Here is a 57,671-nt window from a genome sequence, read left to right as displayed (position 1 = left end):
TCCTCGCCGAGGTGGGTCCCTCTCGCGCTTCGAACGTGAGTTGAGGCCGCCTCCGCGTTAGGATTGGGTGTTGGTGTACCCGAAACGGCGCCCGCCGTCGGAGCAGGGCACGCCCGTACAGAAGCGCAGGACAGACCATGTGCCCGGGTTCGACCGCGAACCCGACCACGACAACGACGGACTTGGACTTGAGGAGGTGCCATGGGGATTCTCGATCGCTTCGAGAGGGGACTGGAGAACGTCGTCAACGGCGCCTTCGCGAAGGCCTTCCGCTCGCAGGTCGAACCCGTCGAACTCGGCGGAGCACTGCGCCGCGAGGCCGACAACAAGGCCGCCGTCGTCTCCCGCGGCCGCACACTCACGGCCAACCACTACACGATCGAACTCTCGCCCGCCGACTTCGAGCGCCTCTCCGGCATCGAGACCGAGCTGCGCGCCGACCTGCGCCAGGTCATCGGCGATCACGCGATCGAGCAGGCCTACAGCTTCGTCGGACCCGTCTCCGTCGACTTCGTCGAGGCCGACGACCTCGACACCGGAATGTACCGCGTCGTCTCCTCGACGCAGCGCCCCGACGGCTCCCCGGCCGCGCAGCCGGCCAACCGCGGCGGCTACGACCCGGCCTCCCGGTCCCACAGCATCGTCGAACCCGCGCCGAGCTCCGGCCCGCGCCCCGTCGCCCAGCGGCACCGCACTCCCGAGCCGGCACGCTCCTCGACGCCGATCCGCCCGGCCGCTCCGGCCCGGTCGCGGACCATCGAGGCGAGTGTGACGATCGACGGGCGGACGTACCCGCTGCGCCAGGGGGCGAACGTCTTCGGCCGCTCGTCGAACAGCTCGGACTTCGTCATCGACGATCCCGGCGTCTCCCGGCGCCACTTCGAGATCGTCGTCGAGGGCGACCACGCCGTGGCCAACGACCTCGGCTCGACCAACGGCACGCTGCTCCACGGACGCAAACTCACCTCGGCCAACCTCACCAACGGTGACGTGCTCACGGCGGGAGACGCCGAGGTGCGCTACACCGAACAGGACTCTCTGTGAGCGAATTCACCGTCACCGTCTTCCGGTTCGCCTTCTTCGTCATCCTCTGGCTCTTCGTCTTCGGGGTGGCGGGCGTGCTGCGACGGGACATCTTCGGAGCCAAGCGCGGCACACACAAGCCCCGAAAGGCCAAGAACTCGCAGGACTCCGCGCGGCAGTCGGCCCCTGCCCCGAGCCGGCCCGCCCCGCAGCCGCGACCGACCCCCGCTCCGCCGCGGGCCAACCCCGGCTCGATCCGGGTCACCGCGGGACCGCTCGCCGGCACCTCGCTCATCCTCTCCGGCGCACCGGTGACCTTCGGCCGCGCCCCTGACAACACGATCGTCATAGGCGACGACTTCGCTTCGAGCCATCACGCCCGCATCATCGCCCGGGGCGGCGCATGGGTGCTCGAGGACCTCAGCTCGACGAACGGCACCTTCGTCGACGGCTCGAAGATCACCGCGCCCTTCGATCTCGGCATCGGCAACCAGATCACCATCGGCCATACGACGTTGGAGACCCAATCGTGACGACCGACGGAACGATCACCCTCCGCTCCGCCGCTCGGTCGCACACCGGGCTCGTGCGCAAGAACAACCAGGACTCCGGCTACGCGGGTCCGAACTTCCTCCTCATTGCGGACGGAATGGGCGGTCACGCCGGCGGCGACGTCGCCTCGGCGATCACCGTGGCCCGGCTCGCCGAACTCGACGACGGCGTCGCCGGCGACGACGCCCTCGAACTCCTGCGCGCCTCGATCCTCGACGCCAACGACCGCATCTGCCGCGGCGTCGCCGAACAGCCGGAGCTCGCGGGGATGGGCACGACCGTCACCGCGCTCCTGCGGGCGCCCGGCAACCGGTTCGCGCTGGCCCACATCGGCGATTCGCGCGGCTACGTCTACCGCGACGGCGAACTCCACCCCGTCACCCACGACCACACGTTCGTCCAGATGCTCGTCGACGAAGGCCGCATCACCGCCGACGAAGCCGACACCCACCCGCAGCGCTCCGTGGTCATGAAGGTCCTCGGCGACGTCGGCACCTCCCCCGACCTCGACCTCTCCCTGCGCGAGGCCTACGTCGGCGACCGCTGGCTGCTCTGCTCCGACGGGCTCACCGGGTTCGCCGACCTCGGCGACATCACCCGTGTCCTCGCCGAGGTGGCCGACCCCGACGAGGCGTGCCGTCAGCTCATCGACCTCGCCCTCGCCGGCGGGGGCGCCGACAACGTCACCGTCGTCATCGGCGATGTCATCGAGGGCAGCGTCGACGTCCCGCAGGGCATCGCGGTCGGCTCCGTCCACGTCAACCCCCAGTATGCGACGATCGGCACCCGCCCCGAGGGCGAGGCCACCACCGCCCAGCACGACTTCGGCGGCGGCGACGTCCCCACCGACACCGTTCCCCTGCAGACCGTCACCGACGCCTCCGGCCCCGGTGAGACCGGTCAGGAGCCCACCGCCGAGGTGCCCGCCGGGTCCGTGCGCACCGCCGTCGACACCGAGACCGAGACGAGCGAAGGAGATGACCTCGACGGCGACGACGAGGGTGAGAAACGCTCGTACCTCGGATGGATCATCGCCGGCATCGTCATCATCGCCCTCGCCGTCGGCGGCTTCTTCGCGTACAACTACATCAGCAACCACTACTACCTGACGAACGACGGCGGCCGCGTCACCCTCTACCGGGGCCTCGACACGACGCTCGGTCCCATCGCACTCAGCCGCCTCGAGGACACGACCGACATCCAGGTCGAAGCGCTCAACACGTTCTCCCAGGACCGCCTGCGCGGATCGATCCAGGCCGATTCGCGGGAGGAGGCCGACCGGATCATCGACAACCTCCGCCAGGAGGCCGCGAACTCCGGCACCGTCTCCGGCAACGCCGAGGATGCGACGAACCCGAGCGACCCTGCGCCCTCTCCGCCGGACGGACAGAGCGCGGAGCCCAGCGACGCGATCACCCAGGAGTCGCAGTGACCTCGGACTCCGTCTCCCAGGCAGCCCGGCCCAGGCCCTACCGCCTGGCCGAGCTCGGTCTGCTCATCCTCGCGATCGCCGCCTCGTCGAGCGCCTACGCGCTCGTCGGCCTCGGCGTCGACGACGAGGTCCCCACCGACATCTACCAGTACATGGCGTGGCTGGCGGCCCTGGCCGTCATCCTCCACGTCGTCGTGTGGTGGAAGGCGAAGTACGCCGACCCCGTCCTCGTCCCCATCGCCGTCCTCCTCAACGGACTCGGACTCGCGATGATCCATCGGGTCGACCTCGGCCGCAGCGAGTTCCTCGACAGCGCCACCCAGCAGCTCATCTGGATGACCCTCGGAGTGGGCCTGGCCGTGGCCGTCCTCGTCCTCCTCCGCGACCACCGCTGGCTGCGCCGATACACGTACGTCTCCGGCTTCCTCGCACTCTTCTTCCTCCTCCTCCCCCTGGTCCCGGGACTCGGACGGACGATCAACGGCGCACGGATCTGGATCGGCATCGGGCCGCTGTCGTTCCAGCCCGGAGAGATCGCGAAGATCCTCCTGGCGATCTTCTTCGCCGGCTACCTCGTGAGCTTCCGCGACCAGCTCGTCCTCGCGGGACCGAAGATCCTCGGCATCCGCTTCCCGCGCCTGCGCGACTTCGGCCCGATCATCATCGCCTGGGTCGCCAGCGTCGGCATCCTCGTCTTCGAGCGCGACCTCGGCACCTCGCTGCTCTTCTTCGGCCTCTTCGTCGCCATGCTCTACGTCGCGACGTCGAAGGTCTCGTGGATCATCCTCGGCCTCGGCTTCTTCGCCGCCGGCGCCGTCATCGCCACCCTCCTCTTCTCCCACGTCCAGCAGCGCATCGACGGCTGGCTGGGCGCACTCACCCCGGAGGAGTTCAACAAGACCCCCGGCGGCTCCTACCAGCTCGTCCAAGGGCTCTTCGGGATGGCCAACGGCGGCCTCGTCGGCACCGGGCTCGGCGAAGGACGACCGAACATGGTCCCCTACGCGGAATCCGACTTCATCTACGCGAGCTTCGGCGAGGAGCTCGGCATGGCCGGTCTCTTCGTCATCCTGCTCTGCTACCTCCTCATCTTCGAACGCGGCATCCGGACCGCGCAGAAGCTGCGGGACGGCTTCGGCACCCTGCTCGCCACGGGACTGGCCTTCACGATCGCCCTCCAGGTCTTCGTCGTCGTCGGCGGTGTCACCCGCCTCATCCCGCTCACGGGCCTGACCACGCCGTTCCTCGCCCAGGGCGGATCCTCACTGGTGGCGAACTGGGTGATCATCGCCCTCCTGCTCCGGATGTCCGACAACGCCCGCCGCCCGGTCGAGGAGTTTCACACCGGCGTCCTCCGGATCACCGAGGACCCCGACGCCCCGCCTCGGCGGAGGAAGAAGGCGGACGAGGGACCGGAGGACCCCGCCGACAACAGCCCTGTCGGCAACGGCCCTGCCGACAACAGCCCCACTGACAACGGCCCCGCCGACGAAGCCGTGACGACGAACCTCAGCACCCGCGAGCGCACCCAGGGAGGTGAACGATGAAGAAGTCACTCACACACCTCGGCGTCGTCGGATTCGTCATGTTCGCCCTGCTCTTCGCGTCGACGAGCTGGGTGCAGTTCATCACGGCGGAGTCGCTCAACACCAACCCGCTCAACACGCGGCAGATCCTCGACCAGCTCTCCCGCGACCGGGGACCGATCCTCGTCGACGGCACCCCCATCGCGTACTCGGAACCCGTCGACGACAAGTACAAGTTCCAGCGCAAGTACGGCTCCGACGGGCTCGACCCGCGCGCCTACGCGGCGGTCACCGGCTACTACTCGATCGTCTCCGGGGCCTCCGGCATGGAGCGCGCGGCCGGAGAGTACCTCTCCGGCGAGTCCGATGCCCTCTTCTACGACAAGGTCGGCAGCATCTTCACCGGCGAGCAGCCCCGCGGTGCGGCCGTCGAGCTCACCATCGACCCCAAGGTCCAGGAAGCCGCGTGGAACGGCCTCGGGAACCAGACCGGCGCCGCCGTGGCCCTCGACCCGAAGACCGGCAAGATCCTCGCGATGGCCTCGACCCCGGGGTGGAATCCCAACCCGATAGCCAGCCACGACCCCAAGAAGGCCAGGGCCGCGTTCGAGAAGCTCGACAACGCCCCCGACAACCCCGCCTTCAACCGCGCGATCGGCGGCAACCTCTACCCGCCCGGATCGACCTTCAAGGTCCTCGTCGCCGCTGCCGCCCTCGAGTCCGGGGACTACACCCCCGATTCGAAACTCAACGGCCCCGCGACCCTCGATCTGCCGCAGACGACGGCGACGATCAGCAACTCGCACGCCGGTGCATGCCGCGGCGGTGGGCGACCCACGCTCGCGCAGTCGCTCGCCGAATCGTGCAACACCTCGTTCGCCTCGCTCGGCATGGACCTCGGTGAGGACACGATCGCCGAGCAGGCGAGCAAGTTCGGCTTCGGCAAGGACCTCGAGATCCCGCTCAGCGTGACCCCCTCGACGTTCCCCTCCGACCTCAACCCGCCCCAGCTCGCGCAGTCCTCGCTCGGACAGTACGAGGTCCGGTCGACGCCGCTGCAGATGGCGATGATGACCGCAGGGATCGCGAACGGCGGATCGATGATGAAGCCCCAGCTCGTCAACCGCGTGCTCAACGCCGACACCCTCGAACCGATCACGGAGACCCGCCCCACCGAGCTCTCACGGCCGGTCTCCGGACAGACGGCGGACGAGCTGACGACGATGATGGAGGGCGTCGTCACCGACGGCACCGCCTCGGTGGCGAAGATCCCCGGCACCAAGGTCGCAGCGAAGACGGGCACCGCCCAGCATCAGCAGGGCGCGGCGCCCCACGCCTGGTTCATCTCCTTCGCCCCCGCCGACGATCCGAAGATCGCCGTCGCGGTCGTCGTCGAGAACGGCGGAAACGCGGGCAGTGAAGCATACGGAGCGACGGTCGCGGGACCGATCGCCAAGGACATGATGGAAGCGGTGGTCGACAAATGAGGCCGAGCGAAGGCACCCAGCTGGGCAACCGGTACACCCTGACCTCACGCATCGCCGTGGGCGGCATGGGCGAGGTCTGGAAGGGCGTCGACTCGGTGCTCGGCCGCGAGGTCGCGGCGAAGATCCTCAAGGAGGAGTACCTCTCGGACTCGACGTTCCTCGCCCGCTTCCGCGCCGAAGCGCAGAACATGGGCCGGGTCTCCGATCCCGGCATCGCCGGTGTCTACGACTACGGCGACGAGGACGGTTCGCCCTACCTCGTCATGGAGTACGTGCCCGGGGAGCCCCTGTCGACGATCATCGAACGCAGCGCCCCTCTCTCCGAAGAGGATACGCTGAGCATCGTCGCGCAGGCAGCACAGGCGCTCGGCGCCGCCCACAAGGCCGGCGTCGTCCACCGCGACATCAAACCGGGCAACATCCTCATGACCCCGGACTTCCGGGTGAAGATCACCGACTTCGGCATCGCCCGCGTCACCGACCAGGCGCCGCTGACGAAGACCGGCCAGGTCATGGGCACCGCCCAGTACCTCGCTCCCGAACAGGCCACCGGCAAGGGCTCGGGTCCCGGCTCCGACCTCTACGCGCTCGGCATCATCGCCTACGAGGCACTCGCGGGCCAGCGTCCCTTCACCGGCGACTCGCAGGTCTCGATCGCGATCGCCCAGGTCAACCAGCAGCATCCGCCGCTGCCGACGACCGTGTCCGAACCGGTCCGCCGCTTCGTCGACTCTCTGCTCGAGAAGAAGCCGGAGCGTCGTCCCGATGACGCGATGGCCGTGTCCAAGGCGGCCGGACTCATCGCCGCAGGCGACATCGCCGGGGCCGAAGCCGTCCTGCCGCAGATGCGTCACGGCAATGCCGCCTCCGAAGCGCTCACCCAGGTCTTCAACGACCCCGAGCCCGTGCCCTCGACGCAGGTGCTGCCTGCGACCTCGAGCAACGACGCCACCCGCGTCTACAGTGCCGACGGTCCGTCCGGGCCAAGCGGACCCGGCACGGGCTACGGTGCCGCGGTCGACCCCAACGATCCAGGCGGTCGGGACGACGAGGTCGACGATCGGAAGTCGAAGCGCGGGAAGATCCTCATCTGGGTCCTCGCGATCGCAGCCCTCATCGCCGTCGGCGCCCTCCTCTGGTTCTTCCTCGGGGGCCGCGGGGAGCCGACGCCGACTCCGAGCACGAGCGCTCCGACGACCTCGCAGGCCCCGCAGGAGATCGAGATCGACCGCAGCGACTACATCGGCCAGTCCGAGTCGTCGGCGACAGCGAACCTCGAACGCCTCGGCCTCCAGGTCGACACGGAGACGATCGATTCGAATCGCGCTGCGGGCACCGTCGCCGATGTCGGCGAGGCCGACGGCGGCGGGTACACCTTCACCGAGGGCGACACCGTCACCCTCTACATCTCGAGCGGTCCCGCCGAGGAGCCGGCACCCCGCCCGACGCGGACGTCCGGGTCCGACTCGGGGTCGGACTCCGGCTCGTCCTCCGGTTCCGATACGGGCTCGAACTCGGGCTCCGGGAGCGGGTCGAACTCGGGCTCGAACTCCGGGTCGAGCAGCGACTCGAACTCCGGTTCCGATTCGAACTCGGGCTCCGAGTCGGGGTCGGATTCGGGCTCAGAGTCGGGCGCGAACACGGACAGCGGCTCGTCCTCGGACTCGGAGTCGTCGACGGGCTCGAACGCGAACGCCACCACCGGCAGCGGTGCGAACGCCAACGGCAACTCGGGCCGGGGCGGCGGACAGGGCGGTACCACCGAGGCGAACGGGAACGAGGGTTGAGAACCGTTCGGACGGACCAACAGTAGACTTGAGGAATTGCTGAGCAACCACCTCGAACGGGGTGAATCACGCGGAGGAAGTAAATGACTGAGCCCAAAGTGCTGTCGGAGAGGTACGAAGTCCGTACCCTCCTCGGCCGTGGGGGCATGGCAGAGGTGCACGAGGGCGTCGACACCCGTCTGGGGCGGCGCATCGCGATCAAGCTTCTGCGGTCCGATCTTGCGCGCGATCCGTCGTTCCACACCCGCCTCAAGCGCGAGGCGCAGTCCGCTGCCGGTCTCAACCATCCCGGCATCGTCGCCGTCTACGACTCCGGGGAGGAGGAGTTCGTCGAATCCGGCGGCTCGAGCGTCTCCGTTCCCTTCATCGTCATGGAGTACGTCGAGGGCCAGACCCTGCGAGAGGTCCTCAACGAGCACGGCACCCTCACCGTCGACGAGGCGCTCAACGTCGTCGCCGGAGTCCTCGCCCCGCTCGAGTACTCGCACCGCAACGGCATCGTCCACCGCGACATCAAACCGGCGAACGTCATGCTCACCCCCGAAGGCGACATCAAGGTCATGGACTTCGGGATCGCCAGGGCGCTCAAGGACAACAGCGGGCTGACGCAGACGCAGTCCGTCGTCGGCACCGCACAGTACCTCTCCCCCGAGCAGGCGCGCGGCGAGGTCGTCGACGCCCGCTCCGACCTCTACTCGACCGCGTGCCTCCTCTACGAGCTCCTCGCCGGTCGACCCCCGTTCGTCGGCGACTCCCAGCTCGCCGTGGCCTACCAGCACGTCGGGGAGACCCCGCAGCCCCCGAGCTTCTACAACCCCACCATCCCGCCCGAGGTCGACCGCCTCGTCCTCCATGCCCTGCAGAAGGACCGCGACGAGCGCTACCAGGACGCCTACACCTTCCGTGAGGACGTGCTGGCCGCCCGCGACGGCCGACCGCTGAGCATCGACGGCGGTGACGAGGACCGCACCCAGGCCTTCGCCGCCGCCGGAGCAGGTGCCGGAGCCGGGATGATGGGGCCTCCCACGGGCACTCAGGTCTACCCCGCGGACTACGAGTCGGCCCCCGAGACGGGTCCGGTCTCGACGATCATGAACCGGCAGGAGGAGCGCCCCCCGCAGAAGCGGTCGAAGGCATGGATCTGGATCGGCAGCATCTTCGTCCTCCTCGCTCTCGCCGCACTCGCCCTGTGGGTGTACGAGATCAACAAGCCACCGGAGATCGTCCAGGTCCAGGTGGCCGATGTCGCCGGGCTCGACGCCGACGCCGCCGAGGCGCAGCTGCGCAATCAGGGATTCCAAGTCACCCCGGAGGAGCAGTACAGCACCGAGGTCGACGAGGGCAAGGCGATCTCGACCGATCCCGCCGCCGGACAGTCCATCCCGGAGAACAGCCAGGTCAAACTCCTCGTCTCCCTCGGTCCGGAGAGCGTCTCGATCCCCGAGGTCGCCGGCAAGACCGAGGAGGAGGCCCGCCAGATCCTCAAGGACGCCAAACTCCAGGCCGGCACGCACATCACCCAGAACTCCCCGGACGTCAAGAAGGGCGTCGTCATCGAGACGAAGCCCGGCGAGGGCGAGAAGGTCGATGTCGACTCGAACGTCGACCTCGTCGTCTCCTCCGGCATGGTCAAGGTCCCCGACGTCACCGGTCAGACCGCCGACGAAGCGTGCAACACGCTCAAGGGCGACGACTACAAACTCGGTTGCAAGGTCGAGGAGGTCGAGACAGCTGACCAGGAGGAGGGCAAGGTCTACGAGCAGTCGACGCCCGGCGGCACCGACGTGGCGCAGGGGTCGGAGATCACCGTGACCGTGGCGAAGAAGCCCCCGGAGCCCACCCCGACGATCCCGTCGGTCCCCGGCGGCATCCCGACCTCACCGTCCGATGACGCCGGCGGCGACGGCAACGACAACGGCAGCGGCGGCACCGAGACCGACGGCGCCGTCGGCGGCGGGGAGTCGTGGTTCGACGGCTGGTCCGACGGCCGTCGCGGCAACAACGGCAACGGCAACGGCCGCGACTGAGTCTCAGCCGAGAGTGACGAAGAGGTCGGTGCGCAGATCCGCCGGGTCCATCTCCGGATTCGGCTCGGTCACGTAGACCTCGAAGAACGGCATGTCCGGATGGTGTCCGGCGGCCACCAGGGCCTGCATGTGCGCGTTCCACGCCTCGGCGAGACCGTCGAACCCGCCGAGGTGGGAGATCGCCCCGATCGACCCGCCGGGCAGTTCGGCGGGAATCGCGGTGAGGTCGTCCCCGAGATCGAGCGCCTGGCTCAGCCCCGTGGCCACGGGAACCCCGACCTGGATGTCGACGGTGTCCGTGGGCGGGCGCGTGTAGAGCGAGAACGCCGGCCCGGCAGGCTCCACGCCCGCCTCGGCGAGGGCGGGGAAGAGGCGCGAGAAGACGGCGTCGAAGAGGGCGGGGAGCTCGTCCATCGGATGGCCCTGCGCCTCGACGACGACCGTGGGCACCGGCTGAGCCTCGAACACGGTGAGTTCGCGATACGGCTCGGTCGGGATGTAGCTGGGTTCGGGCATGGGGATTCCTCTCGCTGGCGACCGCCGGTGGACGGTCTGGATGAGTGTGGAACCGATCCTAAGCGCTCGGCCGGTGACGGGAAAGCTCTCCCGGTGACGGAGACGTCATCGCGCTGGCCAGCGGCGACATCGACGCAGCACGCTCGGCGGCGCCGGCGAGCCCACAGACTTCGAGCCAGTTGCCGAGCATGAGGTACCCGGATTCGGTGAGCACCGATTCGGGGTGGAACTGGACGCCGTGGAGCGGGACGGTGCGGTGCTCGATGGCCATGACGACGCCGTCGGCGGTGCGCGCGGTCACGGCGAAGGTCTCGAGGTCGATCGTCTCATCGACGATCGCCAGCGAATGGTAGCGGGTGACCGTGAGCGGAGACGGGCATCCGGCGAAGACGCCCTGACCCTCATGGGTGATGACCGAGGTCTTGCCGTGCATGAGGACCGGCGAATGCGTCACGGTCGCCCCGAACACCTCGCCGAGGGCCTGATGGCCGAGGCACACGCCGAACAGGGGCTTGCCCGCCTCGGCGGCCCAGCGGATGAGGTCGGGGCACACGCCGGATTCGGCGGGCACACCGGGACCCGGAGACAGCAGGATCCCGTCGTATCCGCGCGCCAGCTCCACGGCCGCCTCGGCGCCCAGATCGTCGTTGCGGATGACGTCCGCGCTCGCACCGAGCTCACGGACGTAGGAGACGAGGGTGTAGACGAAGCTGTCGTAGTTGTCGACGACGAGGATCGAGGTCATCACGCGCCTTCGTCGGTGACGGTCGCGTTGTTGAACGGCATGTAGGGCGCGACGGCCGGGAAGACGTACTGCATGAGGAGGAGGACGACCGCGGCGATGAGGATGAGCGCGAAGACGAGCTTGACGAACCACGGTCCGGGCAGGAGCCGCCAGATGAATGCGTACATGTCAGGCACCACCGTTCTTGCTGACCTTTTCGTAGGCCTTCGAGTCCTTGATCGAGTCGGGCGCACCCTCGGAGGCCGGGGTCCACTCCGTGAGTTCGGCGTAGGCGATGTAGCGCTCGCGGGCGGAGAACATCGGGTTGCACGCGGTGAGCGTGAGGATCCTGTCCTTGCCCTTGTACTCGGGCTGGTCGGGCACGGGGGCGAGGACCTCGACGGCGTCGGGGAGGATGATGTCGAAGTTGCGGAACGTGTACGTGTAGAACCCGTCCTTCGTCTGGACGACGATCTCATCGCCGGGCCGCAGCTTCGCGATCTGGTTGAACGGCTTGCCGTACGTGACGCGGTGGCCGGCGACGGAGAAGTTGCCGACCTCCCCGGGCATCGCCGAGTTCGGGTAGCGGCCCACGCCCATCCGGTTGAGGACGGGTTCGAGGTCGACGCCCTCGGCGAGAGTGCGGTAGTAGTCGTCGCCGAAGCGCGGGATGTAGAAGATCCCGAACGCCGTGTTCTTCTCCACCGGTTCCGCGACGACGGGTTCGTCGGGGTCCGCGGGCAGCTTGTTCGGGTCCTGGTTCGCCCAGTCCTTCGTCAGCTGGTCCGCGAGGACCTCGTTGTCGCGGTCGGCTTCGATGTCCGTCCACCACAGCTGCCACGCGACGAAGAGGATGAGGACGAGACCGGCGGTGATGCAGAGTTCGCCGAAGGTGCGGATCGTTCCGCGGATCGGGCCGAGCGGCTGACGCTGCGGCGGCTGCTTCCTCCGGCCCCCTCCGCCCCGTCCGGAGCCGCCTCCCCCGCCGAGGTGGGGCTCGCCTGCCGCGACCGCGCCCTGTGCCGCTGTGGCCGGGACGCCCTCCGCATAGCCGGTCTGGGGCCGGGGGTGCTGGGGCTGGCTGTACTGGGGAGCGGTGTACTGGGCGGCCGTGTACTGCGCCGGCATCGCCTGGGTCGCAGGGCCGTCGCCGAGGGGCGGGGCATCGGAGTAGGACGCGGGGGCGGCACCGGCGGCTTCGGCTTCCCGACGGCGCAGTTCGCGGCGGCTCGGCAGGGGCGCGTCGTAGCCACCCGCTGCGGCGGTGTCTCCCGGTCCGCGGGAGGCGCTCTCACCCTGGCCGGAGGAGGCGATCGCATCGGTGCGCATCGGCTCCGTCGCCGGGCCCGGGTCGATGGGCTGCGGGGCGGGCTGGCGTCGCTGCGCCGCGCGAATGGTGGGTCTCGAAGACGATTCGCTATCCGAGGAGAGACTGTTCACCACTTCTGCACCGTGCCTATGACCTTTGCAATCCGGGGCTCGACCAGTGATCGAGCGGGGACACCCTACAGAACTTTATCGCATGAACGTGACGCGGTGTCCCCTTCACAGCTCGTCTCGGCTTCGCACACAGCTGACTCTGAGCCTCCCGCGCGCAGTGCCGAAGCCGCTGACTCCGGGCGCCGTCGTGGCGTCGCCGAGGCGCGGGCGAGGTTTTTCGCGCATGCTCGCCTCCCGAGTAGACTGGGTGCGATCATCCCCGACCAGAGCATCGGCGACCCGCCCGGGTTCGCTGTCGAAGGAGTTCACGTGGCCAAGTCCAAAGGACGGACCTCGCGCCCTCAGCGCACCTCGCGCACCACGGCGAAGCCCGAGTCGACGACCGACGACGCGGCCGTCGTCGAGGAGACCGACGTCGAGGTCACCGAGACCGACGCCACGGGAGGCACCGAGACGGTCGAGGTCACGGAGATCGAGGTCACCGAGACCGACGCGGACGAGGACACCGACGCTGAAGAGACGGACGCTGACGACGATGCAGCCGCCTCGGCGAAGGACGAGAAGAAGTCCGAGAGCACGGCGAAGGACTCGAAGGACAGGGTCTCCAAGGACAAGGACTCCAAGGACGCGAAGGCTGACTCCGCGAAGACCAAGGATTCAAAGGGCGGGAAGAAGGCCGCGACGAAGCGGACCTCGCGCTCGGGGAATCCCGCCAAGCGCTCGCAGGGCCGGAAGACGGCGAGCTACACCTCCGAGGCCGGTCAGCAGACGATCAAGCCGAACCCGCGCTGGTTCCTCCCCGTCCTCATCGGCCTCCTCCTCGTCGGCCTCATCTGGCTCGTGACGTTCTACATCACCCAGGGCGCGTTCCCCGTCGAGGCCTGGGGCAACTGGAACATCCTCATCGGCTTCGCGTTCTTCGTCGCGGGCCTCATCATGTCCACCCGCTGGCGATAGCGCCGCGCCGCTGCGCAGCCGCCACGCTGTCGCTCACCACGCAACCCTCCACTCGCCCCGATCACACGGGCAGGTGGAGGGTTTCGTCGACTTCTGAGTTATACCCAAGCAACGACTCTGTCCTGTGCATAACTTTCTTCACCCCTGTGACCTGGGGAAACACACGCGTGTAAGTTTTCCACCGTGTGGATAACCCCTGTGGACAAAGCACAGATGCAGTGCCGGGAGGCACATCGCCTGCGGTTCTCGGAGCCCCGGAGAACGTCCCCGACCCAGCTCTCAGGTGCCCGCCTCTCAGAGCCCCGGTGCCGGGCCGGCGGCGAGCGTCTTGACGACGGCGGCGACGGCCATGAGGACGACGAGGCCGGCGGCAACGAGCCAGAACACGAGGGTTGAGCGCTGAGGCTTGACGAGCAGCGCCGCGCAACCGAGGACGAAGCCGGTGAGCAGCCCGCCGAGGTGGGCCTCCCACGAGACACCCTCGACGAGGAACCCGTAGCCGAAGTTGAGGACGACGAAGAGGACGACACCGGTGATGTTGCGGTCGAGGCGCTTCGTCGGGACGAGGAGGACGCCGATGATCGCGAACACGGCACCCGAGGCGCCGATGTTGTTCGTCACCCAGTCCCGGCTCCACGGTTCGGCGAGGAGGAGGACCATGACGGAGCCGCCGATCGCGCCGAGGAGGTAGACCGCGAGGAAGCGCCACCGCCCGAGCGCCCGCTCGACGAACGAGCCGAAGAAGAAGAGCCCGATCATGTTCGCGAGCAGATGGATGGGAGAGGGCTGCTCGTGGACAAGGGCGACGGTGAGCAGGCGCCACGGCTGGTCGAGGGTGAGAGCGGGGACGAAGCTCAGCCGGTGGATGAGGTCGAGTCCCGGCAGCAGCTGGAGGAGGAACGACAGTCCCGTGACGATCATGATCGTCCGTGTCACCAGGGGGATGGACACGGACAGGGCCCGGCCTGATTCCCTGGCCGGGCCCTGTTCTGGTGTGCTCATGGCACCATCGTACTGGTGCTCAGGCGTCCTTGATCTCGACGGATTCGATGACGACCGGCTCGACGGGCTTGTCCATCGCACCCGTGCGCACGCCTTCGATCTCGTCGACGACCTTCTGCGAGGCCTCGTCGGCGACCTCGCCGAAGATCGTGTGCTTGCCGTTGAGCCACGGGGTCTCAGCGGTGGTGATGAAGAACTGCGAGCCGTTGGTGCCGCGGCCCATCTGCTTGCCGGCATTGGCCATCGCGAGCAGGTACTTCTTGTCGAACTGGAGTTCGGGGTGGATCTCGTCGTCGAAGACGTATCCGGGACCGCCGGTGCCGGTGCCGAGCGGGTCACCGCCCTGGATCATGAAGTTCGAGATGATGCGGTGGAAGCCGACGCCGTCGTAGAAGGGGCGCTTCGTCGGCTCACCGGTCTGGGGATCGGTGAACTCGCGCTCACCCGTGGCCAGCTCGACGAAGTTGGCGACCGTCTTCGGAGCATGGTTGCCGAAGAGGTTGATCGTGATGTCGCCGTGGTTGGTGTGCAGGACCGCTGTGTTCGTTGCAACTGTAGACATGCCCTCATTCTTCCATGCCGCACACAGGTCTGCGGTTCCATCAAGGTGGGTTTGTACGACTCTGCCAGCGTATCCGCAGGCAAATTCCTGGCCCTGAGGTGGCGTGCGCCCCCGGGCCAGGCCGTAGACTGGGGAGTGATCAGTTGCCCCTGACCCGGAGGATTGGGAATGTTCATGTCGAAGAAACCAGCTCGGAAGCCGCTCGCGTCGAAGCTCGATTCCGCGAAGAAGACGTCGCTCCGGTTCCTGGCCGACGCGTCGGATGCGGCGGCGCCCAAGCTCCGCGAGGCAGCCGACAGGGCGAATGAGCAGGTCGGTGTCTTCACGGAGAAGGCCCGTCCGCAGGTCGAGGCTCTGGCCGAGAAGGCCAACCGTCAGGTCCACGACATCGCCGACCGGATCGAGGCGTACCGCCCCGAAGCCACGGAGAGGGCCGGGAAGGTCGCCGGAACGGCTGCCGCCTCGCTCGCGGCGATGGAGACCCCGCAGCTCATCGACAACCTCGCTGTGCGCCTCACCGGTGACAAGAAGGCGATGAAGAAGGCCCGCAAGGCCCTCGCCAATGCCGGCAAGCGGATCCAGAAGGAGACCGCACAGAAGTCGAACACGAGCAAGAAGGCCCTCGTGTGGACGCTCGTCATCGGCTCGGCCGCCGGCATCGGCTACTACGTGTGGAAGAAGGCCCAGCCGGTCGAGGATCCCTGGTCGACCCCGCTGCCGAACAACCGTCCCGCTGACGCCCGCCCCGTCGGCTCGACCCCGGCCTCGCGCCAGGGCACGACGCCCACGGTCTCGCAGGCTCCGGTGCCCGAGTCGAAGACGGATGCCACCCCGGCTCCGAAGCCGACGACCGCGCCGAAGCCCGCGACTCCGAACCCCGCGGCCGGCGACCCGAAGGACACCAACGCCAAGCACTGAGACGCACCGACCGTCGCCGGTGACGACCGAGGCGGCCACCCGTTCGGGTGGCCGCCTCTGTGCTGTCCGGCAGCAGCCGGGGAACGCCCCGGCCCCAGCCGGGGCACGCCTCAGTACACGGCGCCCGGATTGAGGATGTTGTCCGGGTCGAGCGCGGCCTTGATCCGGTGGTTGAGCTCCATGACATCGGCGCCGAGGTAGTCGGCCAGCCACGGCTTCTTCAGCCGTCCCACCCCGTGCTCGCCGGTGATCGTCCCGCCGAGTGAGGTCGCCAAGTCCATCACCTCGCCGTAGGCGATGTCGGCCCGCGCTCGCTGTTCGGCGTCCGTGGGGTCGACGATGAGCAGCGGATGGGTGTTGCCGTCCCCGGCGTGGGCGATGACGGAGATGAGGACGTCGCGGTCCTCGGCGATCCGCTCGATCCCGACGACGAGATCGCCGAGGCGGGGCAGCGGCACGCCGACGTCCTCGAGCAGGAGGGTGCCCTTCTTCTCGACCGCGGGGATCGCCATCCGCCGGGCGGTGACGAAGGCCTCCCCCTCGTCGGCGTCGTCGGTCGCATAGACCTCGCTCGCCCCGTTCTTCGCACAGAGCTCCTCGACGGTCGCGATCTGTCCGGACGCATACTCGCCGGGTTCGTCGGACTGGATGACGAGCATGCCTGCGGCCTCCCGGTCGAGGCCCATCCGCAGCTCGTCCTCGACGGCATTGATCGAGGCGCGATCCATGAACTCGAGCATCGACAGGCGCATCTGCGCACAGATGTCGAGGACGGTCTGGGTCGCTCCCTCGAGGGTGGGGAACGTGGCGACGAGGGTCGTCGGCGGCAGCTGGGCGGGGATGAGGCGCAGGGTCACCTCGGTGATGATGCCGAGAGTGCCCTCGCTGCCGACGAAGAGCTTCGTCAGGGACAGCCCCGCGACGTCCTTGACGCGGGGCCCGCCGAGCTCGACGGCGCGGCCGTCGGCGAGCACGACCGTCATCCCGAGCACGTAGTCCGTCGTCACCCCGTACTTGACGCAGCAGAGCCCGCCCGCGTTCGTCGCGACGTTGCCGCCGATCGAGCAGAACTCGTACGACGAGGGGTCCGGCGGGTACCACAGGCCGTGCTCGGCGGCCGCGGCCTTGACCTCGGCGTTGAAGGCCCCCGGTTGGACGACGGCGATGCGGGTCGCAGGGTCGACGGCGATCTCCCGCATCCGGTCGAGGCAGACGATGATGCCGCCCTCGACCGCGGAGCTGCCGCCCGAGAGGCCGGAGCCGGCGCCGCGGGGGACGACGGGGATCTTTGCGGCCGCGGCGATGCGGACGACGGTCTGGACGTCCTCGGTCGAGGTCGCGCGGACGATGGCCAGCGGCATGCCCGCATCAGGGTCGTTCGCGCGATCCCACCGATAGGCGTCCATCGAATCGGGGTCGGTGACGATCGCCTCGGCGGGCAGGGCTGCGGACAGGGCGGATAGGACCTCGGCTGACATCATTCTCCTCGGATCAGGGCGACGTGGGTCTCACTCTACGTGAGCCGTGTCACAGTGACGAGGGCGGGGTGCGCAGCGACCTCGATGCTCAGCGCGGACAGCGCTCAGGCGAGCCGGCGCGGACCCATCCGCCCGGCGATCCGGGCCGCGAGGAGACCGGCGACGGTGAAGGACAGCGTCGCTGCCAGCACGAGGAGCTGCGGGACGACCCAGCCGTGGGTGACCGTGGCGAGCCAGCCCGCGAACGGCGGGGCCAGGGTCGCGGCGAGGTAGCCGCCGCCCTGCACCCGCGCCGAGCCGGATGCCGTCTCCCTGTCGCTGCCGGCGGTGCGGGCGATGATCGAGAGGATCGCGGTGAACCCGCCGCCCTGGGCGATGCCGCCGGTGACCGCCCAGACGACGTACGCATCGGGGGCTGTGAGCATGCCGAGAGGCAGGGAGAGCCAGAGGGCGGCGACGATCGCCACGGGCACCCACGGCCGCGACCGCGCGGCGAGCAGGGGCACGCCGAAGGCGCCGACGATGGCCGAGACCTGGAAGAGGGAGGCGGTGCCGCCGGCGAGCGCCGGGTCGAGGCGTGCGGTGTCGGCGAGGATCGAGGGCAGCCACGTCGTCGTCGTGTAGTACGCGATCGACTGCCCGGAGAAGGTGATGACGAGGAGGACGACGATGCGCCGGAACTCCGGGGAGACCTCCCGCCACGGCCGTTTCGCCTCCGCTGTCCGTGAGACGGCCGGGGCACCCGCCTCGGCGCCGGCAGTGTCCCCGGCAGCGCCGTCGATCGGGGTGCGGCGGATCCGGGTGCGGATGAGGATCATCCAGTAACCGAGGCCGAGGAGCGCGAGGACCGCCCACAGACCGATCGCCCACCGCCAGCCGACGAGGGCCGCGAGCGGCCCGGTGCCGATGAGGGTGACCATCGAGCCGACGTTCATCATCGCCGAGTAGAGCCCGGTGACCATGCCGACCTGGTTCCACGGGACCTCGCGGCGGATGATCACGGGCACGACGATGTTGCCGAGGGTGATCGCGAGTCCGATGACGCCGGTGCCGAGCAGGATGAGCCAGGTCGGCCCGACCGAACGCAGCACCGTGCCGACGAGGACCCCGGACAGGCACATGAGCACCGTCGTCTCCGCGCCGAGGCGGCGGATCGTCTTACTCGCCAGCGGCGTGGCGAGGGCGAAGAGGAGGACGGGCAGACCCGTGAGGAGGCCCGCCCCGGCCGCACTCAGCCCCGTGTCCGCACGGATGTCGCCGAGCACCGCGGTCGGGGCGATGATCGGGGTGCGCAGGTTGAGCGCGAGGACGACGATGCCCGCGACGATCCACGGGAGCATCGCGGGTCGCAGCGTGCCCGTCACATCCTCTCGGGCACGCGGATGCCGAGGACGCTCAGGCCCGCCTCGAGGACGGAGAGCACGGTCGCGCTCAGCCGCAAGCGGGAGGCCCGCAGCTCAGGCGTCGCCGCCGTGAGCACGGGGCACTGCTCGTAGAACGTCGTGAACGCCTGCGCGAGGTCGAAGAGGTACGTCGCCATCCGGTGCGGCTGGGAGCCGGCGGCCACCTCGGCGAGGACATCGGGGAACCCGAGGATCGCGAGCGCCAGTTCACGTTCGGACTGCTCGCCGAGGTGGATCGGGGAGTCGGCGAACGTGATGTCCTCAGCGGCAGCCTTGCGCAGGATCGAGCGGATCCGGGCGCCGGCGTACTGGAGGTAGGGCGCGGTGTTGCCGATGGGCGCGAGCATCCGGTCGAGGTCGAAGGTGTACGAGGTGTCGTGGGCGACGGAGAGGTCGGCGTACTTGACCGCGCCGATGCCGACGATGCGGGCGACCTCGTCGGCCTCCTCGGGGCTGAACTCGACGTTCGACTCCTCGAGGGTGGCCTTGGCGCGGGCGATCGCCTCGTCGAGGAGTTCGGCCAGGCGCAGCGGCTTGCCCGAGCGGGTCCGGAGGATCTTGCCGTCGGAGCCGAGGACGTTGCCGATCTTCACGTGTTCGAGGACCATGGTCTCCGGCACCCAGCCGGCGGCCCGGGCGGTCGCGAAGACCATCTCGAGGTGGAGCGACTGCGGGGCGCCGATGACGTAGAGGACGCGGTCGGCGTGGAGCACCCGGGCGCGGCGGCGGACGGCGGCGAGGTCGGTCGTCGCATAGCCGTAGCCGCCGTCGGACTTGCGGACGATGAGCGGCAGTGGCTGCCCGTCCCGGCCGGTGTAGCCCTCGGGGAACACGCACAGCGCCCCGTCGCTCATCCGGGCCAAGCCCTGGGCCTCGAGGTCGTCGCAGACCGCTTCGAGGTCGTCGTTGTAGATGCTCTCGCCGGCGAGGTCGGCATCTCGGAGGGTGACGTCGAGGAGGGAGTAGATGTGGTTGAAGTACTCCCGGGAGTAGCCGACGAGTCGCTCCCAGAGTTCGAGGGTCTGTGCGTCCCCACCCTGGAGGGCGACGACCCGGGTGCGGGCGCGGGTCGCGAAGTCCTCATCCGCGTCGAACTTCGCCCGGGCGGCCTGGTAGAAGGCGTTGGGGTCCTCGGCGATCGTCTGCGCGGTCTCCGAGTCGATGCCGACGTCGAGGAGGTGCTCGATGAGCATGCCGAAGGGGGTGCCCCAGTCGCCGATGTGGTTCTGCCGGATGACGGTGTTGCCGAGGTATTCGTGGGTGCGGGCGAGCGCATCGCCGACGACGGTGGTGCGCAGGTGCCCGACGTGCATCTCCTTCGCGACGTTCGGCGCCGAGTAGTCGATGACGATCCGCTGCGGGTCCGAAGGTGCGTCGACGGCGGTCGCGTCCTCGGCCTCGAGGACGCCTGCGAGGAACTCGGGGAGGAACGTGAGGTTGATGAACCCGGGACCGGAGATCTCCGGGGGCCGGCAGACGCCGTCGAGATCGAGGTGCTCGACGATCTGCCCGGCGACCTCCCGCGGCTTGGCCCCGAGCTCCTTCGCCAGCGGGAGGGCGACGTTGGCCTGGAAGTCGGCGAACTGCGAGCTCCTGATGACGGGATCGCGGTCGGCGAAGTCCTCCCCGAAGGCGGCAGAGAGGGCAGCGGCGAACCGGTCGGTGAGCAGAGAGGTGAGCGTCGGCATGTCCTCATTCTATTCGCGCCGACCCGACCCGCGGCACCGGTCCGTGCACGCCGCTCATCGGCTGTAATGTGGATCACGTGACTTATCTCAGGTACCCCCACATCAGCGGCGATCTCATCGCCTTCATCGCCGACGACGACGTCTGGCTCGTGCCGACTGCAGGCGGCCGGGCATGGCGGCTCACCGCCGATCGTGCTCCGGCCCGCAGTCCGCGATTCTCCCCGGACGGCTCCCACGTCGCGTACGTCTCCCACCGCGACGGTCATCCCGAGCTCATGCTCGCCGAGGTGGCGACCGGTGCCCTGCGCCGGCTCACCTGGCTCGGCGGGACCGCGACGACGATGCTCGGTTGGGAGGACGATTCCCACATCCTCATCGGTTCGAACGCGGGCGAAGCCGAGGTCCGCGACCATGTCGTCAAGCGCGTGGGCCTGGGTGGTGAGGTCGAGCGCCTCACGTGGGGTCGCGCATCCGGGTTCGCCCGGCACCCTTCCGGTGCCACGGCGCTCTCGACGCCGTACAGTCGTCCCCCGGCCCATTGGAAGCGCTACCGCGGAGGCACCGCGCCGAGGCTGTGGCTCGATCGGGCCGGCGACGCCGACGGGGCGGGGACGCAGTGGCAGCGGCTGCTGCGCGACGAGGCCGCCTCGCTCACCGATCCCCTCTGGGTCGGCGACTCACTCGTCTTCACCTCCGACCGGGCCGCGACGTTCCCCGACGATGCCGACGAGCAGGCGAACCTGTGGATCTGGGACGGACTGGCCACGGCTGCCGGCGACCGCCTCGGCGAACCCCGGCAGCTCACCCATCAGACGGAGGCCGACGGCTACGTACGCGACGCGACGACCGACGGCAGAAGGATCGTGTGGCACTCCCGCGGCGAGATCAAGGTCCTCGACTCCCTCGACGGGCCGGTCCGCACCCTCGACGTCACCCTTCCGGGCACGCAGGTGCAGCCGCGCTCGCTCACAGCCGATTCCGGGGTCGGTGCCATCGCCCCTGACCACGGCGGCAATGCCTCGGCGATCGAATGGCGGGGGAAGGCGTTCTGGCTCGCCCACCGCGAGGGTCCGGCCAGGGCGCTGGCGGCCGAGTCGGCCGTGCGGGTGCGTGAACCCGTCGTCCTCGGGCAGACCGGCGCGGTCGCCTACGTCACCGACGTCGACGGCGAGGATGCGATCGAGGTCCGGGAGACCTCCGGGTCGAAACCGCCTCGGCGGATCGGGGCCGGGGCTCTCGGACGCGTCCTCCACATGTCCGCCGATCCCGCGGGACGGATCCTCGCGACGATCTCCCACGACGGGACGGTCCGCCTCGTCGAGGTCGCCGGCGGCGGCAGCCGTGTCGTCGGCCATTCCGGCTTCGGAGAGGCGACGAGTCCGCGCTTCTCCCCCGACGGGAAGTACCTCGTCTGGGCGCAGCCGACGCAGGGCGAGGGGGATCTCAACCGGCTGATGATCACCGAGGTGCGCTCTGATGAGGAGGGCAGGCCGCTGACGACGGGACGGTTCAACGACTTCTCCCCCGCGTTCACCCGCGACGGGAAGTACGTCGCGTTCCTCTCCGACCGGACCTTCGATCCCGCGTACAACCAGCATTCCTTCGACCTCTCCTTCAACGGGGTGACCCGGCCGTGGCTGCTGCCGCTCTCGGCCACCGACCCCGCACCCTTCGGGCCGAGCACCGCCGGATGGGCGATCAGCGAGCTCACCGAGGAGCGCGAGAAGGGCCAGAAGAAGTCCGGAAAGGACACCGTGAGCACGGTCGAGCCCGACCTCGACGGTGCCGAGGAGCGGATCGTCCCGTTCCCCGTCTCCTCCGGAGTCTTCCGGGACCTCGAGTCCGCCGACGGCGGAGTGCTGTGGATGCGCAAGGGCGATGCCGAGGACGGCGAGCTCGGCGACCGGTACGCGGGTGTCACGGGGGACAAGCCGCGCGAGCAGGTCCAGTACTTCGACTTCGCCAAGCGCAAGCTCGTCACCGTCGTCGACAAGGCCGACGACTATCGGGTGAGCGGCGACGGAAAGCTCATCGTCGTCACCGACGGCGACGACGTCACCGTGCGCCCCGCGAACCGGAAGGTCGAGGCCGATGACGACGAGTCCGTGACCGTCGACCTCTCTCGGCTGCGCTTCGAGCTCGACCAGCGGGCCGAGTGGCTGCAGATGTTCGAGGAGAACGCCCGGATCATGCGCGACCACTACTGGCGGGCCGACATGAACGGCGTCGACTGGCAGGGGGTGACCCTGCGGTGGCGCCAGGTCGCGGCGAAGGCGCTCACCCACGACGACCTCGTCGACATCCTCTGGGAGACCGTGGGCGAGCTCAACACCTCCCACGCCTACGTCACCCCGCCCGAGCCGCTCGGCGATGAGTCGAAACGGCTCGGCTTCCTCGGCGCTGATCTCGCCCGCACCGACAAGGGCTGGGAGATCGTCCGCATCCTCCCCGGTGAGACGAGTGAGCCGGCGGCGAGGTCGCCGCTGCGTCAGGCCGGTGTCGGGGCGCAGCCCGGGGACGTCATCGTCGCCGTGGGCGGGCAGAGCGTCGATGAGGACCTCGGTCCCGCGCCGCTGCTCGTCGGGGCAGCCGACCAGATCGTCGAACTCACGCTGCGCACCGGGCGCAGGGAGCGCACGGTCGCGGTCGTGCCGGTGAAGTCCGAGGAGAAGCTGCGCTATCAGGACTGGGTGCGCTCGCGGCGCGAGTACGTCAGGGAGGCGACGGGCGGCAGGCTCGGCTACGTCCACATCCCCGACATGATGGCCGGCGGCTGGGCCCAGCTGCACCGCGACATCCGGCAGGCGATGGCCGCCGACGGCGTCATCGCCGACGTCCGGTTCAACCGGGGCGGGCACACGAGCGCGCTCGTCGCCGAGCGCCTCGCCGACCGCGTCATCGCATGGAGCGCCACCCGGTCGTACGACGAGATGGTCCCGGATCCGGAGAACACGCGCCGCGGACCGGTCGCCTTCCTCGCCAACGAGTTCTCCGGCTCCGACGGGGACATCATCAATGCCCGGGTCCAGGCGAAGGGCATCGGACCGGTCATCGGGGTGCGCACGTGGGGCGGGGTCGTCGGCATCGACGGCCGCTATGACCTCGTCGACGGGACGAAGGTCACCCAGCCGCGGTATGCGTTCTTTCTCGAGGGCAAGGAGTGGGAGGTGGAGAACCACGGCGTCGACCCGGACATCGAGGTCGAGCACGATCCCTCGCAGCTCTTCGCCGAGGCCGATCCGCAGCTCGACCGGGCCATCGCCGAGGTGCTCGCCCGCCTCGAGGAGACCCCCGCGGTCACTGCACCCGAGATGCCCGAACCCCGTGTCCGCAACCGCCGCCGAGGTGGTGCTGGGGAGTAGCGGCTGGCTCAGGTGGGGCCGGGGAGCGATGATCCCCGGCCTCAGCCTTGCGCGTCGACCGGGGCGAGCGCCCAGAGGCCGAAGGCGAGGAGGACGAAACCGGGGATGACCCCGGCGAGCACCGGGATGAAGGCGGGTGCCGGGATGAAGAACGCGATGAACCCGGCGATCCCGCAGAGGGTGACGACTCCGGCGAGGAGATGGAAGCGGCGGAGTCCGAACACGTGGCCGAGGGCGAAGAAGTGGGTCCCGACGACGACCGAGACCCACGCGACGCCGAGCTCCGGGTACCCGAGCCCTGCGAGCAGCTTCGTCCCGCCGAAGAGCGCGAGGGCTTCGACGGCGACGATGATCCAGAAGCTCGTGCCGAACGCCTTCGCGGTTCCGGCCTGCGGGGATCCCCGCCTGCGCCCATAGCTGCGGAAGGCGAGGAAGAGGATCGCTGCGAAGGCGAGGATCCCGACGACGAGGACCATGATCCGACCGAGCGTCGAGAAGCCTGAGCTGTTGACGACGAGGAAGACGAGGCCGAACGCCCCGCCGATGAGCGCACCGATCTCCGCGCCGCGCGCCGGTTGGGGACGGACGGTGTCCGCGGGTGGGGGCGAGGCTGGAGGGTCGGTCGGCGGGACGTCGGGGATCTGCGTCATCGTCAGCTCCGTTCGAAGCGGTAGAGGAGGTAGAGGTACCCGTCGTCGGTGGCGAGCACCTCGGCGAGGTGGAGGGGGACAGGGGGATCGAGGGCGGGACCGTGGACGATGCGGGTGCCCTGACCGCCGACGATCTCGGGCGAACGGGTGAGGCAGAGCTCGTCGGCGCAGCCGGCGCGGACGAGTTCCGCGAAGACGCTCGGTCCGCCCTCGCAGACGATGCGTTCGAAGCCCCGTTCCCGCAGTGCGGCGAGCGCGAGCGTGAGGTCGACGGTGTCGGCTCCGGCGACGATCACCTCGGCGACCTCAGCGGCCTTCGCCCGCGCCTCGGCGGGAGAGGACTCGCTCGTGATGACGATCGTTCGCGCCCATTCCGGGGCGTCGACGAAGAGCGGGGAGGAGAAGTCGAGGGCGAGGCTGTCGGTGACGACGGCGATGGGCGCGGTCGGGCTCCGGCCCTCCCTGAGCCCGCGCCAGCGGAAGTCGTCCTCGGCCGGACCGTACTCCTCGGTGCGGGCGGTGCCTGCTCCGACGAGGATGACGTCGGCAAGCGCACGGTTGAGCGCGAAGACCGCGCGGTCGACGGCGTTGCCGAGCCCGCCGGCGCGCCCGGAGACGGTCGCGGCGCCGTCGATCGAGGCGACGAAGACCGCGCGGACCCACGACTGCGCGTCGGCGGGTGATCGGGCGTCGGCGGGGAACGCGAAGGCCTCGGGCAGGCTGAGGTCCGCGGTTCTGTCGTCAGTCGCTCCGGGGAGGAGCCGGCGGACGGTGGGGATCTCGGTCATCGCCGATCACGCTCCTTGCCGCTGGATCCGAGGATCCGAGCCTCAGCCCTGCGGGTTCGTGTTCTCCGGGCTCGAACCCTGTGCGCTCGAGCTCTGCGTGGTTGCGCCCTGCGAGTTCGAACCGAGCACCGAGGTCGGATCGTCGAGGAAGTCCTGCGTCGGGACGAAGAACAGGCCGCCGGTCAGGGCTGTCGAGAAGTCGAGGATCCGGTCGTGGGTGGCGTCGCCGTGGCCCAAGAACATGTGTTCGAGCATCGTCTCCGTGACCTCGGGGTCGGCGGCGTAGCCGATGAAGTACGTGCCGAAGTCCCCGGATTCGACGGAGCCGAAGACCATGTTGTCGCGCACGATCTTGCGTTCCCTGCCATCGGGCCCGGTGATCGTGTTGAGGACGATATGCGAGTCGGGGGCCTTGTCCTTGTCGGGGAACTCCATGTCGGAGAGCTTGTGGCGACCGAACGCCGCCTGCTGATCCTCGACGGTGATCGAGTTCCACTTCGGGAGGTCGTGGATGTACTTCTGGACGATGACGTAGCTGCTGCCGGCGAAGTCGGGGTCCTCGTCGCCGACGAAGACCGAGTCGACGGCGAGCTGGTCCTCGGGGTTCGCGGTGCCGTCGACGAAGCCGAGGATGTCGCGCTGGTCGAAGTAGCGGAAGGCGTGGACCTCGTCGACGACGTCGACGGACTCGGAGATCTGGTTGATGAGCTGCCGGGCGAGCTCGAAGCTCATGTCGGTGCGCTGGGAGCGGATGTGGAAGAGAAGGTCACCGGGCGTCGAGGGTGCGACGTGGGTGCCGCCGCGCAGCTCTTTGAATGGGTGGAGCTTGGCCGGTCGCTTCTCGGGGTAGAGACGATCCCAGAGATCGGCGCCGATGCCGGTGACACACGAGAGGTTCGCGGCCTTCGCGCGGAAGCCGACGGCGCGGATGACCCCGCCGATCCCGCCGAGGAACTCCCGGATGGCGTCTTCGGCACCCGGTTTGACGGTGACGACGACGAAGACGGCCGACGGTGCCGGCGGTTCGAGGACGTGCTGGGGGCTGACTGCGCTCGGGGGTGATGCGTACTGGAAAGTCACTGATCCGTCTCCTGTTCCGCGGCCCACAGAGGAGTGTGAGCCGAACGACAATCGTCCTTGGTCGGTCAGTATACGCGGAGAACACCGCTTGGAAGTGGACACGGACCGGAGATCTTCACCCGCCGCCGATCTGCGCACCGACGATCGCCGACGACGGCATCGTCGCAGGTGGACGCCGGTCCCGGGTTGGGGCGCTCTCGTCTCCGGCCCAGTGGTGGATGGATCTCATGGCCGGTGGCTAGACTGACCGGCACCAGCATTGACGAACCTGCATCGATGACGGCCGACCTGTACCGACGACGAACCGGCACCGACGACGACGAATCTGCCAGTCCCAGAAACCGCGGCAGACGCAGCAGTCCTGCCAGACCCAGAAGCCCCGGCAGACACAGAAGCCCCAGCAGACACGGCAGCCGACGAGAGCGAGGAGCGCCATGACCGAGACGAGCGCGATCCGCGTCAAGCGGATCTACGAGGATCCGAGTCCCGACGACGGCGCACGCGTCCTCGTCGATCGTCTGTGGCCGCGCGGGGTGAGCAAGGAGCGCGCCGACCTCACCGAGTGGCTCAAGGACGTCGCGCCCTCGACGGACCTGCGGAAGTGGTACGGCCACGATCCCGCGAAGTTCGACGAGTTCTCCCGACGCTACCGTGATGAACTCGACGACGACGAACACGCCGAGGCGTTCGCGACCCTGCGCGACTTCGCCCGGAAGGGCACGCTCACCCTGCTCACCGCCTCGAAGGACGTCGAGATCAGCGAGGCCGTCGTCCTTGAGCACGTCCTCACCGGCGGCTAGTCCCGGTCCGTCGCCTACGCTGTAACCATGGACCTGACGTGGGAGCAGATCGTCGTCGATGCCGCCGATCCGCACGCACTCGGCCGGTGGTGGGCCGAGGCGCTCGGCTGGGTCGTCGTCGATGAGAACGAGGACGAGATCGAGATCAGGGAGAGCCCCGATCGCCTGCCCGGCCTGCTGTTCGGGCGCGACCCGAGCGCAAAGTCCGGGAAGAATCGCCTCCACCCGGACTTCCGTCCCGCCGATCAGGCCGCCGAGGTGGCCCGCCTCCTCGACCTCGGAGCGCGCCGGGTCGAAGTCGGGCAGACCGGGGACGAACCGTGGGTCGTCCTCGCCGATCCCGAGGGCAACGAGTTCTGCGTCCTCTCCTCGCGGCGCTGACAGGGCGCGCTCGATGCGCACACGGGTGCCGCAGAACACGACGACTCAGAACACGACGACTCAGAACACGACGCCCCAGACGATCACGGCGATGAGGACGACGAGGACGACGAGCGTCCACACGCTGCCGAAGTTGACCGTCCACCCGATGCCGACGCGCTTGGGGACGAGGAATCCGGGATCGCGCGGACAGAAATAGAGGAGTCCGAACTTCCAGTTCGCATCATCGTCTCGCAGCTGCTGCTTCTCCGCCTCGCTGAGCGAACTCATCGTCGAATCTCCTCCTCGTGTCTCGGCCTACTTCATAGGAGCCAACCCTGGTCTGGCCACGGTCCCGGACCTCTGTCCTCGACCGTTCCCTCTCGGTGTCGCCCCGACCTGGGCCCGCTCTGTCCCGGACCGGCCCGCTCTGTCCCGGACCGGCCCGGTCGTGTGGACCCAGCCGTCCCGGACCCGTTGTAAGGCCCTCTTCGCCGTCGACGACGCCTGCGGTCAGGCTACGCCCCATACCCCTGTGACGAAAACTCACTGAAATTTTATTGGACACATCTGTCCAATATGCCTTAGGGTCGAGGCATGGGCCGGAAGAAGACGTTCGACGAGCAGGCGGTGATCGACGCCGCGATCGCCGTGTTCAGCGAACACGGGTACACGGGCACCGATGTCGGTCTCGTGTGCGAGCGGGCGAACATCGGCCGCTCGAGCTTCTACAACACCTTTGACAGCCTCGACGCGGTCTTCCTCCGGGCCCTGCGGGACTACACGGCGACCGGCATCCCGGCGCGCGAGCACCTGCTCACCAGCGACCGGCCCGCTCCCGCGCTCCTCTTCGAGCGCCTCGGCGGGGAACTGGCGCAGCAGTGCGCGGACGAGAAGCGGATCGGCTGCCTGTCGGCGAACACGGCCGCCGAGCTCGGACGCGAGGTCGACGCCGTCTGCACGATCCTCGATCCCGACCGGGCCGCGTGGCTCGAGACCTACCGGACCCTCATCGCCCGCGGTCAGGCGGAAGGTCACCTGCGCTCGGAGCTCGACCCGAAGTCGACGGGCGAACTCGTCCAGAGCGTCCTCGCGGGACTCCGGGTCTCCGCCCGTGTCATGCCCGCCGAAGATGTCGACGCCCAAGCCCGCACCTTCGTCGCCGCTCTGTGCACCCCGGCCGGCGCCGAAACGTTCTGAGGCTCCGAGCCCACCACGCACGGCACCGACACCGCACGCGCTTCCGCAGCCATCGCATACACTTCCGCCACCGTCCGCACGACAACCATCCAGACGAGACAACCCACACGCGACACCACCCAGACGAGGGGACCTGAGCTCATGACGTCATCGACCACCGGCACGACCACCTCGGCGACCGACGATTCATCCACCCGACCCCGAGTCCCGGCCCAGGTCTACCTGCTCGCCGCCGCGATCTTCTGCCTCGGCACTTCGGAGTTCATGATCGCCGGCCTGCTCGAGCCGATCAGCGCCGACCTCGGCATCTCGATCCCCCAAGCAGGCCTCCTCATCACGGGATTCGCCGTCGGCATGATCGTCGGGGCACCGGCGATGGCTCTGCTGACCCTGCGACTGCCCAGGCGGGCGACGATGATCATCACGATCGTCGCGTTCTCCGCCCTCCACATCCTCGGCGCGCTGGCCCCGAACTATCCGATCCTCATGCTCAGCCGCGTCCTCTCCGCCGTCGCGTGCGGCGGATTCTGGGCGGTCGCCGCCGTCCACACGACCCGCATCGCCCCAGTTCAGGTCCGCGGCCGAGCGCTGGCAAGCCTCGTCGGCGGCCTCACCGTCGCCAACCTCGTCGGCGTGCCCATGGGGGCGTGGATCGGTGCGCAGTTCGGCTGGCGGGCCACCTTCTGGGCGATCGCGATCGTCACCGCGGCTGCCGCCGTCCTCATCGCCGTGATGACCCGGCCGAGTGCGGATCGGGACTCCGCCGCCGAGGCGGCCGACCGTTCCGCAGTCCACCTCCCGACCCTGGTGCGGGCCGAACTCGCGGCGTTCCGGGGACCGCGGATCTGGCTCGCGCTGTCCACGACGGCGCTCTTCCAGGCGTCCGTGTTCGCGGCGTTCTCCTACTTCTCCCCGCTGCTCACGCAGATCGCAGGAATCCCGCATGACTTCGTCCCGGGCGTGCTCGCCGCCTTCGGCATCGGCGCCTTCATCGGGGTCGTCGTCGGTGGACGGCTCGCCGACCGCACCGTCTTCGGCAACATCGTCGGCAGCCTCACGGCGCTTGCGCTCAGCCTCTTCGCCCTGTGGCTCGTCGCCGGTGTCGGATGGGCGGCAATCGTCGTCATCGTCCTCATCGGAGCGAGCGGCTTCTCGATCGCCGGTGCCCTCAATGCCCGAGTGTTCCAGATCGCGACCGAGGCGCCGACCCTGGCCGCGAGCGTGAATACCTCCGCGTTCAATGTCGGCAACGCCCTCGGTCCTGCCGCCGGGGCCGCGGTCATCGCGCTCGGCTGGGGCTTCCGCGCCCCGGTCGTCGTCGCGATCCTCCTCGCACTGGCCGCCCTCGGCGTCGCCGCCGTGGCCATCCGCGGGGAGCGGGCATGGCGGCAGCGTCAGATCGCCGAGGTGGGGGCCGAGACCGCGCCGAATCCGACGGACGGTGACCCCGACCGAAGCGCCACCTCCTGCGGGGCGGCCGGCAAGGCCGAGTGACCACGGTCCGGTCGGTGCACATGCCGGTTAATGGTCAGAATGTGTGTACAGGATCGGCCTCTTTCCCAGTAGGCAGAAGGGCAAGACCGGGTTGAACATGCTCGGTAGAAGTTGAACATGCTCGGTTGAACGGCAGCGCCTTGCCGAGTACGTGCTCCTGGTTGCACGAGAGCGACCTCGTCGCTGAGGCGGTGGGAGGGGCGCGCAATGCGCTCCGAAGTCAGGACTGCCCGAAGTCAGGAGTGTCCCCAAGCCAGCACTGCCCCCGAACCTGTGCTGCCCTCGCACCTGTGCTGCCCACGAACCTGTACTGACGGTCGATACCGCCGACCGGCGCCTATTGCGGCGGACGACAGCGGATCTCGGCCCATGTCCGAATCTCGTGTCAGTGCCGTCTGCCACCATAGAAACACAACAACACACAGACCACCATCAACGACCAGGAGTCCACCCAGACACCCCCTCACACCCACAACCACAACCGCGATTCCCATTCCGTACGACCCGATTCCCCTGCACCGCTCTTCCCCGACAACGACGTCAGAGACAGGTGACACACCATGCGCGACACCACCGCTGATCTCAGCGGACCCGACGACCCCGGCACGGGCACCCCCGACCCGGTCGCCTCGTCGCGCTACACCCTGTACCTGGGATCGAACCTCACCGACCTCGCCACCGCCTCCACCACCGTCGACCTCGCCCAACTCCACGTCTTCGAACTCACCGCCGGCCACATCCTCGCCGAGATCATCCACGACCACGACCACCCCACCCCCACCGACGGAACCCCGTACCGGTTCGCCACCATCGCCGAAACCCTCAACCGCCACAACGGACAACCGGACTCCAGCCACGTCGCAAACGATGCCCCTACCCGACCTGAATCAGCCGACGCCACATCGAACACTGCCCCTTCCGCACCCGCAGATTCCGGTCACGTCCCCGTCCCCGCTGACGAATCAGGATCACCCCGGCTTTCAGCACCGGCAGACTCGACGATCGAACACCCCACAATCCAGGACCTGCCCGACTTCCCCGGATTTACCCCCGACACGACCTTCTCAGCGTGGGTCCATGACCACGTGGCCACCGAGCACCTCGGGGCGATCTCCACGATCCTCGGCACCACCACCGCCCGCACCTACCGCCACCTCACCCAAGCTGTGACCCTCATCCACGGACTCCCCCGCTTCACCGCCCGTGCCCGCTCCGGCGAGTTCACCCTCGCCCACATGATCACCGCCGCCGACCTGTGCCAAACCGTGGCCCTCGAACACCTCCCCCGCCTCGACCAGCACCTGGCCACGAGACGTGCCGATGTCACCAGTGACACCCTGCGCACCGGGCTGCGCAAACTCATCCACCTCCTCCAAACCCCCGACGACCGGTCCCACATCGCCGCGCAACGCCGCCGCGTCGACGTCGATACCTTCGGCAACGGCACCGCCTGCCTGTCCATCACAGCACCGGCCGATGAGATCCATGCCGCCTACGCCCGCGTGAGCGCCATGGCCCGTGCCATCCACAACGGCCAAACCAGCACCCTCAACCTCCCGGCCGGGGTGGAGATCATCGACGAGCGCACCATCAGCGCCCTCATGTGCGACATGTTCTTACGCCCCCACCCGAAACTGGCCATCCGAGTCCGAGAACTCGACCCCATCACCGGCATCCAAACCCACCGGCAGACACCCCTCCTCGATGAGAAGGGGGAACCCCGGTTTCACTATGACGACACCACCATCAGCGGACTCACCGACCTCCTCACCCCCGACCGTGCAGCCGAGGCGAACATGACCGGCACTGCCGCATCGCTGTCCCCAGCCGCAGACCAATCCAAAGCGGCACAAACGCAGACGCCGCCGGTCGGCACCCACGCCTCAGCAACCGCATCGAACGGAATCGAAGCACGGGGAACCGAACCAGATGGAACCGACCCTGCAGCCACCACCATTGAGTCCCCCTACCCGCCGGGGGCATCGTTCTTCCCGAATGGGCGCCCCCAACCGGTAGTACTCGAGTACGCCATCCTCGTGGACATGGAATCCGGGCCTGAGGCGATGCGCAACCAGGCCGGTGTCATCGTCACCGTCCCCTTCCTCACCCTCACCGGCGACGCGAACCTCCCCGGCACCCTTGCTGACGGGTCCCCCATCCCGGCAGAGACCGCCCGTCGCATTGCCGCCGGTGCCCCGACACTGACCCGGATCCTCACCGACCCGGCCACCGGCACCCCACTCGACGCCCAAGCACTGACCTACGCGATCCCGAAACCCGTCAGGCGGACCCTGATCAACCAATGGGCCACCTGCACCTTCCCCGGCTGCACGAGACCGGCGGAGAAGACCGAGATCGATCACGTCGACCCGTTCAACCACACCGACCCCATCCAGGGTGGGCTCACCCAGTTCGGCAACCTCCACCCCTTATGCAAGAAACACCACGCGGTGAAGACCGCACGCCGATACGCCGTGGACATGAACGACCGGGGCAGTGGAACGAGTCGGATCGCCTACGAGTTCCCCCACGGGCTGATGACCACAATCGAGGCCCCTGACCAGCCCATCGACATCGACCACGCCCTGGCATTCGCTGATCTGGCCCGGATGCGACCCTGCCGGTGGGTGACCCCCGACCATGACGTCCCGGACGAACCCGCAATCATTGAAGTTCCACCCACGAGAGAACACGTCAAGGAGCACAGAGCACAACAGCGACGGATCGCGGAAGTCGCTGCCCGTGACCAAGCGCTGCGGGAGGCTACCGAGGCATCGAATGCGGCACGGGCACGTCTGCGTCTCGAACACGCCATGGATTGGGAACACGCCGTCTTCCCAGCCTGTCTGCCACCCGGGCATGACCCGGTGCGGATGAAGGCCCTGCCACCAGGAACGAGTGACCCCTACGCTGCCACAGACGCTGAGCGAGGGTGCACGTCAGCACGGTCGTCGTCGTTGATCTGGTGTACGGGGAGGAGTCTGTGTGAGACGGATCCACCCCTCGGGCATCACCCGTTGGGGCCGGTCGAACCGATCACCGGACACCGGAGCCTGGCCCAACAGCGCAAGCACGCGATCGCCCAGCGTGCGAAACGACTCCGAGCCGCCACCGACGCCAAACGACAACCAGCCCGACGGCGGAAAGCGGGTGGGCGGAAACCGAAACCCCGCAGAACCCCGACAGGCTACTCGACACCGACAACGACCTCGCCTACCCCGACGACGTCGCCTACCCGCAGGACAACGACCCGTCAGTCCTCCGTCGCGTCGACTCCCCAAGTGCCACCGAGCGTCGACCCCTGGACCCTAGCCGTCGATCCCGACAGCGATACCCGTGCTCCCTGGGAGAGCACGGTCGACGCATCGTCGACCTCGGGACACCCCGCGACAGCGAATCTCGACACCACGCCGCCGGATCCCAGCGCGACGAGCGCGAACACGAACCCGACGACCGCGAACCCAACCACCGCGAACGCCGGACCGGGATTCGTGACTCGCGGTCCTGTCACGGAGTACGACACCAGCTTCACCCGACAGCCACCCCCGGTGATCAACTGGGACCACGACCCCGTCACCGACCCACCACCGTTCTGAGGAAACAGGCACCGCATTGCGCCGATGAACGCTGTCGCGAAGTGTCGACGTGTCTGCACAGTCATCTGCAAGGCGGCGCGGAGCCGATGCCGGACACACCAGATATCTATCGGTCGACGTTGAGGTGATCTTGGCAGTGGAATCAAGCGGCGGCAGAGGAATGGGGCGTCGGCGCTGGATTCAAGCGTCGGCGACGAGTTCACCGTCAGCAGTGAGGCCAGTCGTCAGCGTCGACTGAGCCGACCGCTCCGACTGAACCACTTGTGACGGTCTCAGCCCTCCACGTCAGGATCCCCCAGCGTCTCGGGCGCCGGCTCCCACAGTTCGATCCGGTTGCCCTCGGGATCGGTCACCCAACCGAAGCGGCCGATGCCCTCCATCTCCTGGATCTCATCGTCGACGTCCGCTTCGGCGGCCTGGAGCTGTTCGAGCATCGCGTCGAGGTCGTCGACCCGGAAGTTGAGCATCGTCTGCTGTCGCCCGAACCCGTCGGCACGCTCGCCGAAGTAGTCCGTCTCCGCCTCGAACGCCGCCACGACGGTCGGCCCCGCCTCTTGCCGCCACACTCCCTCGGTGGTGTCGACCCCGAGCCGGTCTTGGTACCAGGCCGACAGTGCATCGGGATCGCTGGCACGCAGGAAATATCCGCCGATTCCGTTCACTCTCTCCATGCTGCCCACCCTATGCCCGCGACCGTCCCCGCGGAACCCCATCGTCGTCACTGGAGGCCCACGCCGCGGCGGTTCCACGAGCCCTGCACATTCAGCGCGGAGCCTCATCGCCGCAGTGACCTCGGAGCCCCAGCCCCGCACAATGGCCGGTGCCGCTGTCTGTCCGGGATCACCTCGGCGAGGTTCGAGGAATCCGACAAGCGGCGTTTCAGGAATTCCTCACCCTCTCCCCGTGTTCCCTTAAGAGGCATACCCTCGAAAGGGGAGTCTCAACGAGGATTTCCACCGAGGAGTCCACACGGGGATTCCGCCCTCGTTGCGGACACCGCCTCACCGAGGTCCCCACCTCCATCGCGAAAGGATCGTCCATGAGCAAGTTCGCACTCACCAATGCCAACACCGGCGAAGTCGAGGAGGAGTTCCCCTCGGTCCCCGTCGAGGAGATCCCTGGCTACATCGACCGCGGCCACACCGCCTTTGAGCCGTGGAAGGACACACCCCTCATCGAACGCTCGGCGATCCTCCGACGGTTCGCCGACCTCGTCGATGAGATCGCCGATGAGATGACCGACATCATCGGCCGTGAGATGGGCAAGCCGAAGCAGCAGGGCCTCGCCGAGGTGGACAAGGTCGCCCGCACCGCCCGCTGGTTCGCCGACCACGCCCACAAATACCTCAACCCCACCGAACTGCCCTCCGCCGGAGCCGCCCGCAGTTACGTCCGCCACGATCCGCTCGGCGTGCTGCTGGGCATCATGCCGTGGAACTTCCCCTACAACCAGATCGCCCGCTTCGTCATCCCGAACCTCGTCGTCGGCAACGCGATCATCATGAAGCAGGCCTCGATCTGTCCCGTGTCCTCGCAGTACTTCGCCGACCTTCTCGTCGAGGCGGGCCTGCCCGAAGGCGTGTACCAGAACATCTACCTCGACAGCTCCCACGCCGAGGAGGTCCTCAAGGATCCGCGGGTCAAGGGCTTCTCCCTCACCGGGTCCGAAGCGGCCGGTGCCTCGGTCGCGGGCATCGCCGCGAAGTACCTCAAGCGCTCAGTCCTCGAACTCGGCGGCAACGACCCCCTCGTCGACCTCGACTCCACGGACGTTCCCGCACTCGCGAAGAAGGTCGTCGGCATCCGCCTGACGAACGCCGGACAGGTGTGCACCTCCCCGAAGCGCTTCATCGTCGTCGACGAGCTCTACGACGAATTCGTCGCCGAGGCGAAGAAGGCCGTCGAGGCGACGAAGGTCTCGACATTCGATGATCCCGAGGTCGGGATGGGGCCGCTGTCCTCGGAGAGCGCACGAGATGAGATCGTCGAGCGCATCGCGAAGGCCGTCGAGAACGGCGCGACACTGCACACGGGCGGGCAGAAGCTCGACCGTCCCGGCTGGTTCATGTCCCCGGCCCTGCTCACCGACATCGACCCGGACTCCGACCTCGGATGCAACGAGCTCTTCGGTCCGGCCGTGATGATCTACCGGGCGAAAGACGAAGCGGACGCCCTCGAGATCGCCAACCACTCCGAGTACGGGCTCATGAGCTCGGTGTGGACGGACGACCTCGAGAAGGGCGAGCGCTTCGCCGCGAAGATCAACGCGGGCATGAGCTTCGTCAACTCCCACATGGAGTCGGGACCGGAATACCCCTTCGGCGGCATCAACCGCTCCGGCTATGGCCGCGAGAACGCCGAATGGGCTCTGCGGGCGTTCACCAACGAGCACCTCATCCGCGTCCACCCCTGAGGGACCACGGCACATCGCTGTCCACTCACGCTGTGCGTCTGACCGGGCCCGCCACGGTTTCACATTCAACAATGTGAATTGGCTCAAAGCTGTGGACTCCCCCAGTTGGCCGATGCCAGACAGAACACCCATCCACAGGGGTCCGACCCACAGCCCCACGGGGGTTTCCGCCCCACAGTCGAGAAAGGTCAGCACATGTCCGAGAACACCTCAGAATCCGGTTCGGTCAGCGCATCCGAAGCCGCTCGCATCATGTCCGATCCCAACGCCACCGAGGAGGAGCGCTCCGTCGCAGCGAGCGTCCTCCGTCAGTCCGACGACCGCGGCGGCGAGACGAGTGCCTGGGTCGCCTCCGAAGCCGGCGACCTCACCCGTGACGGAGATTCCGAGGAGGTCCGCTCCGTGGCCGCCAGCGACCTCTCACAGGCGGACAAGGAGCGCGACGAGAACTCCTGAAGCACGGTTCCCCTCCACGGAACAGACATCGACCGCATCCGGCCGACAGCGAAGCATTCGCTGTCGGCCGGAGTCGTCTCCACCTGCTTCATAGGATGAAGACCCCCGCCGTTAGGATCGAACCCATGACCGCCGATCGTCTCACCAGCGACGTCGTCGCCGGACACATCGCCGTCCGCGGCGCCCGCGAACACAACCTCCGCGCCGTCGACCTCGACATCCCCCGCGACACCGTCGTCGCGTTCACCGGGATCTCCGGATCCGGCAAGTCCTCGCTGGCCTTCGGCACGATCTACACCCAGTCCCGCCAGCGCTACCTCGAGTCGGTCGCCCCCTACGCCCGCCGCCTCATCGACCAGGGCTCGGCTCCCCACGTCCGCGTCATCACCGGACTCCCTCCCGCCGTCGCCCTCCAACAGCAGCAGTCGGGCAGCACCCGGTCGACCGTCGGTACGGTCTCGCGGGTCTCGAACGTCCTCCGCATGCTCTACTCCCGCTCCGGCACATACCCCGAGGGTTATCGACCGGCCGACCTCGCCGGCACCTTCCCCCGCGACGCCGCCCCGCTCGACTCCGACAGCTTCTCCCCGAACACCGCGGTCGGCGCGTGCCGGACGTGCTCGGGCATGGGCCGCCTCCTCCAGGTCGACGAGGACCGCCTCGTCGGAGACCCGTCGCTGAGCATCGACGACGGAGCGATCGTCGCCTGGCCGGGCGCCTTCGGAGGCAAGAACAACCGTCGGGTGCTCCGCGACCTCGGCATCGACATCAACGTCCCCTTCGACTCCCTCCCCGCTGACACCCGGCAATGGGTGCTCACGACCGACGACCAGCCCACGGTCGAGGTCAAGGAGGGCTACAAGGGCACGTACATGAGCCCCAAGCGCTGGGTCGAGCACACCTTCGCCGACTCCGCCTCGGCGCGGATGCGCGCAACTGCCGCATCCTTCATGACGGAGAGGCTCTGCCCCACGTGCCACGGCAAACGCCTCAACCCCGAAGCCCTGGCTGTGACGATCGCCGGCATCGACATCGCCGAGGCGGCCCGCCTTCCGCTCACCGGGCTCGTCTCCTTCCTCGAGAACGCCCGCACCCACCCGGCCACCGGGGAGCTCTCCGTCGAACGCAACCAGGCCGCCCAGGCCCTCATCGACGTCCTCGTCGACCAGCTCGGCACTCTCATCGGCCTCGGCCTCGGCTACCTCGAGGTCGCCCGCCCCACCTCGACGCTCTCGAGCGGCGAACTCAAACGCCTCCACCTCGCCACGCAGCTGCGCAGCGGGCTCTTCGGAGTCCTCTACGTCCTCGACGAACCCTCGGCGGGACTCCACCCCGCCGACCTCGAGCTCCTCCTCGGTGCCCTGCGCCGGCTCGGAGACGAGGGCAACACGATCTTCGTCGTCGAGCACAGCGCCCCCGTCATCCGCGCCGCCGACTGGATCGTCGACCTCGGTCCCGGGGCCGGGCGCTACGGCGGACGCGTGCTCTACAACGGTCCGGCCGACGGCATCGCCGAGGTGGCGGAATCCGTCACCGCCCGCTACCTCGGTCCGGTTCCTCCGCTGCCGCCGTCGCCACCGGCTCCCCGCGCGCTCACCGAGTGGATCGGCCTCCTCGGCGTCACCGGCCACAATCTCACCGGGATCGACGTCTGCCTCCCCCTCCATGCGTTCACCGCGATCACCGGAGTCTCCGGGTCGGGGAAGACCTCCGTGCTCACGGCACTCGCCGATGCCGTCCGCACCACCCTCGACCTCGCCGAGGTGACCGCCGACGAGGAGAGGAACCCGCAGTCCGTCGAGATCGCCGAGGAGATCTCCCACGGAGTGCCGGTCTGGGACCTCGGCAACGACGAGCTGGCGACCGCATCGACGACGGGCCTCGAGGCGATCGATCGCGTCATCGTCGTCGATCAGCGTCCCATCGGCCGCACCTCCCGGTCGACGCTGGCGACCTACACGGGACTCTTCGACACCGTCCGCAGGCTCTTCGCCGCCCAGCCGGAAGCGAAGGCACGCCGCTTCGGCGTCGGACGGTTCTCCTTCAACCAGCCCGAGGGGCGCTGCCCGAACTGCCTCGGAGACGGGGTCGTGAGCATCGAACTCCTCTTCATGCCCACGGAGACCGCCCCATGCCCGGTCTGCCACGGCAAGCGCTACAACCCGGAGACCCTCGAGGTCACCTACCGGGGGAGGTCGGTCGCCGATGTCCTCGCGATGACCGTCGACGAGGCGGCCGAGTTCCTCTCCGATGTGCCGCCGGCGGCGAAGATCCTCACCCTGCTCGCCGACATCGGACTCGGCTACGTCAGCCTCGGTCAGTCGGCGCCGACGCTCTCGGGCGGGGAGGCGCAGCGGATCAAGCTCGTCTCCGAACTCCACCGCTCAGCGCGCGGTCACAGCCTCTACATCCTCGACGAACCGACGACGGGTCTCCACCCGTCCGACATCGACATGCTCATCGGTCAGCTCCAGCTCCTCGTCGACGCGGGCAACACGGTCGTCATCGCCGATCACGACCTGAGGACGCTCTCGATCGTCGACTGGATCATCGACCTCGGTCCGGGGGCCGGTGACAACGGCGGTGAGATCGTCGCAACGGGCACCCCGGTCGATCTCGCCGAGGAGGCAGAGAGCCTCACCGGTGCGCACCTGCACGAGGCCCGCACCCGCCGGGCTCAGGCGACCGGCGCTTCGGCGTAGAGCGCGGAGACGAGAGGTTCGAGCTCCGGGGTCTCGCGTGCCTCGGCGAGCGCCTCTTCGAGGACTCGATCATGCGTCGGCTTGGCTGCGGCGAGCAGCTTCTCACCTGCTTGAGTGAGCTCGGTGTAGATGCCGCGCCGGTCGTCGGCGCAGAGGATGCGGGTGAGCAGACCGCGGTCCTCGAGTCGGGTGACGAGCCGCGTCGTCGCACTCGAGGACAGCGCTGCCGCGCGGGCGAGCTGTCGCATCCGCATATGCCAGCCGTCCTGCCTGCTCAGCGCGTCGAGCACGGTGAATTCGACGACCGAAAGCCCGTGCTCGCGCTGCAGGCTGCGCTCGAGCTCGGTGTCGATGAGTCCGTGCAGGGCCGCGAGCGTGCGCCAGCCCCGGGCCCGGATCTCCACCGCGTCGTCCCTGATCCCCACGTGCTTCTCCTCACTTCGTTCGTCCTTCCATGATACACGACTTGCGCAGATAGAACGCGTGTGCAAGTATCTATATCGATGCGTGTGCAACTACTGCGCACGCCGCATATTGCGGGTGCACCGTCCGCGGACCACCCGACCAACCACTTCTCATTCCCATCGGAAGGACCTTCCATGCCCCTCGCACTGCTCGCCCTCGCCATCGGCGGGTTCGGCATCGGACTCACGGAGTTCGTCATCATGGGTCTGCTGCCCGAAGTGGCGGCGGACTTCGCGGTGACCGAGACCGTGGCCGGCTATCTCATCTCGGGCTATGCGCTCGCTGTCGCCGTCGGCGCCATCCTCCTCACGGTCGCGCTCACCCGCGTCAACCGGAAGACCGCACTCATCGCACTCATGGTCCTCTTCATCCTCGGCAACGCACTCTCCGCGATGGCGCCGAGCTACGAGATGATGATGATCGGCCGGATCGTCGCGGCCCTCTGCCACGGAGCGTTCTTCGGCATCGGCTCCGTCGTCGCCGCGAGTCTCGTTGCTCCCAACCGTCAGGCTGCGGCGATCGCCATGATGTTCGCGGGTCTGACCAGCGCGAACGTCCTCGGCGTTCCCCTCGGCACGTTCCTCGGCCAGGCTGCCGGGTGGCGTTCGACGTTCTGGGCGATCTCGGTCATCGGCATCATCGCCCTCATCGGCATCGTCACGCTCGTCCCCAGGGAGAGCGTCCACTCGACCTCGACGGGCAGCATCCTCAGCGAGTTCCGGATCTTCCGCTCGCCTCAGGTATGGGCGTCGATCCTCATCACGATCCTCGGCTACGGCGGCATGTTCGGCGCCTTCACCTACATGGCCTTCACCCTCACCGGTGTGAGCGGATTCGCGGCCTCGACGGTTCCGTGGCTGCTCGTCCTCTTCGGCGTCGGCCTCTTCGTCGGCAACTTCCTCGGCGGCAGGGCTGCGGACAGGAACCTCGGCGCGACCCTGCTCACCCTCTTCATCGGCCTCATCGTCATCCTCGCCGTCTTCTCGCAGGTCGCCGGCAACCAGATTGCGACGATCGTCGCCCTCTTCCTCATGGGCGGCTTCGGGTTCGCAACCGTCCCGCCGCTGCAGATGCGGATCATGGGCCACTCGGAGGGTGCCCAGACGCTCGGCTCGGGCGCGAACATCGCGGCCTTCAACGTCGGCAATGCCTTCGGCGCATGGGTCGGCGGCCTGACGATCGCCGCAGGGCTCGGCTACGCCTCACCTCTGTGGGCCGGAGCGCTCGTCACCCTCGCCGGTCTCGTCGTCTTCCTCGTCGCCGGTCTCGGTCGGGGAGGCGAGCTGCGTCGGAAGCAGGCGGTCGCCGAGACTCCCGTGACCGCGGACATCAGCGCCTGAGCCCGAGAGTCTGACCCAGCCTCTGGCACCAGGTGCCGGACTCCGACACCTCAGCTCTCGAACCGGATCGCCTCGGCAGCATCGAGGGCGAGTTCGACGGCCTCACCGTCGATGCTCGCCCCGATCGCCGAGGCCGCCGAGGTCAGCTCTCGAGGGCGACCGCGTGATCGTCAGGCGTCTTCTGGTCTTCGGGCTTCTTGATGAAGAAGGCGAGGACGACGGGGACGAGCGCAATCGCCGAAGCGAGGAGGAACGCCGAATGAGCCCCCGGAGCCCCGGCCTCCGCGACGCTCTTGCCGGCGGCCTGGCCCGCGTGCAGAGCCGCCGAGTAGATCGAGATGAGCAGCGCCGTGCCCGCGGCGCCGGCGACCTGCTGCAGGGTGTTGAGCGCAGCGGATCCGTGGGAGTACAGACGCCGTTCGAGCGATCCCAGCGATGCCGAGAAGAGCGGCGTGAACGACCCGGCGAGTCCGAGCGACATCGCGATCTGGATGATGACGAGGACCCAGATCGGGGTGCCGATTCCGACGTTCGAGTACGCGAACATCGCCGAGGCGATGAGGATCGTGCCGGGGATGAGCAGCGTCCGTGGGCCTCTCGCGTCATAGATGCGGCCCATCACCGGACCGAGAAGGCCCATGAGCACCGATCCCGGGAGCAGGACGAGGCCCGACTGGGTCGCATTGAGGCCGACGACGCTCTGGAGGTAGAGCGGCAGGAGGGAGAGCGTGCCGAACATCGACAGCGCCACGACCGCCATGATGATGACCGAGAGGACGTAGTTGCGCGAGGTGAACACGCGCAGGTCGAGCAGCGCCCGATCGGCTCTGATGAGGACGAGCTGACGCCACACGAAGAGTCCGAGGAAGACGAGCCCCCCGGCGATCGACGCCCAGGCCAGGCCCGTTCCGGCCGAGGCGCCGGCACCCAATTCGCCGCCGCCGAACTGGCTGAGGCCGAAGACGATGCCGCCGAAGGCGAACGCCGAGAGGATGATCGAGACGACGTCGATCGGGGCGTGGGTGGTCTCGCCGAGGTTGGTCATCCACTTCGCACCGAGACCGAGGGCGATGAGCCCGATCGGCAGGACGATGCCGAAGAGCCAGCGCCAGCCGAGGGAGTCGAGCACGATGCCCGACATCGTCGGTCCGATCGCCGGAGCGAGTGAGATGACGAGGCTCACCCGTCCCATCATGCGTCCCCGCTGATGCGGCGGGACGACGTTCATCATCGTCGTCATGAGCAGCGGCATCATGATGCCGGTGCCGCCCGCCTGGACGACGCGTCCGACGAGGAGCATCGGGAAGCCCTGCGAGAGCAGACAGATGAGTGTGCCCAGGCAGAAGAGGATCATCGCGGTGAGGAAGACCTGCCGTGTCGTGAACCGCTGGAGGAGGAACCCTGTGGTCGGGATGACGACGGCCATGGTGAGCATGAACGCACTCGTCAGCCACTGCCCGAGTTCAGGCGGGATGTGGAGCGAACGGTTGAGCTCCGGGATGGCGATCGCCATCGTCGTCTCGTTGAGGATCGCGACGAACGCGGCGACGAGGAGGAGCCAGATGACCCGCATCCCCGCCGGGTCGATCACATCGTCGTGGGACGACGGTGCTTGGGCGGTGTTCTTGTCACTCGACAAGTCTGGTCTCCGATCGGAAGAGGCGGATTTCAGGCAGACACAGCAGGCAACGGCGCGTCCGTGCGGCTTTATTCCGGGTGGTGGGGAAATTCTCCCACCGTTCTCACAGTACTCCGCTCGTCGTCGCCGGCGCAGGCCGCTCAGCCTTCAGGCTCCCACACGGCACGGACACGGAATCTTTTGTCCCGCCTCGGCGTTGGCAGGGCATGGCAGATGTGGAATTCGGGCTCGACACCTTCGGTGCGCTCACAGAGGACGACAACGGCGAACTCATCACCCATGCGCAGACGGTGCGCGACGTCGTCGCCGACGGCGTGCTCGCCGATTCGGTGGGGCTCGACTTCTTCGGAGTCGGTGAGCACCACCGCCCCGACTTCGCGGTCTCCAGCCCCGAGATGGTGCTCGCGGCGATCGCGGGACGCACTGAGCGGATCCGACTGGGATCCGCGGTCACGGTGCTCAGCTCGGATGACCCGGTGCGGGTCTTCGAGCGCTTCGCGACCCTCGACGCGGTCTCGAACGGGCGTGCGGAGATCGTCGCCGGCCGCGGGTCATTCATCGAATCGTTCCCGCTCTTCGGATACGACCTGAGCGACTACGAGGTCCTCTTCGAGGAGAAGCTCGAGCTCCTCGCGAAGCTCCTGCGGGACCAGCCCGTGACCTGGCAGGGGACGACACGCTCCGCGCTGTCGAACCAGCAGGTGTTCCCCTCGACCGAGAAGCCCATCCCGGCCTGGGTCGGGGTCGGCGGCAGCCCCGAGTCGGTGGTGCGCACAGCGAAGTACGGGTTCAGTCTCTTCCTCGCGATCATCGGCGGGCAGCCCGAGCGCTTCGCCCCCTACATCGACCTCTTCCACCGTGCCCAGGACGAATACGGCATCGAGCACCGGCCGATCGCCGTCCATTCGCCCGGTCTCGTCGCCGAGTCGGATGAGCTCGCCCGCGAGATCGTCGAACCCGGGTGGACCGCGATGCGCAGGCGGATGGGCCGCGAACGCGGGTGGCCGCCCCCGCAGCCCGGCGACTTCGAGGCCGAGATCGAGACCGGCGCGCTCTACGTCGGCTCGCCCGAGACGGTGGCGAAGAAGATCGCGACGACGATCACGGCCCTCGGTATCGACCGCTTCGACCTCAAGTACGACCAGAGCAAGGTCACCCACGAGACGCGGCAGACCTCGATCGGCCTCTACGGCGAGAAGGTCGTGCCCATGGTCAAGGACATGCTCGCCGGCAGCTGAGCCGGATGCTGAGCCGGCTGCTGAACCGACCCCGCCGGCGGCTCGGGGACCGCGTCGTCGTTGCCCGACGCCGCGCGAGCAGATACCCTGACTGGGTATGAGTTCATCAGGATCTGCAACCGCTGCGCGCGTCTCGGGAGCGCCCTCGCGTTCCCGCAGGCGCCCATCGTCGGTGCGCATGGTCCTCTTCCTCATCGCGGCGCTGACGATGGCCGCGGGCCTGCTCGCGCTGCCCCACGCCGGGGAGATGTCGGACGCGATGTCCGGCCAGATGTCGGGCGCTATGACGGGGTCCGTGACGTCGACCGCGCACGGGATGTCGGGGTCCTCCCACGGTGCGTCGGGCTATGCGGCACCGGGAGCCGCCTCGGCGATGGGCGGGCATCAGCCTGCCGACGTCGGGCAGATCTCCGCAAACGACGAGATCACCGCCGTGACCTGCGCCGACATGCCGTGCGCCGGTGACCACGATCCGCTCACCCCGTGCATCGTCATGCTCATGTGCGCGTTGGCCGCGATCGTCCTCTCCCTCCTCCTGCCCCGGTCCCGGGGGACGGTGTTCCGCCTCCCGCGCGGTGACACGGCCGGGTCGCGCCCGGTCATCGCGCGCATCCCTGCACCTCCGGACTCGCACGCGCCGAGTCTCACCGTTCTCTCCATCAGTCGGACGTAGGCCGTGATCGTCGCCGGCCACCTCCCGGCCGGCGACACCTCGATCACGCTCCCGTGAGCGACCACGACCCAACCTCTTTCGGCTCACGCCGCACACCGCGCCGACGCGCCTCAGCGGCTGCACGCCTGTGCGCCTCTGCACCGCCCGCTCACCGTGAGCACGATCCAACTGATTTGGAGAACACACCATGACCGGCAACCGACCTCTCAACTCGCGTCCGCTGCATCGTCGCGGCTTCCTCACCGGAGCCCTCGGCGTCCTCGCCCTCACCGGCTGCGCCGCCCAGGCCTCGGGAGGCGACTTCCTCGACCCTGCCTCACAGCGCGTCGACGACGCCGAAGCCGACCGCGAGACCACCGGCGAGACCGTCACCGTCACCCTCACCGCGGCCGCCTCGACCCTCACCCTCGGCACGACCACCGCGGAGACGTGGAGCTTCGGGGAGATCCCCGCTCCCGTCATCCGCATGAACGCCGGTGACCGCCTCCAGGCGACCCTGCGCAACCGCCTGCCGGAGGAGACGACGATCCACTGGCACGGACTCGCACTGCGCAACGACATGGACGGCGTACCCGCGGTCACTCAGGAACCGGTCCCGGCAGGCGGTGACTTCACGTACGACTTCATCGCCCCGCATCCGGGAACCTACTGGTTCCATCCGCACGTCGGCGCTCAGCTCGACCGGGGACTCTACGGCGCCCTCATCGTCGACGACCCCGAGGAGACGCTCGACTACGACCGCGACTGGGTGATCATCCTCGACGACTGGCTCGACGGCGTCACCGCGACCCCGGACGAGGTCCTCACCGAACTCACCCGCGGCATGGGGGACATGGGCGGGATGGACCACGGCAGCATGGGCGGGCCGATGCGGATGGGCAACACCCTCATGGGCGCGAGTTCCGATGTCCTCGGCGGCGATGCCGGCGACGTGTTCTACCCGCACTACCTCGTCAACGGCCGCGGTCCCGACGACCCGGAGACCTTCACCGCCAAGCCGGGCGAGCGGATCCGCCTGCGCATCATCAACGCCGGCGGCGACACCGCGTTCCGTCTCGCCCTCACCGGGCACCGCCTCACCGTCACCCACACCGACGGCTTCCCCGTCGAGCCGACGGAGACCGACTCGCTGCTCCTCGGCATGGGCGAGCGGTATGACGCGATCGTCACCGTCGGAGACGGTGTCTTCGCCCTCGTCGCCGAGGCGGAGGGCAAGACCCAGCGCACGCATGCTCTACTCCGGGCGGGGTCCGGGCAGCCTCCCGCCCTCGACGGTGACCTCCCCGAGTTCGGGGCCGCGCCGCTGACGGCCGAGGTGCTCACCGCCGCCAAGTCAGTGGCGCTGCCGTCGAGGACGCCCGATGAGGAGATCACCATCCGGCTCACCGGGTCGATGGCGAAATACGACTGGGCCTTCGACGGGAACCGCTTCGACCATGCGAAACCGCTCGAGAACGCGTGGGGCATCTCCGAGGGCGACCGGGTGCGGGTGCGCTTCGTCAACGACACAGACATGTGGCATCCCATCCACCTCCACGGGCACACGTATCAGCTCGCTGGCGGAGGCCCACGGAAGGACACGTCGATCGTCCTGCCCGGGGCGACCCTGACCGTCGACTTCGACGCGGACAACCCGGGTCGGTGGCTCACCCACTGCCACAACGTCTACCACGGAGAGGCCGGGATGATGGGGGTGATCGCCTACCAGGCGTAGCTCTCGACTGGCCGACCACGACGAAGGCCCCGAACCATCAGGTTCGGGGCCTTCGTGTTACGAGTGCTGTCTCAAAACTACTCGAGTGGAGGTAAGGGGACTCGAACCCCTAACCCTCTGCTTGCAAAGCAGATGCGCTACCAATTGCGCCATACCCCCAGGTGGGTAATCACCCTACACCGAATCGGTGTGCTTTGACCACTCGGCTTGGGCACGCTGATTCGTGTGCCGCCACCGGAAGAACACTCCCAGCCCCACGAGCGTGAGCCCGGAGAGAATCCACTTCTTCATGATCCTCCTCGAAAGGAAGTGGGCCTACCTGGACTTGAACCAGGGACCTCTTCGTTATCAGCGAAGCGCTCTAACCGCCTGAGCTATAGGCCCTTTCGGGGTGAACCCGAAGTAAAAATATACCGAACCGGTCATCCCCTGCACAAATCCGCGAGCCGTGACACGCCTCACAGCCCGCGGATCCGCGTCGATTCCGTCCGGGGACGGACACTTCGTCAGTCGTCGGTGAGGGTGAGGTGGAACCCGCCGGCGATGAGAGAGCCGATGTTGTAGATGAACGCAGCCAGGGTCGACAGCGCCGTCATGAGCACGATGTTGATGATCGCGATGATGAAGCCGGCAGCGACGACCCGACCGAAGCCGAAGATGCCGATGAGGCGCTCAGCGGACTCCGCACCGGCGAGTTCTGTCATCGTGGCCTCGAGTCCGCTCATCACTCCGGTGGCCTGGAGGACGACCCAGAGGACGACGAAGGCGACGATTGTGGCGATGCCGATGGCCACGGACATGAGGAACGACATCTTCATGACCGACCACGGGTCGACGGCGGCAACGGTGAGGCGAACGGTCCGGGGACCCTTCTTCTTCTTTCCCTTCCCGTTGTCGACCATGTTCTTCACGCCCATCTTCACGCCCCCGGAGCTCGCCCGGACCGTGTTCGCGACGTTGCCCATCACCGAGGTGGCCGGACCGCTGCCGGTGCCCTGGCCTGCCGCTGAGGTCTCCGCCGAGGCGGTCGACGCCGCGGCCGTGGCAGGACCGGAGCCCGTGGAGGGGGCCCGTCCGGGCTTCGGTGAGGCCTTCGGGGCAGGAGGGGCGACGACGGTCGACTTGTCGTCGGTCCGCGATCCCTTCGCCGAGGCGGGAGTGGACGTCGTGCCCGTCTTCGGGGCAGCGGCGGGCTTGGATCCCCCCGAGCGGTTGCCGGCGCCCGCAGAGCCTGAGGAGCCGGACGAGGAGTCGGTCTTCGAGGAGCCGGCGGTCAGGCGGGTCGATCCGCTCGACGTCCTGATGATCTTGCCGGGTCCTGTCTGCTTGTTGTCGCTCACTCTTCCACATCCTCGCTGCCGGTCTCGGTCTCGACGGCCTCAGGCGTCTCCGCCTCCGGTGCCACGACCTCAGCTTCGACTGCCTCGGCTTCGTCTTCGTCTTCCACCGCGGTCTCGGGTCCACGGGTTACTGCGATGATACGGTCATTCTTTCCCGGCTTCGCGAACACCACACCCATGGTGTTGCGTCCCTTCGCAGGAACCTCGTCGATGTTCGACCGCACCACCTTACCGCGCTCCATGACGACGAGGACCTCTTCACCCTCGTCGACGATGAGGCCGCCCACCAAGTCTCCGCGCTGTTCGGTGATCTTCGCAACTCGGATGCCGAGGCCGCCGCGGCCCTGCACACGGTACTCATCGACCGGGGTGCGCTTGGCGTAGCCGCCCTCGGTGACGACGAAGACGTACGTGCCCGGCTGAACGACGTCCATGGTGAGCAGTTCGTCGTCGTCCTTGAACTTCATGCCCGTGACACCGCCGGTGACGCGGCCGAGGGGACGGATCGAATCGTCATCGGCAGCGAAGCGGATCGACATCCCCTTGCGCGAGATGAGGAGCAGGTGGTCCTCGGAGGAGACGATGCGGGCGGAGACGAGTTCGTCCGGCTCGCCCTTGTACTCGCGGAGGTTGATGGCGATGACGCCGCCGGTGCGGTTCGAGTCGTACTCGCTCAGGCGGGTCTTCTTCACGACTCCGGACTTGGTCGCGAGGATGAGGAATTCCGCCTCGTCGTAGTCGCGGATCGAGAGCACCTTCGCGATCGTCTCACCCGGCTGAAGTGCCAGGAGATTCGCAACATGCTGTCCCTTCGCGTCCCGGGAACCCTCAGGGATCTCATAGGCCTTGGCCCGGTAGACGCGTCCGGTGTTGGTGAAGAAGAGGAGCCAGTTGTGCGTCGAAGTGACGAAGAACTGCTCGACGACGTCGTCGCCGCGCAGCTGGGCGCCCTTGATGCCCTTGCCGCCGCGGTGCTGCGCGCGGTAGAGCGTCGACTGGGTCCGCTTGGCGTACCCGCCGCGGGTGATCGTGACGACGACCTCCTCCTCGGGGATGAGGTCCTCCATCGACACGTCCCCATCGAAGCCGGCGAGGATCTTCGTCCGCCGGTCGTCGCCGTAGCGTTCGACGACCTCGTCGAGCTCCTCGGAGACGATCTCCCGCTGCCGGGCGGGGGTCTCGAGGATGAGGTTGTACTCGGCGATGAGGGCTTCGATCTTCTCCGACTCCTCCTGGATCTTCAGCCGCTCGAGGGCCGCGAGGCGGCGCAGCTGGAGATCGAGGATGGCGTTGGCCTGGAGTTCGTCGACCTCGAGGAGCTCCATCAGTCCCGCCCGCGCCTCCTCCGAGGACGGGGAGCGGCGGATGAGGGCGATGACCTCGTCGAGGGCGTCAAGGGCCTTGAGGTAGCCGCGGAGGATGTGGGCGCGCTCCTCGGCCTTGCGCAGACGGAACTTCGTCCGGCGCACGATGACCTCGATCTGGTGCTTGACCCACAGGCGCAGGAACGAGTCGAGGGAGAGGGTGCGCGGCACGTTGTCGACGAGCGCGAGCATGTTCGCGGAGAAGTTCTCCTGCAGCGAGGTGTGCTTGTAGAGGTTGTTGAGCACGACCTTGGCCACGGCGTCGCGCTTGAGCACGATGACCAGCCGCTGACCCGTGCGGCCCGAGGACTCGTCGCGGAGGTCGGCGATGCCGGCGACCTTGCCGTCCTTGACGTAGGAGGCGATCTTCGCGGCGAGGGTATCCGGGTTGACCATGTAGGGCAGCTCGGTGACGACGAGGCAGGTCCGACCCTGGATCTCCTCGACCTCGACGACGGCGCGCTGGGTGATCGAACCGCGACCGGTCCGGTAGGCGTCCTCGATGCCCTTGTGGCCGAGGATTGTGGCGCCGAGCGGGAAGTCGGGGCCTTTGACGATGCCGAGGAGGGCTTCGAGCGCCTCTTCCTTCGTCGCCTCGGGGTGGGAGAGCAGCCACTGAGCGCCGGCGGCGAGTTCGCGGAGGTTGTGCGGCGGGATGTTCGTCGCCATGCCCACGGCGATGCCGGCCGAACCGTTGGCGAGAAGGTTCGGGAACCGCGAGGGCAGGACGACCGGTTCGAGGCTGCGGCCGTCGTAGTTGGGCTGGAAGTCGACGGTGTCCTCGTCGATGTCGCGGACCATCTCCATCGCCAGCGGAGCGAGCTTGCACTCCGTGTACCGGGGCGCCGCGGCACCGTCGTCGCCGGGCGAGCCGAAGTTGCCCTGGCCGGCGATGAGCGGGTAGCGCATCGTCCACGGCTGGACGAGGCGGACGAGGGCGTCGTAGATCGCCGAGTCGCCGTGCGGGTGGTACTGACCCATGACGTCGCCGACGACGCGGGCGCACTTCGAGAAGTTCCGGTCGGGACGGTACCCGCCGTCGTACATCGCGTAGAGGACGCGGCGGTGGACGGGCTTGAGGCCGTCGCTGACGTCGGGCAGTGCGCGCCCGACGATGACGCTCATCGCGTAGTCGAGGTACGACCTCTGCATCTCGAGGTTGAGATCGACCTGTTCGACCCGGTTGATCTCGGTCGGTGTTTCGAATTCGTCAGCCAATGTGGGCTCTTCCCTTGTGTTCGAACCGTTCTTCTGGCGTCATCTCTGCGGACGCGAACGGCGGCGGATGGAATGCACAGCGGATCCCTCGCCGAGGTGGGGCCACCTCGGCGAGGTCGTGCTCAGATGTCGAGGAAGCGGACGTCCTTCGCGTTCTCCTGGATGAAGCGGCGACGCGAGTCGACGTCGTCGCCCATGAGGACGGTGAAGATCTCGTCGGCGACGATCGCGTCGTCGAGGGTGACCTGCTTGAGCAGGCGGGTGTCGGGATCCATCGTCGTCTCCCACAGCTCCTCGTAGTTCATCTCGCCCAGACCCTTGTAGCGCTGGATCGCCTGCTCCTTGGGCAGGCGCTTGCCCTCGGCCTTGCCGGCGGTGAGGAGCGCATCGCGCTCCCTGTCGGTGTAGGCGAACTGGTAGTGCGCGTTCGACCACTTGATCTTGTACAGCGGCGGCATCGCGAGGTAGACGTATCCGTGCTCGATGAGCGGCTTCATGTACCGGAAGATGAGCGTGAGCAGCAGCGTCGTGATGTGCTGGCCGTCGACGTCGGCGTCGGCCATGAGGATGATCTTGTGGTAGCGCAGCTTCTCGAGGTCGAACTCCTCGCCGATGCCGGTGCCGAAGGCGGTGATCATCGCCTGGACCTCGTTGTTGCCCAGGGCCCGATCGAGGCGGGCCTTCTCGACGTTGAGGATCTTGCCGCGCAGCGGCAGGATCGCCTGCGTGAAGGGGTTGCGGCCCTGCACGGCGGACCCGCCGGCCGAGTCGCCCTCGACGATGAAGACCTCGGAGATGTCCGGGTCCTTGGACTGGCAGTCCTTGAGCTTGCCGGGCATGCCGGAGGTCTCGAGCAGACCCTTGCGACGGGTCGCCTCGCGGGCCTTCCGCGCGGCGAGCCTGGCCTGCGAGGCCTGCAGCGCCTTGCGGACGACGTCCTTGGCCTGGGCGGGGTTCGACTCGAACCAGTGGCCGAGCTCATCGCGGACGACGCGCTGGACGAAGCCCTTGACCTCGGAGTTGCCGAGCTTCGTCTTCGTCTGGCCCTCGAACTGGGGGTCGCCGACCTTGACGGAGATGACGGCGGTCAGGCCCTCGCGGATGTCGTCGCCGGTGAGGTTCGGGTCCTTCTCCCGCAGCAGCTTCTGCTCGCGGGCATAGGCGTTGACCAGCGAGGTCAGGGCCGTGCGGAAGCCCTCCTCATGGGTGCCGCCCTCATGCGTGTTGATGACGTTGGCGTAGGTGTGGACGGACTCGCTGTACGCCGTCGTCCACTGCATCGCGATCTCCAGCGACAGCGTCTGCCCCGCCTCCTCGGCTTCGAAGACGATGATGTCGGGGTTGATGAGGTCGACCTTCTTCGCCGAGTTGAGGTACTGGACGTAGTCGAGGAGCCCGTGCTCGTAGAGGTACGTCGCCTCGCGCGGCTTCGCCTCGGCTTCTTCGTCCTCGTCGATCTGGACGTTGTCGTCGTCGACCTGGACGTGGCGTTCGTCGATGAGCCGGATCTTCAGGCCCTTGTTGAGGAACGCCATCTGCTGGAAGCGGGCGCGCAGGTACTCGTACGAGAAGTCGGTCGTCTCGAAGATCTCGGCATCGGGCCAGAACGTCACGATCGTCCCGGTCGCCTCCGTCGGCTCTCCGCGCTGGAGCTCACCGGTGGGCACGCCGCGGCGGAAGTCCATCGTCCAGTGGTAGCCGTCGCGCATGACCTCGACGTCGAGGCGCTCGGAGAGCGCGTTGACGACGGTCGAACCGACGCCGTGGAGACCGCCGGCCACGGCGTAGCCGCCGCCGCCGAACTTGCCGCCGGCATGGAGGATGGTGAGGATGACCTCGACGGTGGGCTTGTGCTCCGTCGGGTGCATCGCCACGGGCATTCCGCGTCCGTTGTCGGCCACGCGCACGCCGCCGTCGGCGAGGATCGTCACATCGATGTCATCGGCGTACCCGGCCATCGCCTCGTCGACGGAGTTGTCGACGATCTCCTGGACGAGGTGGTGGAGACCACGCTCCGAGGTCGACCCGATGTACATGCCTGGACGTTTGCGGACTGCCTCGAGACCTTCAAGTACCGTGATATCCCCGGCATCGTAGTGGGACTGTTCCTCGGTCGTCATGTGACTCCTCGTGCAAATGAACGCTATCAGCTGTCCATTCTACCGCGCGGCGGACAGAAATGCCCGCAAGCGGCCCAGAAACGTCCTCTCCCGCTTTTTCCGACCGGCTGACGTACCCCCGGACACGATGGGACCCGGCTATGGCCGCTGGTGGCTTTCTGTGGATTTCCGGGTTCGGGGGTCGTCGGCAGCGTCCGAGCTCACCCGAAGGTGTCCCGCGGACCCCGCCCGCGCACGCTGCGCCGGCCCTTCTTGAAGCTGCGTCCCTGCGGCCCCCGGATCTCGAGCTCGGTGATCGTCGCGGACCCGAGTCCCGCCTCGAGGGCACGGAGGATCGTCGGGCGCAGGACACGGAGCTGCGTGGCCCACGTCGTCGAGTCCGCAGCGATGACGAGCAGCGGCGGGGAGAAGTCGACGGGAGTGGCGTGCCGGGCGACCTGTTCGCCGACGAGGTCGGACCAGCGGCCGAGGACCTTGCCGATGTCGATCGACGACGACCACCCCTGGGTGGCGATGAAGCCGCCGAGGACCGAGGAGATCGACGTCGGGTCCCGCCTGTCCTTGCCCGCCGAGGTGTAGGTGACGTCCGTGCGGACGCGGGAGCGGCGGCGCCCGCGGATGAACCGCGCCTCGGTGACCTCCATCCGGCGCACCCGGTCGAGGGCTTCGAGGGCGGCGACAGGGGTCGAGGGATCCCGCTCGATCCCGCTCATGCCCGGCCTCCCGTCATCGCTGGGCTCCCGCGCCGAGGAGGGCCGCCTGGCCGATGCGCTCACCGCCGAGGCCGTCCGGCAGGTCCGCATCGACGGCCGCGGTGACGAGGACCTGTTCAGCCTCGGTGATCCGCGAGGCCAGCCGGCTGCGTCGACCGGTGTCGAGTTCGGCGAAGACGTCGTCGAGGACGAGGATCGGCTGTTCGGCGGGCGTTCCGGCGTCGGCGCTGAGCAGGTCCCAGCCGGCGAGCTGCATGGCGAGCGCGAGCGACCACGTCTCCCCGTGGGAGGCGTAGCCCTTCGCCGGGTGGGAGCCGATCATCAGGGCGATGTCGTCGCGGCCGGGTCCGTGGAGAGTGAGTCCGCGTTCGATCTCCGTCGTCCGTCTCCTCTCCAGGGCGGCGAGGAGGAGCTCCTTCGCCTCGGCGGCCGAGGCGACCTGCGAGTAGTCGATGCGCGAATCGTAGGCGACCGTGACTCCCTGCCGTTCGAGGCGGGCATCGGCGGCGATGTACGCGAAGTTCTCCTGCAGCGGGGCGACGATGTCGGCGAGCACCCGCTGACGACCGAAGACGAGTTCGGCGGCGGAGTCGGCGTAGGCCATGTTCCAGATGTCGAGGGTCGCCTCGAGTCCGGGATCGCGGTCCTCGCGCAGCCGCTTGAGCAGGGCGTTGCGCTGTTTGAGGGCCCGATCGAAGTCCGTGATCACCGAGGCGAAGCGGGGATTGCGGGCGACGACGAGGGTGTCGATCCACGAACGCCGCTCCGCCGGCTCCCCGCGGACGAGGCTGAGGTCCTCGGGGGCGAAGACGACGGCGGAGACGAGCCCGAGGATCTCCCTGATCCGCACCGGGGACCGGTTGACCCGTGCCCGGTTCGCACCCTTGGACTGGATGGAGACCTCGACCGTTGCATGCCGCTGCCCGCGGTTGACGAGCGCGGAGACCGTCGCCGTGCTCGCGCCCTCATTGACGAGCGGGGCGTCGAAGGCCACACGATGCGAGCGCAGGTGCGCGAGGTACCCGACCGCCTCGACGACGTTCGTCTTGCCGGTGCCGTTGTCGGCGACGAAGGTCGTCACCCCGGGCGCGAACTCGAGATCGAGCTCAGGGTACGACCGGAAGCCACGCAGCGAGAGTCGGGATATCCACATTCAGATGCGCGTGGGCATGAGCAGGTAGCGATACGACTCGTCGGCCGAGGCCTCGAGGTCCTTCTGCCCGGAGATGATGACGGGCTTCATCGGCTGGGTGAAGGAGAAGTTCACGTACGGGCTCTCGATGGCGGCGAGGCCCTCGGCGATGTAGTGCGGGTTGAAGCCGACGGTGATCGGCTCTCCCTCGAGGACGGCTTCGACGGCCTCAGACGCCTGCGCGTCGTCACCGGTGCCGGCGTGGAGGGTGAGCAGGCCGTCGGTGACCTCGAAGCGCAGCGGGGTGTTGCGCTCGGCGACGAGGGAGACACGGCGGACGGCTTCGCGGAGGACTGCGGTCTCGACGATCGCGTGGATCGGCACGGAGTCGGGGAAGAGCGAACGGACCTTGGGGTACTCGCCCTCGACGAGCAGCGAGGTCGTCACCCGTCCCGCCGAGGTGAACGAGATGAGATCCTTGCCAGAATCGGTGCTCAGACCGATCGTCACGTCACCGCCGAGGGACTTCGAGACGTCGGAGAGGGTGCGACCGCGCAGCAGAGCGACCGCCGAGACGTCGGGGCGCCCGGGATTCCACGTGAATTCGCGGACGGCCAGCCGGTAGCGGTCGGTGGCGAGCAGCGTCACCTTCTCACCCTCGATCTCGACGCGCACGCTGGTGAGGATCGGCAGGGTGTCGTCCTTCGAGGTCGCGATCGTCACCTGGGAGACGGCGTTCTGGAATTCGCCGGCGGAGACGGTGCCGGAGTCGTCGGGCACCTGCGGCAGCGAGGGGTATTCGGCCACGGGCATCGTCATCAGGGAGAAGCGCGAGGATCCGCACGTCACGTCGACCTTCGAGCCGATCTGCTCGAGCGTGACCTCCTGGTTGGGCAGGGCCTTGGAGATGTCGGCGAGGAGGCGGCCGGAGACGAGCACGGTGCCGGGCGAGACCACCTCGGCGGAGATCTCGACCCGCGAGGAGACTTCGTAGTCGAAGACGGCGAGGCGAACGGTCCCGCCGGTCTCGGCGGTGATGAGGATTCCGGTGAGGACGGGAGCAGAGGGGCGGTTGGGGAGGGTCTTGGTCGCCCAGGTCACGGCGTCGGCGAGGACATCGCGATTGACTTTGAACTTGAGAGGGGTTGCTTCGTCGTTCACTTTACTCCTTCGGGATATCACCCGATGTGCGTTCGGCTTCGGCGTGACGGTGCTCGGAAAACTGTACACAGCCTAACCGATTCCGCGATACCCGAGGACGGCCGAACGAACGGGGAGGACACGCGGAGGAAGCCTGGGAATCTCGGATCCGAGAACCGGTTTCCGGGACGTGTTCGAATACCGAACTGATCGTTCGCTCAGCAGCGCGGAGCCCATGACGTCATCGTCAGCAGACGATGGCGGTCGCCCTCCTGTCACCTGAGATTGATTCAGCAGAAGTATCAGCACCTGTGGAACCTGTGGACGAAACGGTCAGGACGCAGAGCACTCCTGGGATCTCTGCCGTCGTCGGGGTGTGGATCGGATGTGCAACCGCAGGCTGGTGCTCGGGGACGCCTGGGTAAGCACAGCCGTGTAGTTCACATCCGTCCACGTGGCTGCAGGACTCCGTCCCCAGAGTTATCCCCACTGTGGTCGAATTGTCCCCAGAGTTATCCACAGGTGTGCATAGCGTCTTCTATAGGCGGTGCTGTTGTTTGATGCGGTTTGTGAGTTCGGTGACCTGGGTGTAGACCGCCCGCCGCTCGGCCATCTGCGTTCGAATCTTCTTGTTCGCGTGCATGACTGTCGTGTGGTCGCGGCCGCCGAAGGCCTGCCCGATCTTCGGCAGGGAGAGGTCGGTGAGTTCGCGGCAGAGGTACATCGCGATCTGCCGGGCCGTCGTCAGCGTCCGCGAACGCGAGGTCCCGCAGAGGTCGTCGAGGGTGAGGCTGAAGTAGGCGGCGGTCTGCCCCATGATGTCGGCAGCGGTGATCGCGGGGGTGTCGTCCTGGGTGATGAAGTCCTTGAGGACCGTCTCGGCCAGCGACACGTCGACCTGCTGGTCGTTGAGGTTGGCGAAGGCGGTGACGCGGATGAGGGCGCCCTCGAGTTCGCGGATGTTCGATGAGACCCGGGAGGCGATGTACTCGAGGACGTCGTCGGGAACGTCGAGGTGCTCGCCGGCGGCCTTGCGGCGCAGAATCGCGAAGCGGGTCTCCATGTCCGGGGGCTGGACGTCGGTGAGCAGACCCCATTCGAACCGGGACCGCAGCCGCTCTTCGAAGCCCTTGAGCATCTTCGGCGGCTGGTCGGAGGTGATGACGACCTGCTTCGCCTCGTTGTGGAGGGCGTTGAATGTGTGGAAGAACTCCTCGACGGTGGCGTCCTTGCCCTGGAGGAACTGGATGTCGTCGATCATGAGGATGTCGACTTCGCGGTAGCGGCGCTGGAAGGCCGGGCGCAGCGCGTTCGACGTCCGAGAGGAGCCGATCGTGTTGATGAAGTCGTTGACGAACTCCTCGCTCGAGACGTACTTGACGCGGATCTCGGGGAAGAGCTGGGTGGCGTAGAACCCGATCGCGTGGAGGAGGTGGGTCTTGCCCAGTCCCGAGTCGCCGTAGATGAAGAGAGGGTTGTACGCCTTCGCCGGCGCTTCGGCGACGGCGAAGGCCGCGGCATGGGCGAAACGGTTTGAAGCGCCGATGACGAAGGTGTCGAACGTGTACTTGGGGTTGAGCTGGGCGACGCCGGGAACGTCGACGGGCGGGGTCGGGGTGGTCGTCGCCTCGGCGATCTCGACCTCGATGCGCGAATCGGCCGGTCGGGTGGCGGTGTCCGCGGACGGTGCGGGAGCGCTGTTCCCCACAGGGGAGGGCTCCGGGGCGGCAGGAGGAGCCACAGCAGGTTCGTCGATCTCCGTCGCCGAGGCGGGGGCCGGGGCGGGTGCGGCGTCGGATGCCGTCGGGGCCGTGGTCTCGGCAGCGGTGGAGGGTTCTGCGGACGCATCGTCGATGAGTTCGTCGAAGCGGATCGGGACGTCGAGTTCAGGGTCGACGACGAAGCCGAAGGTCACGTCGAAGCCGATGACCTTGGAGAACTCCCTGGTCAGCGGCTCGAGGAGACGGGTCTCGATGGTGCGGCGCGAATGCTCGTCACGGACGGCGAGGAGGACGAGGGCGTTGTCGACGAGAGCCTTGGGGAGAGCGAGGTAGAGGAAGCTCTTCTGATGTCGGGTGAGGTCGGCGTCCTGATCCAGGGTAGAGACCACCGTCTGCCATTGGCCGATGAGCTCGTTCTTGGAATTCGACAC

General features: G+C 68.1%; 46 protein-coding genes and 2 tRNA genes. 23 read left to right on the top strand and 25 right to left on the bottom strand.

What is annotated here, in order from left to right; all coding sequences use genetic code 11:
• Window positions 1-201 precede the first annotated feature (201 nt).
• The 7 genes from AC0VYB_RS00240 (at window position 202) to pknB (ending at window position 9,834) form a co-directional block, all read left to right on the top strand.
• Window positions 202-1,044: an FhaA domain-containing protein gene (locus AC0VYB_RS00240; RefSeq protein WP_009379815.1), complete on the top strand. Its 843-nt coding sequence runs from the start codon at window positions 202-204 to the stop codon at window positions 1,042-1,044.
• Window positions 1,041-1,556 carry an FHA domain-containing protein FhaB/FipA gene (locus AC0VYB_RS00235; protein ID WP_009379817.1) on the top strand — a complete coding sequence of 172 codons (516 nt, stop codon included), beginning with the start codon at window positions 1,041-1,043 and terminating at the stop codon, window positions 1,554-1,556. The genes AC0VYB_RS00240 and AC0VYB_RS00235 overlap by 4 nt, the downstream gene beginning before the upstream one ends.
• Window positions 1,553-3,007 (top strand): protein phosphatase 2C domain-containing protein, encoded by a 1,455-nt coding sequence (locus AC0VYB_RS00230; protein ID WP_009379819.1) that lies wholly within the window; start codon window positions 1,553-1,555, stop codon window positions 3,005-3,007. The genes AC0VYB_RS00235 and AC0VYB_RS00230 overlap by 4 nt, the downstream gene beginning before the upstream one ends.
• The gene (locus tag AC0VYB_RS00225) at window positions 3,004-4,554 is read left to right on the top strand and encodes an FtsW/RodA/SpoVE family cell cycle protein (protein ID WP_009379820.1); all 1,551 of its coding nucleotides are present in this window, start codon (window positions 3,004-3,006) and stop codon (window positions 4,552-4,554) included. Before AC0VYB_RS00230 ends, AC0VYB_RS00225 begins: the two co-directional genes overlap by 4 nt.
• Window positions 4,551-6,020, top strand: coding sequence for a peptidoglycan D,D-transpeptidase FtsI family protein (locus AC0VYB_RS00220; RefSeq protein WP_475384908.1), 1,470 nt, complete (start codon window positions 4,551-4,553; stop codon window positions 6,018-6,020). Before AC0VYB_RS00225 ends, AC0VYB_RS00220 begins: the two co-directional genes overlap by 4 nt.
• Entirely contained in the window at window positions 6,017-7,807 is a 1,791-nt protein-coding gene (locus AC0VYB_RS00215; protein WP_101624233.1) for a protein kinase domain-containing protein, read from the top strand. The genes AC0VYB_RS00220 and AC0VYB_RS00215 overlap by 4 nt, the downstream gene beginning before the upstream one ends.
• 83 nt (window positions 7,808-7,890) lie before the next feature.
• Window positions 7,891-9,834, top strand: a complete 1,944-nt coding sequence (pknB, locus tag AC0VYB_RS00210; protein ID WP_101624232.1) for a Stk1 family PASTA domain-containing Ser/Thr kinase — start codon at window positions 7,891-7,893, stop codon at window positions 9,832-9,834.
• Between the two features lie 3 nt (window positions 9,835-9,837).
• On the opposite strand, the gene AC0VYB_RS00205 is transcribed toward pknB, so the two are convergent.
• Genes AC0VYB_RS00205 through AC0VYB_RS00190 form a run of 4 tightly spaced genes read right to left on the bottom strand, consistent with a single transcriptional unit; the run spans window position 9,838 to window position 12,403 of the window.
• Window positions 9,838-10,350 (bottom strand): GyrI-like domain-containing protein, encoded by a 513-nt coding sequence (locus AC0VYB_RS00205; protein ID WP_009379827.1) that lies wholly within the window; start codon window positions 10,348-10,350, stop codon window positions 9,838-9,840.
• Window positions 10,351-10,408: 58 nt separating this feature from the next.
• Window positions 10,409-11,095 carry an anthranilate synthase component II gene (locus tag AC0VYB_RS00200; protein WP_101624231.1) on the bottom strand — a complete coding sequence of 229 codons (687 nt, stop codon included), beginning with the start codon at window positions 11,093-11,095 and terminating at the stop codon, window positions 10,409-10,411.
• On the bottom strand, window positions 11,095-11,262 hold the full coding sequence (locus AC0VYB_RS00195; protein WP_040342208.1) for a hypothetical protein: 168 nt from the start codon (window positions 11,260-11,262) through the stop codon (window positions 11,095-11,097). Before AC0VYB_RS00195 ends, AC0VYB_RS00200 begins: the two co-directional genes overlap by 1 nt.
• 1 nt (window position 11,263) lies before the next feature.
• Window positions 11,264-12,403 carry a class E sortase gene (locus AC0VYB_RS00190; RefSeq protein ID WP_101624230.1) on the bottom strand — a complete coding sequence of 380 codons (1,140 nt, stop codon included), beginning with the start codon at window positions 12,401-12,403 and terminating at the stop codon, window positions 11,264-11,266.
• 420 nt (window positions 12,404-12,823) lie between these two features.
• Here AC0VYB_RS00190 and AC0VYB_RS00185 point away from each other — a divergent pair, with 420 nt between their 5' ends.
• The gene (locus AC0VYB_RS00185) at window positions 12,824-13,471 is read left to right on the top strand and encodes a cell division protein CrgA (protein WP_101624229.1); all 648 of its coding nucleotides are present in this window, start codon (window positions 12,824-12,826) and stop codon (window positions 13,469-13,471) included.
• Between the two features lie 294 nt (window positions 13,472-13,765).
• On the opposite strand, the gene AC0VYB_RS00180 is transcribed toward AC0VYB_RS00185, so the two are convergent.
• Window positions 13,766-14,473 carry a rhomboid family intramembrane serine protease gene (locus AC0VYB_RS00180; RefSeq protein ID WP_227006994.1) on the bottom strand — a complete coding sequence of 236 codons (708 nt, stop codon included), beginning with the start codon at window positions 14,471-14,473 and terminating at the stop codon, window positions 13,766-13,768.
• A gap of 19 nt (window positions 14,474-14,492) precedes the next feature.
• On the bottom strand, window positions 14,493-15,035 hold the full coding sequence (locus AC0VYB_RS00175; RefSeq protein ID WP_009379838.1) for a peptidylprolyl isomerase: 543 nt from the start codon (window positions 15,033-15,035) through the stop codon (window positions 14,493-14,495).
• A 174-nt stretch (window positions 15,036-15,209) separates the two neighbouring features.
• Between AC0VYB_RS00175 and AC0VYB_RS00170 the strand changes: the two genes are divergently transcribed.
• On the top strand, window positions 15,210-15,953 hold the full coding sequence (locus AC0VYB_RS00170; RefSeq protein WP_227006995.1) for a hypothetical protein: 744 nt from the start codon (window positions 15,210-15,212) through the stop codon (window positions 15,951-15,953).
• A gap of 110 nt (window positions 15,954-16,063) precedes the next feature.
• On the opposite strand, the gene AC0VYB_RS00165 is transcribed toward AC0VYB_RS00170, so the two are convergent.
• The 3 genes from AC0VYB_RS00165 to argS all read right to left on the bottom strand — a co-directional run bounded on the left by AC0VYB_RS00165 (window position 16,064) and on the right by argS (window position 20,522).
• Entirely contained in the window at window positions 16,064-17,431 is a 1,368-nt protein-coding gene (locus AC0VYB_RS00165) for an FAD-binding oxidoreductase (protein WP_101624227.1), read from the bottom strand.
• A gap of 104 nt (window positions 17,432-17,535) precedes the next feature.
• Window positions 17,536-18,771, bottom strand: coding sequence for an MFS transporter (locus AC0VYB_RS00160; RefSeq protein WP_101624473.1), 1,236 nt, complete (start codon window positions 18,769-18,771; stop codon window positions 17,536-17,538).
• Window positions 18,772-18,791: 20 nt separating this feature from the next.
• Window positions 18,792-20,522 carry an arginine--tRNA ligase gene (argS, locus tag AC0VYB_RS00155; protein WP_101624226.1) on the bottom strand — a complete coding sequence of 577 codons (1,731 nt, stop codon included), beginning with the start codon at window positions 20,520-20,522 and terminating at the stop codon, window positions 18,792-18,794.
• A gap of 77 nt (window positions 20,523-20,599) precedes the next feature.
• On the opposite strand from argS, the gene AC0VYB_RS00150 reads away from it, so the two are divergent.
• The gene (locus tag AC0VYB_RS00150; protein ID WP_119297095.1) at window positions 20,600-23,884 is read left to right on the top strand and encodes a S41 family peptidase; all 3,285 of its coding nucleotides are present in this window, start codon (window positions 20,600-20,602) and stop codon (window positions 23,882-23,884) included.
• A 41-nt stretch (window positions 23,885-23,925) separates the two neighbouring features.
• Here the strand turns inward: AC0VYB_RS00150 and AC0VYB_RS00145 are convergent, their stop codons facing one another.
• The 3 genes from AC0VYB_RS00145 to AC0VYB_RS00135 are packed head-to-tail and all read right to left on the bottom strand — an operon-like array spanning window position 23,926 to window position 26,402.
• Window positions 23,926-24,534, bottom strand: coding sequence for a hypothetical protein (locus tag AC0VYB_RS00145; RefSeq protein ID WP_119297096.1), 609 nt, complete (start codon window positions 24,532-24,534; stop codon window positions 23,926-23,928).
• 2 nt (window positions 24,535-24,536) lie between these two features.
• On the bottom strand, window positions 24,537-25,322 hold the full coding sequence (locus AC0VYB_RS00140; protein ID WP_095376636.1) for a pyrimidine reductase family protein: 786 nt from the start codon (window positions 25,320-25,322) through the stop codon (window positions 24,537-24,539).
• 42 nt (window positions 25,323-25,364) lie between these two features.
• Window positions 25,365-26,402, bottom strand: a complete 1,038-nt coding sequence (locus tag AC0VYB_RS00135; protein ID WP_063248790.1) for a Dyp-type peroxidase — start codon at window positions 26,400-26,402, stop codon at window positions 25,365-25,367.
• A 434-nt stretch (window positions 26,403-26,836) separates the two neighbouring features.
• Here AC0VYB_RS00135 and AC0VYB_RS00130 point away from each other — a divergent pair, with 434 nt between their 5' ends.
• Window positions 26,837-27,202 carry a DUF488 domain-containing protein gene (locus AC0VYB_RS00130; RefSeq protein WP_119297098.1) on the top strand — a complete coding sequence of 122 codons (366 nt, stop codon included), beginning with the start codon at window positions 26,837-26,839 and terminating at the stop codon, window positions 27,200-27,202.
• A 27-nt stretch (window positions 27,203-27,229) separates the two neighbouring features.
• Window positions 27,230-27,583 (top strand): VOC family protein, encoded by a 354-nt coding sequence (locus AC0VYB_RS00125; RefSeq protein ID WP_063248791.1) that lies wholly within the window; start codon window positions 27,230-27,232, stop codon window positions 27,581-27,583.
• 60 nt (window positions 27,584-27,643) lie between these two features.
• On the opposite strand, the gene AC0VYB_RS00120 is transcribed toward AC0VYB_RS00125, so the two are convergent.
• Window positions 27,644-27,853, bottom strand: coding sequence for a DUF5808 domain-containing protein (locus AC0VYB_RS00120; RefSeq protein WP_009379855.1), 210 nt, complete (start codon window positions 27,851-27,853; stop codon window positions 27,644-27,646).
• Window positions 27,854-28,159: 306 nt separating this feature from the next.
• Between AC0VYB_RS00120 and AC0VYB_RS00115 the strand changes: the two genes are divergently transcribed.
• From AC0VYB_RS00115 to AC0VYB_RS00105, 3 genes are all read left to right on the top strand, one after another.
• The gene (locus tag AC0VYB_RS00115) at window positions 28,160-28,762 is read left to right on the top strand and encodes a TetR/AcrR family transcriptional regulator (RefSeq protein ID WP_063248792.1); all 603 of its coding nucleotides are present in this window, start codon (window positions 28,160-28,162) and stop codon (window positions 28,760-28,762) included.
• 141 nt (window positions 28,763-28,903) lie between these two features.
• Window positions 28,904-30,256, top strand: a complete 1,353-nt coding sequence (locus AC0VYB_RS00110; RefSeq protein ID WP_009379857.1) for a Cmx/CmrA family chloramphenicol efflux MFS transporter — start codon at window positions 28,904-28,906, stop codon at window positions 30,254-30,256.
• Between the two features lie 560 nt (window positions 30,257-30,816).
• Window positions 30,817-33,852 (top strand): HNH endonuclease signature motif containing protein, encoded by a 3,036-nt coding sequence (locus AC0VYB_RS00105; protein ID WP_193338229.1) that lies wholly within the window; start codon window positions 30,817-30,819, stop codon window positions 33,850-33,852.
• A 272-nt stretch (window positions 33,853-34,124) separates the two neighbouring features.
• Here the strand turns inward: AC0VYB_RS00105 and AC0VYB_RS00100 are convergent, their stop codons facing one another.
• Window positions 34,125-34,523, bottom strand: coding sequence for a VOC family protein (locus AC0VYB_RS00100; protein ID WP_119297209.1), 399 nt, complete (start codon window positions 34,521-34,523; stop codon window positions 34,125-34,127).
• A gap of 368 nt (window positions 34,524-34,891) precedes the next feature.
• Here AC0VYB_RS00100 and AC0VYB_RS00095 point away from each other — a divergent pair, with 368 nt between their 5' ends.
• The 3 genes from AC0VYB_RS00095 to AC0VYB_RS00085 all read left to right on the top strand — a co-directional run bounded on the left by AC0VYB_RS00095 (window position 34,892) and on the right by AC0VYB_RS00085 (window position 39,423).
• Window positions 34,892-36,265 carry an NAD-dependent succinate-semialdehyde dehydrogenase gene (locus AC0VYB_RS00095; RefSeq protein ID WP_475384907.1) on the top strand — a complete coding sequence of 458 codons (1,374 nt, stop codon included), beginning with the start codon at window positions 34,892-34,894 and terminating at the stop codon, window positions 36,263-36,265.
• 195 nt (window positions 36,266-36,460) lie between these two features.
• Complete coding sequence (locus AC0VYB_RS00090; protein ID WP_009381251.1) at window positions 36,461-36,721, top strand: hypothetical protein; 261 nt, start codon at window positions 36,461-36,463, stop codon at window positions 36,719-36,721.
• A 125-nt stretch (window positions 36,722-36,846) separates the two neighbouring features.
• Entirely contained in the window at window positions 36,847-39,423 is a 2,577-nt protein-coding gene (locus AC0VYB_RS00085) for an excinuclease ABC subunit UvrA (RefSeq protein WP_101623298.1), read from the top strand.
• Here the strand turns inward: AC0VYB_RS00085 and AC0VYB_RS00080 are convergent.
• On the bottom strand, window positions 39,399-39,848 hold the full coding sequence (locus tag AC0VYB_RS00080) for a MarR family winged helix-turn-helix transcriptional regulator (protein WP_009381257.1): 450 nt from the start codon (window positions 39,846-39,848) through the stop codon (window positions 39,399-39,401). The genes AC0VYB_RS00085 and AC0VYB_RS00080 overlap by 25 nt on opposite strands.
• A 174-nt stretch (window positions 39,849-40,022) precedes the next feature.
• Here AC0VYB_RS00080 and AC0VYB_RS00075 point away from each other — a divergent pair, with 174 nt between their 5' ends.
• Both AC0VYB_RS00075 and AC0VYB_RS00070 read left to right on the top strand, forming a co-directional pair.
• On the top strand, window positions 40,023-41,228 hold the full coding sequence (locus AC0VYB_RS00075; protein WP_101623299.1) for an MFS transporter: 1,206 nt from the start codon (window positions 40,023-40,025) through the stop codon (window positions 41,226-41,228).
• A gap of 32 nt (window positions 41,229-41,260) precedes the next feature.
• Entirely contained in the window at window positions 41,261-41,395 is a 135-nt protein-coding gene (locus tag AC0VYB_RS00070; protein WP_475384906.1) for a hypothetical protein, read from the top strand.
• Here AC0VYB_RS00070 and AC0VYB_RS00065 read toward each other — a convergent pair.
• Window positions 41,371-42,867: a DHA2 family efflux MFS transporter permease subunit gene (locus tag AC0VYB_RS00065; RefSeq protein ID WP_101623300.1), complete on the bottom strand. Its 1,497-nt coding sequence runs from the start codon at window positions 42,865-42,867 to the stop codon at window positions 41,371-41,373. The two genes, AC0VYB_RS00070 and AC0VYB_RS00065, sit on opposite strands and share 25 nt — an antisense overlap.
• Before the next feature lie 206 nt (window positions 42,868-43,073).
• On the opposite strand from AC0VYB_RS00065, the gene AC0VYB_RS00060 reads away from it, so the two are divergent.
• The 3 genes from AC0VYB_RS00060 (at window position 43,074) to AC0VYB_RS00050 (ending at window position 46,492) form a co-directional block, all read left to right on the top strand.
• Window positions 43,074-44,105: an Atu2307/SP_0267 family LLM class monooxygenase gene (locus AC0VYB_RS00060; protein WP_101623301.1), complete on the top strand. Its 1,032-nt coding sequence runs from the start codon at window positions 43,074-43,076 to the stop codon at window positions 44,103-44,105.
• Window positions 44,106-44,202: 97 nt separating this feature from the next.
• Window positions 44,203-44,778, top strand: coding sequence for a hypothetical protein (locus tag AC0VYB_RS00055; RefSeq protein WP_131248437.1), 576 nt, complete (start codon window positions 44,203-44,205; stop codon window positions 44,776-44,778).
• 187 nt (window positions 44,779-44,965) lie between these two features.
• The gene (locus AC0VYB_RS00050; protein ID WP_475384905.1) at window positions 44,966-46,492 is read left to right on the top strand and encodes a multicopper oxidase family protein; all 1,527 of its coding nucleotides are present in this window, start codon (window positions 44,966-44,968) and stop codon (window positions 46,490-46,492) included.
• 86 nt (window positions 46,493-46,578) lie between these two features.
• Here the strand turns inward: AC0VYB_RS00050 and AC0VYB_RS00045 are convergent.
• The 9 genes from AC0VYB_RS00045 to dnaA all read right to left on the bottom strand — a co-directional run bounded on the left by AC0VYB_RS00045 (window position 46,579) and on the right by dnaA (window position 57,671).
• Window positions 46,579-46,651: transfer RNA gene (locus AC0VYB_RS00045), tRNA-Ala, on the bottom strand.
• A 151-nt stretch (window positions 46,652-46,802) separates the two neighbouring features.
• Window positions 46,803-46,876: transfer RNA gene (locus tag AC0VYB_RS00040), tRNA-Ile, on the bottom strand.
• 122 nt (window positions 46,877-46,998) lie between these two features.
• Window positions 46,999-47,832, bottom strand: a complete 834-nt coding sequence (locus AC0VYB_RS00035) for a DUF3566 domain-containing protein (RefSeq protein WP_009376910.1) — start codon at window positions 47,830-47,832, stop codon at window positions 46,999-47,001.
• A complete protein-coding gene (gene gyrA, locus AC0VYB_RS00030) occupies window positions 47,829-50,414 on the bottom strand; it encodes a DNA gyrase subunit A (RefSeq protein WP_366231624.1) in 2,586 nt (861 codons plus the stop codon). Before gyrA ends, AC0VYB_RS00035 begins: the two co-directional genes overlap by 4 nt.
• A gap of 122 nt (window positions 50,415-50,536) precedes the next feature.
• The gene (gene gyrB, locus AC0VYB_RS00025) at window positions 50,537-52,534 is read right to left on the bottom strand and encodes a DNA topoisomerase (ATP-hydrolyzing) subunit B (RefSeq protein ID WP_009376905.1); all 1,998 of its coding nucleotides are present in this window, start codon (window positions 52,532-52,534) and stop codon (window positions 50,537-50,539) included.
• Window positions 52,535-52,734: 200 nt separating this feature from the next.
• Window positions 52,735-53,247: a DciA family protein gene (locus AC0VYB_RS00020; RefSeq protein WP_009376903.1), complete on the bottom strand. Its 513-nt coding sequence runs from the start codon at window positions 53,245-53,247 to the stop codon at window positions 52,735-52,737.
• Between the two features lie 13 nt (window positions 53,248-53,260).
• Window positions 53,261-54,400: a DNA replication/repair protein RecF gene (gene recF, locus AC0VYB_RS00015; protein WP_063250779.1), complete on the bottom strand. Its 1,140-nt coding sequence runs from the start codon at window positions 54,398-54,400 to the stop codon at window positions 53,261-53,263.
• Window positions 54,401-55,540, bottom strand: a complete 1,140-nt coding sequence (gene dnaN / locus AC0VYB_RS00010) for a DNA polymerase III subunit beta (RefSeq protein ID WP_193338856.1) — start codon at window positions 55,538-55,540, stop codon at window positions 54,401-54,403.
• Between the two features lie 517 nt (window positions 55,541-56,057).
• The gene (gene dnaA / locus AC0VYB_RS00005) at window positions 56,058-57,671 is read right to left on the bottom strand and encodes a chromosomal replication initiator protein DnaA (RefSeq protein ID WP_167559771.1); all 1,614 of its coding nucleotides are present in this window, start codon (window positions 57,669-57,671) and stop codon (window positions 56,058-56,060) included.

The sequence above is a fragment of the Brevibacterium sp. Z349TD_9 genome (genome assembly GCF_056173565.1).
Note: the sequence above shows the minus strand (reverse complement) of the source record. Positions and strands in the feature narration are given on the sequence as shown.

What these genes read in the sequence shown, in the direction of transcription:
- AC0VYB_RS00105 (WP_193338229.1), top strand. Translation starts at nt 30,817, where the DNA reads ATGCGCGACACCACCGCTGATCTCAGCGGACCCGACGACCCCGGCACG.
- AC0VYB_RS00190 (WP_101624230.1), bottom strand. Translation starts at nt 12,403, where the DNA reads ATGCGCACCGATGCGATCGCCTCCTCCGGCCAGGGTGAGAGCGCCTCC.
- AC0VYB_RS00095 (WP_475384907.1), top strand. Translation starts at nt 34,892, where the DNA reads ATGAGCAAGTTCGCACTCACCAATGCCAACACCGGCGAAGTCGAGGAG.
- AC0VYB_RS00145 (WP_119297096.1), bottom strand. Translation starts at nt 24,534, where the DNA reads ATGACGCAGATCCCCGACGTCCCGCCGACCGACCCTCCAGCCTCGCCC.
- AC0VYB_RS00180 (WP_227006994.1), bottom strand. Translation starts at nt 14,473, where the DNA reads ATGAGCACACCAGAACAGGGCCCGGCCAGGGAATCAGGCCGGGCCCTG.
- pknB (WP_101624232.1), top strand. Translation starts at nt 7,891, where the DNA reads ATGACTGAGCCCAAAGTGCTGTCGGAGAGGTACGAAGTCCGTACCCTC.
- AC0VYB_RS00130 (WP_119297098.1), top strand. Translation starts at nt 26,837, where the DNA reads ATGACCGAGACGAGCGCGATCCGCGTCAAGCGGATCTACGAGGATCCG.
- AC0VYB_RS00215 (WP_101624233.1), top strand. Translation starts at nt 6,017, where the DNA reads ATGAGGCCGAGCGAAGGCACCCAGCTGGGCAACCGGTACACCCTGACC.
- AC0VYB_RS00220 (WP_475384908.1), top strand. Translation starts at nt 4,551, where the DNA reads ATGAAGAAGTCACTCACACACCTCGGCGTCGTCGGATTCGTCATGTTC.
- recF (WP_063250779.1), bottom strand. Translation starts at nt 54,400, where the DNA reads ATGTGGATATCCCGACTCTCGCTGCGTGGCTTCCGGTCGTACCCTGAG.
- AC0VYB_RS00175 (WP_009379838.1), bottom strand. Translation starts at nt 15,035, where the DNA reads ATGTCTACAGTTGCAACGAACACAGCGGTCCTGCACACCAACCACGGC.
- AC0VYB_RS00140 (WP_095376636.1), bottom strand. Translation starts at nt 25,322, where the DNA reads ATGACCGAGATCCCCACCGTCCGCCGGCTCCTCCCCGGAGCGACTGAC.
- AC0VYB_RS00110 (WP_009379857.1), top strand. Translation starts at nt 28,904, where the DNA reads ATGACGTCATCGACCACCGGCACGACCACCTCGGCGACCGACGATTCA.
- AC0VYB_RS00050 (WP_475384905.1), top strand. Translation starts at nt 44,966, where the DNA reads ATGACCGGCAACCGACCTCTCAACTCGCGTCCGCTGCATCGTCGCGGC.
- gyrB (WP_009376905.1), bottom strand. Translation starts at nt 52,534, where the DNA reads ATGACGACCGAGGAACAGTCCCACTACGATGCCGGGGATATCACGGTA.
- AC0VYB_RS00075 (WP_101623299.1), top strand. Translation starts at nt 40,023, where the DNA reads ATGCCCCTCGCACTGCTCGCCCTCGCCATCGGCGGGTTCGGCATCGGA.
- AC0VYB_RS00165 (WP_101624227.1), bottom strand. Translation starts at nt 17,431, where the DNA reads ATGTCAGCCGAGGTCCTATCCGCCCTGTCCGCAGCCCTGCCCGCCGAG.
- AC0VYB_RS00205 (WP_009379827.1), bottom strand. Translation starts at nt 10,350, where the DNA reads ATGCCCGAACCCAGCTACATCCCGACCGAGCCGTATCGCGAACTCACC.
- AC0VYB_RS00170 (WP_227006995.1), top strand. Translation starts at nt 15,210, where the DNA reads ATGTCGAAGAAACCAGCTCGGAAGCCGCTCGCGTCGAAGCTCGATTCC.
- AC0VYB_RS00195 (WP_040342208.1), bottom strand. Translation starts at nt 11,262, where the DNA reads ATGTACGCATTCATCTGGCGGCTCCTGCCCGGACCGTGGTTCGTCAAG.
- AC0VYB_RS00115 (WP_063248792.1), top strand. Translation starts at nt 28,160, where the DNA reads ATGGGCCGGAAGAAGACGTTCGACGAGCAGGCGGTGATCGACGCCGCG.
- AC0VYB_RS00020 (WP_009376903.1), bottom strand. Translation starts at nt 53,247, where the DNA reads ATGAGCGGGATCGAGCGGGATCCCTCGACCCCTGTCGCCGCCCTCGAA.
- AC0VYB_RS00060 (WP_101623301.1), top strand. Translation starts at nt 43,074, where the DNA reads ATGGCAGATGTGGAATTCGGGCTCGACACCTTCGGTGCGCTCACAGAG.
- AC0VYB_RS00125 (WP_063248791.1), top strand. Translation starts at nt 27,230, where the DNA reads ATGGACCTGACGTGGGAGCAGATCGTCGTCGATGCCGCCGATCCGCAC.
- AC0VYB_RS00120 (WP_009379855.1), bottom strand. Translation starts at nt 27,853, where the DNA reads ATGAGTTCGCTCAGCGAGGCGGAGAAGCAGCAGCTGCGAGACGATGAT.
- AC0VYB_RS00090 (WP_009381251.1), top strand. Translation starts at nt 36,461, where the DNA reads ATGTCCGAGAACACCTCAGAATCCGGTTCGGTCAGCGCATCCGAAGCC.
- AC0VYB_RS00085 (WP_101623298.1), top strand. Translation starts at nt 36,847, where the DNA reads ATGACCGCCGATCGTCTCACCAGCGACGTCGTCGCCGGACACATCGCC.
- AC0VYB_RS00055 (WP_131248437.1), top strand. Translation starts at nt 44,203, where the DNA reads ATGAGTTCATCAGGATCTGCAACCGCTGCGCGCGTCTCGGGAGCGCCC.
- argS (WP_101624226.1), bottom strand. Translation starts at nt 20,522, where the DNA reads ATGCCGACGCTCACCTCTCTGCTCACCGACCGGTTCGCCGCTGCCCTC.
- AC0VYB_RS00200 (WP_101624231.1), bottom strand. Translation starts at nt 11,095, where the DNA reads ATGACCTCGATCCTCGTCGTCGACAACTACGACAGCTTCGTCTACACC.
- AC0VYB_RS00160 (WP_101624473.1), bottom strand. Translation starts at nt 18,771, where the DNA reads ATGCTCCCGTGGATCGTCGCGGGCATCGTCGTCCTCGCGCTCAACCTG.
- AC0VYB_RS00100 (WP_119297209.1), bottom strand. Translation starts at nt 34,523, where the DNA reads ATGGAGAGAGTGAACGGAATCGGCGGATATTTCCTGCGTGCCAGCGAT.
- AC0VYB_RS00240 (WP_009379815.1), top strand. Translation starts at nt 202, where the DNA reads ATGGGGATTCTCGATCGCTTCGAGAGGGGACTGGAGAACGTCGTCAAC.